The following is a 57671-nucleotide window of genomic DNA, read 5'->3' on the forward strand; positions in this document are numbered from 1 at the left end:
GTCGACCTGAACCGGGCTCGCCGGTCTACCGCCTTCCAGTTCGAAGAATTGCAGGGCAGCGCCGGGGGTGGCTGTGCTGATCACAAGGTGCCGCCCATCCGGTGCCAAGGCGACCCCCGTCGGCCGGGATGCGGTCTCAACCTCTCCAAGGCGCGCCCACGATCCCCCTGATCCGCGCGACAAGATCGTCAACCGGTCGCCCGGCGGCAGCGCCTCTTGAAGGTCATCAACGGTGTCTACATCCGGCGGCGCACCTTTGCGGCCCTCGATCACGAAGGCGAAGCGCCCGTCTGGCGAGACAGCCATTGCATTGGGCCAAGTGGTGACCGTATTCGAGGCTGTCAAACGTGTATCCACGCGAGGTTCTGAGCCACCCCTAAGGACGTAGACTGCGTCGTTCTCTTCAATCCTCGGCTCAAGTATGCCATTGGCATAGGCGAAGGCAGGCATATCGGTATCGGCCAGAACGAGGAGATCCCCGGCGAAACCGGCAAAGGGAACCTCGACGGTATCAGCCTCCGTACCACAGGCGGCGAGCGTCACAAGCGATAGGACTGCAAAGGGTCGTCCGGTCAAAATCACGGCTCCGTTCCACATGTTCAGGCCATAACAGATGGACCATGACCAATGTCATTGGTATTCACTGACGCGCACAACGGTTGTGCGCACCAGGAGCGGGTCTTTTGGCGTCCGATTTCGAAACCGTAGCATGGGACGACCTGCGTCTTTGCCTGGAGGTCCGGCGCGCGGGAGCCGTCTCGACGGCCGCGCGGCATCTGGGCATCAGCCATTCGACGGTGCTCCGCCGCATCGCGGCGATTGAGCGTTCGCTCGGCGTGGTCCTGTTCGTGAAGCGAACGGACGGATATGTCGCGACCGACGCGGGTCGCGATCTGGCGGAGGCGGCGGAAGAGGTCGAGGCAAGGATCGCTTCCGCAATGACGAGCGCAGCCGCGTTCGAGGGCGGCATGTCCGGCATGATCCGTTTCGCTGTGCCGGATCTAGCCGCGACCGTCCTCATGCCCCTTCTCGCAGCGTTCTGCGCGGCCCATCGCGATGTGGAAATTTCGCTTCTGGCCGCTCAGACGCCGGAAAGACTGACGCGGGGCGACGCGCATGTGGCCCTCACCCTGACGAAATCACCGCCGGCGGGACAGATCGGCGTCGACCTCGGTCAGGCAGCTTTCGCGCCCTACGCGGCGAGAAGCGCGCTTGATCGGGATAAAGAGCAAGATCTTCCCTGGATCGGGCTGACGAGCGGTTTGAGGCATACGCCGGTCGGCGGTTTCGACAGGCTGGCGACGGCAGCCCGTCATCGCCTCCACCGCGTCGGCAGCCTGACGATGCAATACTCCGCCATCACGGGCGGACTCGGCGTCGGCCTTTTGCCCTGCGCCGTCGGCGATCTCGACGCGCGCTTGCAGCGATGCGGTGAACCCGTGACCGACCCGTCGCAACGTCTATGGCTGCTGTATCGGCGTGAGATGAAGGGGAACGTACGCATCATGACCTTCTTCCGCCATCTGCGGGTGGCGTTGACACGCGAACGACTGCTAATTGCTGGCGAGAAACCGATGCCGTGAAACCCATAGTTCCGTCCAATGACCGTTTTGCACGAATACCGCCAACGGACCGATATGGCGACTACAACGGTTTATCTAGGTGGTATGGCCACCGCCTGACCAGCCAAACCATCCGCGGAACAGGGCCAGGTCGAGCGGATGAACCGCGCGATCACGCAGTCGACCGTCAAACATGTCCATTACGACAGCTACGAACAGCTCCGAACACACGTCGGCGACTTCATCACGGCTTACACCCTCGCGGGCGGATGAAAGACCTTCGGCGGCCTCAAGCCATACGAGTACATCTGCAAGGTCTGGACGCCAGAGCCGGATCGTTTCATCCTTGATCCGATCCACCAGATGCCTGGACTGTACGGCTGGACACCTTCTCGCTCGAGCAGGATTGGCGGCTATCCTCGGACCGGAACTGCTTGATTTGCACAGCTGACATCCGTGTAGAGGGACGTTGGAAATTATTCTTTTGCAAATAGGTTTCCTAATTTTTATGATCATGAGTGGACCGTTCAACAGAGCGGATGATTGTAGTGATGAACGAGATGGCGGTTCGTATTTCAACTGAAGTGTGGACAGTCGGCGGAATCGGCACCCCGCTTAAGAAAGGCGACAAGCGAGTGCCAAAGCATTGTAATAATTGTTTTTCTGGGCATGACCCGCGACCGGCGAACACCCGATTAATAACTGTTGAACCCTGACGAACCATGCAAGCACCCTTCACTCTGCTTCCCGTCGGCGCGTCTAAGACCGCATTGCTTTCTGCATGCTCAGGTTTGTGTAGGCCTATGTCTCTGGCTCCGAGCAGGCGACAGGAAGAAACAAAGACCGATGCGATGACGGACTGTTGCGTTCGTGGGGTCCTATCGAGTTCTGGAAACGATTTGTTTACCGAGGATTGTTTAAGATGAAAGCGCTAGTGAAGAATATGCTATCCAAGAGCCAGATTGATCGTCTGCGCGATGCCCGCCTATTGTTCAGGGACTCCGGGGCGGTCCGCTTGGCCACTTCGGCACAGACCAGCGGCCTGAGAATTGCCTCATCGGCGAAGCCTTTGGCGACTGCGTACTACTCGCTGCTATCACGGCAATTTCAACGTGAGGAGCGTGCTGTGCTGCTCGGGCTGGCGAAGTACCACGCGGAGCTTCAAGAGGACGACGCGAACGTATTCTTGATGCGCAGAAATATCCACCGGCTTGAAAAGGGCCTTTCGATGCGCCCCCGGCGTCCAGTGTTCGCGAAGGACTACATCCTCGAAACGGTCAATGTGTACCGCAAGGTGGTCGACGCACCCGAACGCTCCGCTGAGAGCTCGGCCGACTCCCTCCACTGGGCCTTCGACGTGCTGAGCGAGTACTTCAGAGTTGTCGCGGAAGATCCAGTACTTGATCATGCACGTAAGGTATTCGACAAGTGTCCGGCTCCGACAGAACGTAGCGCTGCCGGGGACCGGATTCCTTACAAGCGCAACCTCGACGAGCATCCTGTCTCCTTCGAACAGCTGGAGCAATTGGCTATCAAGCGGCGCTCGGTACGCTGGTTCGAGCAAAAGCCCGTGCCCCGCGAGCTGCTGGATAAGGCCTTCGGTCTGGCGGGGCTTTCTCCGAGCGCTTGTAACCGTCAACCCTTCAGGTTCCTCGTCTTCGATGACCCCGAAATGATAGCCACGGTGTCGTCTCTGCCAGGGGGCACTATTGGCTGGAAGCATCAGATCCCAGTAATGATCGCCATCGTGGGATCGTTGGATGCTTTCTACAGTGAGAAGGACCGGCACGTAATCTATATCGACGGCGGGCTTGCTGCGATGTCGTTCTCATACGCACTGGAAACCCTCGGTCTTAGTTCCTGCATTTGCAACTGGCCGGATATCGAGAGCCATGAGAGGCGGGCGGAGAAGGTCTTGGGATTAAAGGGTTACGAACGACCGGTGATGTTTATGGCAGTAGGTTACCCAGATCCCGATGCTATGGTCGCGTACTCCCAGAAACGCCCGCTTGAGGTCATGCGCACGTACAATCCGCCGATCAAGAAACCTTAGCGGTCGCAGTATGACCTGGGTCAAGCGCAGGCGCCTTTTCGGTTCATCCAAACTACGAGTAGCCCTGTAGAAATTGCTTGAAGGCCTATAGATATTATAAGCTGGATCAGTATTTCTGCCCCGAACTTCGAAGTTAGTGGTTAGCGCGCACGATCGGCGGAAGACTATCCAGCAGAGCGCCTGCGCCGATATAGTTGCCGGGTCATGTCTGAACCCTTGCGGAGAACCGCGCACTTCTCCTGGAACCGCCGCGGTTTTGCCGGAGACTGTTTGGTTCTTCCCAAGCGACTTTATCGACAGGGTTCATGCTCTCATAGACTACATCTGACCTGATGCGCTGTGCAAAGATGCGCCATGGCTTCCCGCCTGGCCGCGGGCGTTACCACTTTCGCGACCCGGCTGCATCCTTCAACATGGCGTTGTCCAGCATTTACTCGGCCAACAGCTTCTTCAGCTTCGCGTTCTCGTCCTCCAGCGCCTTCAGCCGTCGGGCATCCGACACTTCAAGCCCGCCGAACTTCGACTTCCATTTGTAGAACGTCGCCGAGCTGATCCCGTGCTCCTGGCACAACTCTGCCGTCGCGACGCCGCTCTCCTGCTGCTTCAGGATCGCGGTGATCTGTTCTTCGCTGAAACGGCTTCTCTTCACCGTCTGTCTCCTTCGTTGGGACGGACTCTACTCCAAATTGGAGGAGGAAGAGGATCTCAGGGCAGATTCAGCACGGTCTATTTGTGTGACTTCAGACTTCAAAATGTCGAAATTGCGTGGCGGTCAATCGTCATTCATTGTCACCGTCACTTCAATGATGTCACCCGGCTGCACCGCTTCATTCATCGCAGCCAGTCGTCCCTCTTCGGCATCTGGTGAACCACGGTAGATGAACACCTCAACTGATGTGTCGACTTGTTGCGAAACTGCGCCGCCGCTTCCGAGGAGCACGGCTTGAAGGCCTTCAATACGTCCTTCAAGCTGCGATAACTCCCGGTTTAGATCTTGGTTTTGCGAGAAAAGGTCGGTGCGATATTCGTTTTCGGTCCGCTCAATCTCTGCAAGGAGCCGTTCCCGCTCCGACTGCGACCCAAAGATATCGCTTTCTATCGTCAGAAGCCGCGTTGACGCGGCCAAGGCTGCCAACCTGACGTTGTTGACTGTCTCTTCAGTGGTGAGTCCCCTATCCATCATCTCCAGGATGCGCGCCAAGCGTTCTTCCCCGGTGACTGACGCACTTGAGTAGTTGTCAAACGCGGCGCGAAGTCTCTCTATGCGTTGGTCTACGAGTTCGATACGCGTGTTGAGTGCCTGAATGGCGAGGGTACGCTCACTGATGGCAAGACCAATTTCCTCGATCGCCGCAGAAGCGCCTTCATCCCCGAGGAACTCCGACAATGCGGCCACGTCTTCTTCAGGAATGTCTTCCACAGATGTTGGTGCTCTCAGAAGGATCTCGTTTTTGAAGAGTGAGGCCCGGAGAAGCCGGCGTAGTTCCAAAGCTGCACGCAGCTGTGCTGGCGCTTCCAATGCCGGAGCAGTTCCCCCCTGGAAGATTTCAACGCCGCCGCCAGCCCCGATTGCTCCGCGCACGCTCATTCCGGGGGCAAACTCGACGGCGCCCGGTTGTGCGACTTGACCAATTATCGTGATCGGTCGAAACCGAGAGATCTCAAGAAAGAGATTTTCGGCGTTCAATACGGCAAATGGTGGATCTCTGCCTGGAAGGTTGGGCACCTCGACCCCGACCGCGGCCTGCTCGATCTCTCGTTCCAGGTCGCCGAGCGAGAGGCCCGCTGCGAAGAATGTGCCGAGGTAGGGGAAACCAATTTCTCCGCTCGGACCTATCGTGGCGATGTGAGGAGCAGGTCCCAAACCGAGATAGCTAAGAGACAGCTCATCGCCCGGTTGAAGCCGGTACGGCATGTTTTCGGCTGATGATTGGGTAACAAAGAGAACGCTAAAAAATGCGCACCATACTATGTGCCGAAGGGCTGCGAACAGTGTGCCAGACCATCGGGCGGCAGAATAGCGAAGACCGTTCAAGGTCGTTTCCTGCTGGACATGAATTTTCACCGATCAAGTTATTGTTTTGTTGAGAATTCCGTGCGTGACAGCCAGTCCGATGTCATTAATCAACGCATTTCGATTGCCGTCAAGAGCGTCAAGCTGTTGGTCTGTTGCTGCCTGGATTGACTTGCTCCTCTTGGAGTCCGCTAATTTGGGTTAGATTTGTTCAGGTTTGGTCCCCAGTTGACGGGTTAGCATATTCTTGTGGCGTCAGGCCGACGAGGCTGGAATGCGGCCAGTTGTGAAGAGAAATCAGCATGTCATCTCTCCGTCCCGAACCACGCGCTGGATTGACCTTGCCATGAGCAATGCAGGCCGGCGACAGTCTATGTGATCATCTAGGATGGAACAGCCAAGGAATTTATGGCTTTTTGTGTGACCGAGGTAGCTTGAACAGTTTCTAGACATTTCTTGATGTTCTGGGACTCTATTTCGTAATTCTTCCCCATATGGTCGATTTGCTCCAAGATTTGGTCGACACCCGGTTGTCTTATGTCGAACACATAAGCTTGTTGTTGGAAATGTGCTGCAAGGTCCTGGTATTTGCTTGCCCATCCTAGAATGATCGCGGGGACGCCGCTTCTGTACGCGAACACAACAGAATGGTAACGTGATGCGACGACGTACTTGAAGCGCCCAATAATATCTATCAGTTCCGGGCTGGAGTATTCCCCGCTGATGATGCTCACTTTGCTTCTGTCGTTCATCTTGTCGAGAACTTCCTCCACGAGGTGCGTATCGGCAGTGGAGGTATTCAGAATGTACACTTTCTCACCATTGTCGGTCAGCCGATCCAGAAGTTTTGTATACAGGTTTAAAACCGCGTCAGCGTCACCGATCCGGAACACGTTTTCGTTGATGATGAACCCAACTGAACCTTGAGCTGGATATTCGACTTCACCACTAACTGAGGGGGAGGCGTAGATGTCGGATGCAGTTGGAAAAAACTTTTCTCTGATTACCATATCAGTCGACAACTCAACATTGTCCAACCCCAAGGACAAAAGGCACTCATATCCCTCTTTCTCACGTGCGTATATTTTAGTGCAGTAGGCCAATTCTTTTTTGACCCGCTTGAGAAAATCCGTGTTGTCACCATCCCAATCAAATGGACCAAAGCTCTGGGGCATCAGGATAATTTTCTTTTTGTGGCGCTTGGCAAGCTCTATCGTTTGCAGAAGCAGCTCTCCCCCGCCTTTGGGCCAGCCTGAGCCAAGAGTGTAGCCGCTCGCATCAAAAATAGCATCCGCTTCTCGCAACGCTCTTTCCATTTCCGGAATTTTACCCTTCCACTTGTCGGTTTTCCTCCAGATACCAACCAAATAGGTCAAAAGCGGAACCAAGAATGGCACCTTACTCAATTTGTTGTTTAGCACAAATCGTGTATAATAATCATATGGTAGCAGCTTGAAACTATATTTCTCCGGTGATTCATATTTATTGGAAAACCCATAAACCTCGCAATCTTTGTAAGTACTTTTCAGGCTGTAGCACAAAGTTAAGAACATGGCCTGGGAGCCCTTATTCTTCATCTGAGTTCCTGTAATTATAAATTTTTTCATGATAATGCGCGGACAACGATACGCTACCGCTTTTCTCCTTTCTCTTACCTCAATCGTCGAAAGTCGTCACCGACCTGGTCCGTTTTTCGTTCATATGATGCCATGGCGTGACCAACGGCTTTGTGCAGTCGAGAGCCTCGTAGCGGCGGAACTGGGTCGATCTCGTGAAAACTCAACCGGCTGCTCAGCATTTTCCATGAGTGTGCCAGAATGATGGCCGTCAAACGCGGGGCTTTGATCCCGCCGATCCCGCCCTCAGCGTGGGTTGTTGCATTGGTTTTTCGCTAGACGCGTAATCGCTTCCCGTTCAAGGCCTTTGTTCGTGTATACGTTAAGGCAGCGTTCACCGTGATGGCAAGAATTGAAAGCGGCGCGGGTGATGCTCCAATGAGGTACCCCTAATCTCCGATGTGTTTGATCCCACGGTTTGATGGTGTGATCCGTTCTCAGGGATGGAAGGAAGCCCTATCGCTCAAGTTCGTCACGGCAGAGCCACGACCACGCACACCGTCATGCTCGCCATTTGATTGCGGCATGGCGCGACGACTGCAATCACAACCGGCCTCGCTCCAGCCTCGCGGGTCTGGCGCCATACGAATATGTTAGCCGGTCAAAACAGGACCAACCCTGAACCGAGCTAACCTATAAACGCGGCCTCAAAGAGAGCAGGTCACGATCCACCAGATGTCGGGACTGAACACACAGGACCACAAGATGCCGCCCGACCTTATCGCGTCTCCGAGTGCGGCCTAAGAAGCGAAACGTGTCGATCGACGCACGGCTTGCCGGGCGATTGCGTTGAGTGTGTCAGCAAGGGCTGCGATCCTGTCATCCGTCTGTGCCGGATCCACGAGAAACGCAAGGCTGGTTTCGCCGAGTTCCTGCGCGACCGGAAGCCGAGCGGATGGACCCAGACCCTCATCCGTGAACACACGCTCGCGGTAGATCTCCGGGCAACTCCCGGTCAGCGCCGGGAATCCGGCGGCCCCGATCTCGTCAAGTATACGGTCACGGCTCCACCCGTGGGCCAGTGCCTCCGGTCTAAGAAATGCATAGAGGCGATAATAGGCATGAGTGATCCCCGGCCTTGGCATAGGCACTCGGAATAGCGGATTTTCAGCGAGCGCTTCGGCCAAAAGAAGCGCGTTCCGCTGCCGAATCTTCTGCCAATCCGGCAACCGGTAGATTTGAATAAGCCCCAACGCGGCCTGCATGCCCGTCATCCGCAGGTTGGTACCCGGCGGGCCATCATGCAGCCACCGGAATCCTGGCACTTCCGCCAGTTCCATGACGCGGGCCAGGCTCTTGCCGTGATCCTTGAAGCTCCAGGCCCGGGCGAAGAGGGTTTCATCATTGGTGACCAGCAGGCCGCCCTCCCCGCCTGTCGTCATGATCTTGTCCTGACAGAAAGAGAAAGACCCAAAGGCGCCGAAGCTACCGACATGACGCCCCATGATCTCGGCCCCATGGGCCTGCGCACAGTCTTCGATGACCCACAAACCATGTGCGTTCGCGAGATCCAGTATCTCCTCCATCTCGCACGGCCAACCCGCATGATGAACGGCCAAGATCCCTCGCGTGCGCGGGCCGATCAGAGGTGCAATCGTGTCTGGCGTTATGTTTTGGCTGTCCCGGTCGACATCGGCAAAGACAGGTAATCCCCCCGCCAGCATAATGCATGAAGCCGACGCAACGAAGCTTCGCGGCGTCACGACAACCTCATCGCCCGGTTCGAGGTCGAGCATGCGTAGCGCTGTGTCGAGCGTAACGGTGCCGTTGGCCATAGCAATCGCGTGTTCGCTACCAACAAGCTTCGCGAAAGCCGTCTCGAACTCGCCAACCTCCGGCCCCGTCCATGCATTCACGCGACCTGATCGCAGCACTCGCGCCACTGCCTCTACCTGTTCATCATCGAAGACCGGCCAGTTTGTCATATCATTAGACCCTAAAGGACCATGCGCACGGGCACAAAGGCCTCGCAGGCATCGCGGTGAACGGTTGCGCCACGCAGTGTCGCGAGCGCACGTAGCGACTCAGGCGAGCGTTCATGTGGCGCTTGATGGACCTGACTTTCATAAAGGGCGAAGGCATCGAGCTTGGCCTCCAGCGTCTCGCTAATGTCGACAAAGATCGACGGCAGGAACGCCGGTGTAAGCTGAGGCGCGTTCCAGTTGGTTTCCGACAAAGTCTCGTAGGCCATGATGACCGGAGGATAAGAAGCCTGGTGAGGTCGGCTTGCGACAAGGCTTGATGTGAAGCAGGCCTGATGGTCGAGATGGATGTCACCGGGATGCGGAAGGAGCACCACTTCAGGTTGCAGGGACTGCACAATGCGCGCGATCCCCGCGTTGAGATCGGCATGTGGCGTCTCTGAGAGGCCGGCCGCCGGAAAGCCGAGCCAATGGCAGTCTGCTACACCGAGCCGTTTGTGCGCGCGCTTGGCCTCGGCCCGGACGCGTTGTGTCTGAGCGGCGTCGAATCGGGGCGCAGTGCCGCTGGTAACTATGCAGACATGTACGTCGCGTCCTTCAGCGGCCAGTCGCGCCATCGTACCGCCGGCGCCCAGGACCTCATCGTCTGGATGCGGGGCAATGACCAGAACACGGCCGGCGCCCATACCGAAATCGAAACTCATTTTCTCTCTTCTCCGAGCAGCGTATGCACGCGGGGAGGCTCGTGGGCGCCCTCCCAGGCAGTAATGTCAATGCTGCGGGAATCCCCACATGACACAGTGAAGTGGTTCCCATTGATGGCCTGAACCTGACCCGGCAGGCCAATGAAATAGTTCTCTCGCGGGTGTGGCTCTGCGAGGGTAAGAGTCAACCGTGTACCACTCTCGGAATAGGTGAAGGCGCCTGGATAGGGCGGTCCGACGGCGCGAATCAGCCTTTCGATCTCAGCCGCTGGCCTTGACCAGTCGATAAGTCCGTTCTCGGGACGTCTGCGGCCACATATACTGGCGAGGCTGTCATCCTGCGGGTCTGCGGGGACGTCACCGTCAGCAATCCGTGCAACCAACGGCGGCAGCATTTCGGCAAGCGCCGTGATTTGCTTTTCATAAAGGCTAGCTGCGGTTTCGCGGTCGGGATCAACAGGGATCGGTCGTTGACTTGCGATTGGACCGGTATCAGCCCCATCCTCGAGCCAGAACAGGGTCGCGGCGGTTTCCTTCAGCCCAAGAAGGATCGTCCAAGGGATCACGGCACGCCCACGAAGGCGCGGCAAGGCCGACGGATGGAAACCCAGACTGCCTATCCGGGGAATATTTCGAAGCGCTGCACTACATAGCTGCGACCACCCCACAACCAGCAAAAGGTCCGGTTGGAGCTCTGCAATCAGGTGTAGCGTGTCTGGTGCCTCAGATTTCGGGGTACGATGGATCGGCAACGCATAAGCAGTACAAATAGGCTCCAGATCCGCAAAGTCAGAGTGCCGATATGACAGCTCAAGCGGCAGGGTGACGACGAGACTCGGGGCGTGACCTGACCTGCACAAAGCTTCAAGCGCTTTTGCGGAACCCTCAACCGCACCAATAAAAACCGTCCTCACGAGGTCTGCCTCCTCGAGGTTGGTTCTGCTGAAACGCCCGACTTCGCTGCAATCAGCCGTTCCGGCCTGCGGCGCTCGCCGAGTAACGCAACCGATGCCGTTTCTGCCAAGATGCGGAAATCAAGCGCGGCTGATCGGTTGGCAACATACCAGAGATCGAGCTGCAGCTTTTCGTCATCGCTGAGACGCGTGTTTCCGCTTACCTGCGACCAGCCGGTGATGCCCGGCCGGACCTTGCCGCGCTGCTCACCTTTGGCACCGAAGGCCTTAATCGTTTGGGGAAGCAGAGGCCGAGGGCCGACAAGTGCCAAGTCACCGCGCAATACGGCGATTAATTGCGGCAATTCATCCATCCTCAGGCGGCGTAGCAAATCAGTCGCTGGTGTCGTGCGTTCAGCATCAGGAAGCGGCGGTCCATCATCGGGTTGGTGGTACATTGTGCGGAGCTTGACGATCCGTATCGGGTGCCCGTCCTTACCGGCCCGGGTCTGAACGAAAAACATCGGCGAACCAAGACTGACTCGCACTATGACACTCGCAATGAGAAAAAAGAGCAGCAGAGCAAGCACAAGAATAGACGCTATCGCGAATTCAGTTTTACGGTTCATGCCATCAACAGTAAATTGGCAAATGTCCTAAAGTAGCCCGCAGAGCGCCGCGGGCCATTAAATCAAGTCTCCCCGGAGAGGAGTATTTTCGAAAATCCACCCTTCTATGCGTCGATTCTGAAGTTTATCGTGTCATGGAACAAAAATTAAGGCAACCATTGGCTCATGAAGGTGGTTCACATCATTACGAGTACCGGTGTCGGCGGCGCACAAATCATGCTGTCGCGATACCTTCGTGCATTGGGTCCTTCGCGGAAGTCCCACTCCGTGATCTCGCTCATGGCGCAGGGTCCGATTTCGGAGGAATTGCAGGACATTGGTATCCCGGTGCACCACCTTGGGCTGTCACAGGGCGCAAAATCTTGGCGCGCAGTTCGTGATCTTCGACAGAAACTCGCGGCTGAGGCACCGGACGTCATTTTCGGCTGGATGTACCACGGATGCCTAGCCGCCCTGATCGGCAGGGTCGGCCTTCGCAACACCGCGTTGGTCTGGGGCATCCACCATTCGCTGGCAGACATTAGGGCCGAGAAGGCCTCGACGCGAATGGTGGTCCGGATACTGGCGACTTTCTCGCATCGGGTCGACGGAATATCTTACTGTTCTTCCACGTCCCGTACCCAACATGAAGCGACCGGTTTTGCGGGAGACCGAGCGTGGGTCATCCCAAATGCCGTCGACGCGGCCGTTTTCCGCCCTGACCCTGACGCGCGGGCCCGTCTGACCGAACTCTGTGGCATCTCGAAGGATTGTCAGATAATTGGCACAGTCGCACGGAACCACCCTATGAAAGACCATGTGGCGATGGTGCGGGCGGTCGCCAAGTTGCTGGCCGACGGGCGTGACGTACACGGCGTGTTGATGGGAACAGGACAAGCCAACGGCCCGGCCAAGGCGGAGGCCGCGGCCCTGGGGATCGCCAATCATATAAGCTGCTTGGAAACCCGGGCCGATGTAGCCGCGCTGGTGCCGGCATTCGACGCTTTTCTTCTATCTTCAGCATGGGGCGAAGCGTTTCCGCTGGCTGTGGCGGAAGCGATGGCGGCTGGCGTGCTCTGCGTCGTGACGGATGTGGGCGACTGCGCCGAACTCGTTGGGCCGTCAGGTGCAGTAGTGCCCCCGCGAGACGTAGACGGAATGGCGCGCGCCCTTCGTGGGATCCTCGATCTCGAACCTGCCGAGCGGACGGCGGCAGGGCTCGCGGCGCGGGCACGAGTCGCCGAGCGGTTTTCGTTCGATCCTTATATTGCCGCGCATGAGACCTTCTACCTCAACGCGATGCAGCATCGCGGTTCCGGGCGCGTGCGCCCGGAGACGGACACGGGGACCGCTACCGACGGGAAGAAGACTGAACCTGCAGAACGGCCGGAGGCGACCAGATGAACGCGCCCGAGAATTTTAGCGTGCAAGATATTTATGACACCCAGATTCCGCAGGAGCGGATGGGACTGGAAGGGCTGCTGTTGATCCTACGGCGCCAAGCCTGGATAGCAATTGTCCTAATCGCCACCATAATGGGTGTTGCGGTCTTTTATCTGCAGTCGGTCGAAGAACGCTATGTGACCCGCGCGACGATCGTGCTCACCCCCTCGGAGACCCGCATAAGCCGAACGGCAGCGCAACTCGAGGCCTTTGATGTCTCGCGCTCCATCGTTGAGACCGAACTCGACGTCCTCCGCTCCCGCCAGTTCGCTGCCGAAGTGGCGGAGCGGCCTCCGTTGGCGACACATCCCATCTTCGCCCCCGCACCTGACGCCCCGGAGATATCCGCGACCGAGTTGAGGGCTCGGATCATAGACCGGCTACTGGCGAGCTATTCCGTATTCCGCTCGGGCGAAAGCCTCGCAATCGAAATAGTGGCAGAGACCCCGGACCCCGAGCTGACCGCCGCCATCGCGAACGGTGTCGCGGAAACCTACATTGCTCGGTCCGAACGCTCCCAGCGTGCGGAAATTCAGCAATCCATCGCCTTTCTGGAAACCCGCACCGCGAGCATGTCAGCCGAGCTGAGCGAAATGGAACTGGAGTTCGCGGACTTCGTGCGGGCCAATGGCCTCGATGACAGCAATCGCCTCGACAGGCTCTTGTCGGAGCAGATGCGTCTGTCGGCAATCGTCGACGCACTTGAAGGGGAAGCGTCGCACCAAGCGGATTTGGTTCGGAATGAAGCCGCTCTTGCGGAGATCGACGAGCGTCTGCGCGAACACACGGCAGCTACTCTTACGCTTGGACGAATAGAGCGTGCATTGGATCTTGAGCAAAGCCGCTACCAAAACGCCGTCGAACGACTGAACGAATTGGAAACACAGCTTGATTTCGTGCCACGCTCGGCACGACATGTAACCGTCGCACAGGTCCCTGTCGAACCGGCATGGCCTAATCATGCGGTGGCGCTCGCACTCTGTTTCGTGGCCGCGACGATCCTTGCTTTCGTGACAGCACTTCTCATCGAGTCGCTTGATCGGAGGGTTTGGGCAGAAGCTGATGTACAGAGGATTATCGGTTTGCGAAACTACGGTACGGTGCCGCGCACCTCGCGCCGTGATATCCAGCTAGGCCAGCCGCCATCTCTTGAATACCTTTCGGCTGATCCGCGGGCACTTTACAAAGAGGGTCTTCGAAGCATTCTGACCCTGTTGTTGAAGAACCACCGCGCCAGTGATGCGAAGGTCTTGATGATCACGTCGAGCTTACCGGATGAGGGCAAGTCCGAGGTTGCACTGTCCATAGCGGCTTCTGCGGCGCGGGACGGTTTGCGGGTTTTGCTTCTGGATCTCGACGCCCAACAGGAGAGCGTTGCGGCGCTTGCCGGCGAAAAATGTGAAACCATATCGCTCAAGAACCTGATCGAGCATTTCGACAATTCGGAAGTGTCCGAAGACGCCACAGACGTGTCTGCCCTGGGGTCTAAGGACGGATCACTCCCGCTCGGCACGCCTGTTGAACTGGCCGACGGCCTTCATCTCATCAGCGTCGGAGCGCGAGAACGCCTTAATTTCCATGTGCTTCAGGACACTCAGACGAAGCTTATGCCGAAGTTGCGTCGGCATTACGATCTCATCTTGCTGGATGCGCCGCCGGTGCTGGTCTTCAATGATGCCTGTCGCTTCGGATCCTTGGCCGACGGGGTTCTGATCGTCGTACGATGGGGCCAGTCGAAGGGTAACGAATTGCGTGAAACGCATGATCGGCTCAAGCGGAGTGACTCAAAAATTCTTGGAACTGTCTTCAACGATGTAGATCCTCGCGAGCAGCGCCGGTATCGGACCGGAGCGTATCTCGGACGTTCTGCATATGCGGAGTAACGACTTGCTAAGGCCTAAACGAAGAATACGGCCGAGCGACCTTGCGTTGGTTGTCTCGGGCCTTCTGTGTGCGTGGCCAGCGCTAGGCGACGTGTTGGCGTTTCCCGGTGCAGACGGATACGGCGCGATTGCAACCGGTTGGAGGGGAGGCGACGTCGTCCGCGTCACCAGTCTTGCCGGTGACGGACCTGGCACCCTGCGTGCCTGCGCCGAGAACAATGACACACCTAGGATATGCGTGTTCGCCGTTTCTGGAACGATCGTAGTGGATCACCCCATCAGGCCCGGCTCCAACCTCTATGTCGCGGGTCAAACAGCCCCGGGTGACGGGATCCAGATCCGGGTAGAAGGTCCCCGCCAGGGCCCATTGATCCTTGAAGACAGTCATGACGTCGTTTTGCGGTTTATGAGTCTCCGGCCAGGTCCCAGTTCCGAACCGTCACCGACTGTAGATGCCTTGACAATCGAAGATTCTGAACGCCTGTACCTCGGCAATCTTTCGATGGCCTTTGCGACGGACGAAACCTTCAATATCCACGTCTCTGGCGGGCGTTCGGCTGATATCACTCTTGCTGACAGTCTGTTGGCCCTCAGTCTCGACAGAACCAACCATCCCGATGGACGGCATTCAAAAGGGGCACTCATATGCTCGACGGAGGGTACCGGCTTTGAATGCGGTCGCATAAGCCTACTGCGAAATCTCTTTGCGCACCATCGCGACAGAAACCCCGATGTTAAGGCAACATCCATTGGTCCGGTCGAGGTGATCAACAACGTTTTTTATAATCCGATCAGCCAGTTTGGTGAGGTGTATGACCTCGCAGGCGACGTGTCGCTTATTTACGCAGGAAACATCGTGATGCCGGGCCCAAGCACTGTCCGAAATGTTCCAGAGGCCTTGCAGGTGTTCGATTTTACAGAGGCCGCGATTGAAATTGCAGCCTGGGGCAACATCGCACCCTCTCGGGACAGATGTGCCGGTGGGCGAAGTGCGCTGCTGCTGGATCCAGCCGCCGAAGCCGCGGTGGTTGCAACATCCGCCGACACCATGGCGACCGTACTCACGGCCGAAGAGGCGTACTCTCACGTCATGACCCGTGCAGGAGACGCTATCCCCGGCCGTAGGGTGCATGACCCACTCGACCAGCTTGTTATCGACAGCGTTTTTGCCTGTACGGGCGAGGTCATCGACGAGGTCGACCAGGTTGGAGGTTGGCCTCTCATTGCCGAGTCTGCAATGATTGCGGATAGTGATGGCGACGGGCTGCCCGACGATTGGGAAGATATGCGCCCAGGTCTCGCCCCGGATAGAGCCGACGACGCATGGGCCTTGGACCCCATCACCGGTCTTTCCCATGTCGAAACATGGCTCGCGGTCCTGGCGGGAGACATCCCCGAAAACGCGGTGGCAGTCCAATGATCCGTCGTCTGTCCAGTTCTCCGGAAGACCAAAAAGTCGTGGTCCGCATCCTGCGAAACGTCAGCTGGGTCTTCTCCTCGCAGGTCGTGACGAGTCTTTCCGGTCTGGTTTCAATGGCTGCAGCTGCACGGGCCCTTGGGGCGGAGAGTGTAGCCATCGTTGCCTTGGTTGAAGCCTATATGCGTTTGGCCTCTCTTTTCATTCACCTCGAGCCCTGGCAAGCCGTCATGCGGTTCGGCAGCGAAGCATTGGAGCGGGGAGACACGCGACGCTTCCGTACGCTGATAGGTTTCTCGACGATTGTCGATGTGGTCCTGGGGCTGATGGCTGCACTTCTTGCGTTTGCCTTGGCCGGATTGGTGGCCCCATGGCTTAATCTGGAAGAGCATATTGAACTGCTTCAAATCGCATCACTGGCACTCGCGGTGTCACTCCGACCGACCGGAATCGCAGTGTTGCGGCTCTTTGACCGTTTCGACAAGCTTGCACGGCTTGATGCAGCCACGGCCATAGTTCGGGCAATTGTGTCGGTCATCGTTGCAGCCCTTGGCGGCGGACCAGCCGCGTTTGTGGGGGTTATTGTCGTCTTCTCGGTCGCGGATGGAGCGCTTGCCTATATCTTGGGGCGTCGTGTGATGGCCGATCAGTTACTCCCAGAGCGTGCCGACAGCCCATTGCAAGCCATTCGCGAAAATCCGGGCTTGCTACGGATGTTCTTCAACAGCAACGCCGCTGTGATACTGCGGCAAGCGACCCAACGGCTCGACGTCATCCTTCTAGCCACCATCGTCTCACCCACGGCTGTCGGTTACTACCATATTGCAAAACGTAGCGCCTTGGCAGGCTTGCGCCTTGGCAGACCGCTCGCGCAGGCGATTTATCCCGAACTCGCACGTTTCGCGGCAGCACGCGATGAAGGGCGCCTGTCCCGCTTCATCTTTGGCATGTCTGGTATATTTTTCTTATTGCTTGTCATCGTAGTGACCCCTGTCTTGATCTGGATCGAGCCGATTATCGTACTCATCTTCACCGAGGATTTCCGCGAGGCCGCGCTGGTAGTGGGGATACAGGTTTCTGCGTCCGCAGTCCTGTTGGCCGGGGTGGCGATTGTCCCTGCCCTGCTAAGCACCGACCAAGACGTTTCGCTTGTTCTGCTGCGCCTCTCAGTGACGGTCCTGTTCTTTGCAGTCTTTTGGCCGATGACGGTTCAGTTCGGCGCTGAGGGCGCGGCGGCAACACATCTTTTGTGCAACTTGATCTGGCTTGTCTCGGCTGGGTTCATTCTACGCTCGGCGTTGGCGCGCCGGGTCATGGGGACGACGTGACCATCCTGTCCCTACCCTTTCTATCGCCAGCGCTACGGGCTGCGCGGTTCCGCAAAGGCGCGGCTCCCGCGCTCGACCAACTCGACTCGAAACTCGCGGCGTTGACGGTCTTCCTTTCGCCGATGAACTTCTTCCGGCTCGATGTGGTCTACTTGACACTCGCTGATGCGGCAGCTTGCGCAACCCTCTTGGTCATGCTTCTGAAAGGTAACGTGCCGCGCGCGCCTTTGGGGATGGCGACGCCAATTTGGCTTGCAGGAACCTTGGCGCTCGCCGCGGGCCTCACCATCGGTTCGGTCGCGAATGGCGAAATGCTTCCTTTGGTCGTAGTTCTATTGCAGTACTCTTTTTCTCTGATCGTCCTCGTCTATGTGCTGGCGGGTCGAGGGTACCGACAGACTGTGGCGCTTATGAAGGTTTTGGTTTTCTCGATCGCCGTTGTGATGGCCTTTGGCGCCTATGTTGTACACTACGTACCCGATCCGGATTTGCGGCTCGTGTCGGGCAGCGGCAGAATGCGTTCTCTTGTCGAACGCGAGAATGCCGCAGCGGCGCTCGGTTCCATTGCGATCGTTCTTTTGCTCAACCTCACGCTTCATGGAGAGTTCCGCAGAATTACGGCAGCGTTGGTCATGCCGCTCCTGCTTTACGGGGTCATCCTGACTGGGTCCAACACAGGACTTATCATCACGGTCTTTGGCATCACGGTCACCGCACTGTTCAGCGGTTCGACCCGTGTGGCATTCGGCTTCTTCTTGGCAGCGGCTATGGCAGTGGTCCTGGTCATGTTTGCTGGCGACATCATACTGCCCGAGGTTTTCCGAGAACGTGTTTTGACCGCGCTCACCACCGGCGACTTAAACCAGGCCGGCACTTTTGAGGACCGATACTTCCTGATCCGAGAGGCCTTGGAAACGGCCCGGCATACGCTGGTTGTGGGGCTCGGAGCGGATCAATACAGCACGATCAGTGCGCATGGTGCGCCCGTGCACAACGCCTACCTCCTCTTGCTGACCGAGGGAGGTTTGATTTCGCTTTTTGGACTTGTGTTGCTGCTGATGACTGGCGTCACCCTCGCCTGGGCAGCCATCGCTGTGGCCGGCGCACGGACCGAGGGATTGATCGCGTTAACGATCATACTGATTTATGCGGCAATGTTGAATTTCTTCGCGCATTTCTATGCACGCTTTTGGGGAGTTCCACTGGTCCTGGCCCTTGCCTTGGCCGCTGCCTGCCTCAACACGAAACCGAGAAACGGCTAATGGCCACAAGAAGACGTATCCGGGTGCTGTTCCCTTACGCCGACGGGGATGTAATTGGTGGTAGTCACACATCGTCCCTCACGCTAGCCGCTCAACTTGACCGTAGCGTGTTCTCACCGCTCGTTCTGCTTCATGGCACGCAAGGCGCGTTAGGCCGCCACGTGGAGGAGCTCGGGCTGCGGACCCTCCGACTAGAATTCCCTCCCGTACTAGCTGGTCGTCTCAAGCGCGCTGAACACCATGCATCCATTCCGAAATATCTTTTGCGCGCTGTGCCGTCGCTGGTGCGTCTGCTCCGGCGGGAACGAATAGGCATCGTCCACACAAATGATGGCGGCATGCATGCAAGCTGGGCCCTTCCGACAAAGATGGCCGGCGCTCGCTTCATATGGCATCACCGACAGGCACCGGATGCCAGAGGCGTGAATTTCATCGCACCGTTTTTCGCAGACCGGATTCTTTCGGTGTCGGAGTTTTCGCGTCCATCGCGTCCCGTTTTACCCGTTGCAAACCGGTTTGAGGTCGTCAGAAGCCCGTTTAACTTGTCACCCGATCCGCCCGACCGCGATGCGGCGCGAAGCACTCTTCTGACCGAGATCGGCGCGCCCCCGAACGCCGCATTGATTGGGTATTTTGGAGCTTTAACCCCTCGCAAAAGGCCGGACCATTTCGTTCGGGTCGTGCATGAGCTACGTGCGGCGATGCCCGACCGCCCCGTCCATGGCGTCGTCTTCGGCAGCGAGCCGGTCGCCGGGCTGGAGGTCGAGGCGCAATGCCGACATCTGATCGACGAGATGGAGTTAAAAGGTCATCTGCACTTGATGGGACACCGGACACCGGTGGAACCCTATATGGCAGCTGTGGACGTACTGGCCGTCACAGCGCTGGACGAACCCTTCGGCCGCACCTTGATCGAAGCGATGCACCTTGGCACGCCAGTGGTGGCAACGCGCCATGGTGGCAACCCTGAAGCGATTATCGACGGGCAAAGTGGGTTTCTGGTCGATCCCTTCGAGCCTGCAGCATTCGTCCCCGCACTCCAGCAAGTTCTGCAAGATGCCAAAACGCTCCGCCGGGTCACCGCGGCGGCGGCGAGTTTTGCACGCGAGCTCACGATCGACGCACATGTTGCGCGGATTTCAGCCATTTACCGGGAGCTGGCCGCCGGTACCAGGATCGCGCATGACAAGCCAGTAGGTGCGCACGGAGGCTCGCCATGATCGAAGTTCGCACGAGCTCTGCCGAGGATGGTGCCGCACGCAACGTTTCAGTTCTCTATGTCGGTGGCTACGGTCGTAGCGGTTCGACGGTAATCGATATGGCACTTGCGCAATTTCCTGGTGTCTTCGGCGCAGGAGAACTCGGGAATCTGCCCCGCCATGTCTGGCCAAATGACGAGTATTGCGCTTGTGGCGCCCGCGTTCGCGCCTGTCCGCTTTGGTCGTCCATCGTCGAGCGATGGCTAGAGCGGGAACCACCCGGAACGATGGAACGCTATGGCCACCTCTGCGTCAGGTTCGAGGCTGTTCGAAATCCGCTACAGACGCTCGGGGTTACGGGTTGGACCCGTGGCTTCCAAGAATATGCCCGTCTAACGAAAAATCTCTTCACGGCCATCCAAGAAACGACGGGCTGCCGCGTCATCGTCGATTCCTCCAAATCGCCGAGCCGAGCCCTTCAACTGTCGCGCATTGCCGGCATAGATTTGTCGTTGCTGCATCTGATGCGAGACGGACGCGGCGTCGCATGGTCGATGATGAAAACCCACGAGGTGGATCTGAGCGCAGGCGTGCAACGACCTGTCGGCGGTGCACCAGCCATACGGACAGCGCATCGCTGGATGGCCTTCAATCTTCTGACGGAATTCGCAGCCTCCCGGGTTGGGGCGCAACGATCGATCCAATTGCGCTACGAGGATTTCACAGCCGATCCCGTCGGCGCGCTGCAGCCGGTTCTGGCGATGGTCGAGGCTGCCCGGGAGACCTCTGATGCCACAGATCTGGCCGAGATTATTCCTGGGCACCAGGTCGCTGGCAGCCGCATCCGCATGGGCGGACCCCTTCGTATTTCGCGAGATGCGGCTTGGGAGGTAAAGATGCCGGAACAGGATCGCCTGAAGGTCCAGCGCCGCGCGGGCTGGATGCTACGACGCTACAGATATCTTTGAGCTACTCCCCGATCCGTGGACAGATTTCCGGCTGGTTTGAGCTACTGCCTGCACCTGCTAATCGGTTTCGGTGCGGTTAAAGTAGACCACTGCGGGCGGTTGTCCGCCAGGGCAGTCTGAGGGCGTTGGTGTTAACGCGATGGCTTCGCGCCCTGCGGCAATCGAACTCCTTTATCGGCGCTTGCGCGACGATCGCAAGTCGAAGCTGATGCACTGTCGCAAGGACGACGTTCGAACATGTTCAACGCATGACCAGCTGCGGTAAAATCCGATAGACGAGAGTCTGCAGGCAGTTCGAATGTCCGGCAGATTCCACTCCGAGACTGCGACCTCTGTGCCTTCGGATCATGCTCGGTGCGATCCGCGTCGGTGGTCCAAGTATCCAGCCTTTGGTCCAGAAATTCGAATGGTAGGCCACGCAGAGCGGGAGCTGCCGCTGGGCACTTCTATCGTTGCGCCTGCATCTGTTTGGCATAGAACTTGATTGTTTCCTTGATGGAATATTAATGTTCACTCAACTGCATGTGCCCCGCTGCTAAACATCACACTCGGTTAGGCTAACCATATGAAACAAAAAAATAATTAGCCCAAAAGGCGGCATGGGCAGATGCGCGCACATTCGACGTGCCGGCATCCTTTATAAGCGGAATTTTGCTGTTGACTCATGCCAAAGGTTAACGAAAGATGAACGCTATGGTGTAGGAGTTACGCCATGGCGTAGGACTTACGCCTTAGGAAGATTACAGGCCAATAGGCCACGATAGACTGCGGCATTTTTTGCAATTTCTTTACTGGGTTCTGGGGGAACGCATCATGAAGCAATACAGCGAATTATAAGCGGCTGAGATGTGATCTCAAAGCTCATTAATCCCGTCGTCAGAACGGGCTAGATGTAAAATGACGGGCATTTGCGCCCTTCATTGAGGTCTTCGAGCATCGGCATGGAAACTGATGCGGGGGCACAATTCCTATGGGTGTTTTTTTGTGGTGGACGGATCCACCGCGTTTTATAAGTGCGTTTGAAGCTCGGCTGTCTGAACGCAACGCGTTATCGAAAGTAGCCGCGCAGCTGAGGGGCAATTGGCGCCTGTATCTTATGGATGTTACTGCGTTCGCAGTTTCGGCCGCCCTTGCCATGTTGCTCCAGAACTCTCCTAGCCTGATCGCTCCAATTGACTATAAAATAGGGCCATTCGTCCTAATAGCCGCGATATGTAGTGCGGTCTTATTGCCATTCTCGAGGATCTACCGCCTTGATGCACGATCGTTTTCGCTGCGCGATCTCACGGCAGTTCTGTGCGCTGCTACGGCCGCGATCGTGGTCGCTGCAACGATGCTTTTTGCATTGGGCATTATGCAACCGGCATCTACTTTCATCGTTCATTTCCTGGTTGCTGTTCCGGCACTTTGTGCAACGCGAATTGCAGCAAGACGGAGAGAGCTTCATCAGAAGCGCCTGACGAAGGAGGACGATCCACGTCTGCCTGTCCTGATGATCGGCAGTGGCGCGACGTGCGACCTGTTCCTGCGATCCCTGATGCAGCCTGATGCGCGCTATCGCGCTATCGGCATTGTCGATGATGCCCGCGGACGGGAACAACTCTACTTCCATGGCGCCCTGATCCTGGGGTCAGTTCGCGAGCCCGGTCTGGTGATCAAATCCCTCAGTGAGTGTGAGCGGCCCCGGAGAATTTTCCTCACTGCTCCTCTCACGCATTTCGACAGCGACGGGATCGAGGCCATTTTGGAATGGGCGGCGCGTCAGAGCATTCCAGTATCGCGGTTGCCTGACCTTGGCGAAACTGACGCCTTCGGCGCAGGCTGGCAGTCCAAGACGGGAGACACGATAAATCCCGATGAAATTCTAAACAGGCCCCAGCAGGTTGTCGAAAGGTCCCTGCTCCGCAACATGATCAAAGGCCGCCGCGTCTTGGTCACCGGCGCTGGTGGGTTGATCGGATCCGAACTTGCTCGCCAAATCGCCTCGTTCCAGCCGGCGGAACTCGCACTGATCGATTCAAGTGAATTCAACGCTTACTCGATCGACATGGATCTGCACCGTGACTTTCCCGACGTCCAGCGCCGGGTATACGTGGCATCTATCCGCGACGCCCACCGTCTCGACGAGATTTTCAAGGCTCATATGCCGGAGCTGGTGTTCAACGCTGCCGCGCTGAAGCATGTTCCGATGGTCGAGCGTGATCCATGCGAGGGTGTGTTGACCAACGTGATCGGCGCGCGGAACGTCGCCGATTGCGCACGCGCCGTCGGAGCGATCGCAACGGTCCAGATCTCCACCGATAAGGCCGTCAACACCACGAACGTCATGGGGGCGACGAAGCGCGTGGCGGAATTCTACTGTCAGGCGCAGGAGCGGATCACGCTGGAGACGCAAGAGCGCACGCGGTTCTTCGTCGTGCGGTTTGGTAATGTGCTGGGGTCTTCCGGATCGTTGATCCCCTTGTTCCAGCGGCAAATTGCGGCTGGTGGGCCCCTTACCGTGACCGACGCACGAATGGAACGCTACTTCATGACGATTGGTGAGGCGGTTCAGTTGACCTTGCTGGCAGCGGCGCAAGGGCTTGAGCGGCGCTCGGCCTTAGGAGAGATTCTGGTTCTGGATATGGGCAAACCGGTGAAGATCATTGACCTCGCCCGTCGTATGATCCGGCTTGCCGGCCTTCGGCCCGGGAAAGATATACGTATAGACATCATCGGCCGTCGACCCGGTGAAAAACTGTTCGAAGAGCTCTTCGACGCAGAAGAGGAAATGCGGGAAAGCATCGTGCCGGGTCTCCATTCTGCCGTGCCCGCAGGCGTACCGATTGCCCGTTTGCGCGCAGCTATACTCCAGTTGGAAAAGGCAGCGATTGCCTGCGACGAGGCCGAGGTGCGGCGCGGCCTTTCGGAATTGGTTCCTGGATACGCGGCGTCGCATTGCTGCGATGAGGTGCCCACATGCGCCACTCCCAAGCCTCGCAAACCGAAAATGACAACTCCGCTTCCGCCCGCTCGGGTGTACAGCACGGCGGGGGTGTAGGCCCGAACATGACCGCGATCACATCCATCATGCGACCGTCGATTGAAGGCAAGCGAGTCGTTCTTATTGGCAGCTTGGGTTACTCTCTGGTCAATTTCCGCCTCGATCTGATGCGCAAGATCGTCGAACTCGGGCATGAGGTGATTGCCGTCGCTCCGGAGTTCGATGCCGAGACCGTCGCTACGCTCTCCAGCCATGGAATCCGAACACGGACGGTTCCAATGGAGCGGACTGGAACCCGTCCGGTTATGGACCTGCGCACCATCATCGCCCTCGTCCGCATATTCCGGGAGGAAGCACCGGATCTTGTCCTGCCCTACACGATGAAACCGATCGTCTACGGCAGCCTTGCCGCACGCATCGCCGGCGTGCCCGAATGCTATCCGCTGTTCACGGGCCTGGGGTATCTCTTCGCAGGCGATCTCGACACGCGCCGGCGTCTTTTGCGCTCGGTTTCGATTGCCCTGCACCGAGTTGGACTGCGCAAGGTGACCGCTGCATTTTGCTATAACGATGCCGAGCTGAAGGACATTCGGCACTTCCGCTTGATCCCATCAACCGTCTCGCTGGTGAAGGTTCCCGGTTCTGGCATCGACACAATGCGCTTTTTGCCGGAGCCAATACCCGAAGCTGCGCCACGGTTCCTCTTTGTCGGACGCCTTCTGAGGAGCAAAGGCCTTGATGTGTTAGCCACCGCTGTACGGCTGCTGCGAACGCAAGGGCATGATGTAACGGTCGACCTGCTCGGACCAGAGGATTCAAACCCCGACGCCGTTGACCGAGCAACATTGGACGCATGGACAAAGGAGGGTCTCTTCCGCCCGCTGGGCGCAGTACGAGATGTTCAACCAGTCTTCGCGCAATCGAGCGTTTTCGTCCTTCCGACCAAGTTGCGGGAGGGTGTTCCGCGCACCATTCTGGAAGCCATGGCTTGCGGACGTCCGGTTATCACCACCGATGCGCCTGGCTGCGGAGAGACAATAACTGACGGGGTTTCAGGCTGGGTTGTACCACAGAATGACCCCGAGGCCTTGGCTACTGCAATGCTTAACTTCATCAAGGCGCCGGAGAGTATCGCAGAAATGGGGTTGGCTGCTCGGGCGGAGGTTTGCAGGAACAACGACGTGCGCAGGGTGAATGCCCTGCTTGTCAAGCATATGGGCTTGGACGCTCGTGCCTTACAGGAACCGAGTCTTCGCGCCGGCGCTGAGGCGGCGGCGTGACTATACCGGGCTTCTCCATAGGCGTGATTGACCCGAGGGTTACGATGGGAGCCACGATGGCGCGGCTGCCAGCCGCGGGCCTTCTTTTCAGGCTTCGGGTGGCTGCCTCATATGCGCTGCAATCTTTGCGTCGGGTATCGGGGCGTGAGCCACGCTTGCCGGGAAAGTCTTTAGTGGCCTTCCTTGTATCTTCGCCGCACCCCTGTAGATCGTTTTCAGACCGCGCCGTTCCGGCAGACTACTTCGGCATGTGGCAGGACTTTCCGCGATCTGCGCCGAAGCAAACGACTATGGGTTCAGTGACGCGAGCGGCCTTCAGATCAGCTACGGCACAGCGATGTTTTGTCTGGCACCGGACGCTTGCGTGCTTCTGTCATCGACAAAACAAGGAGTAACGACACCGTAGCACCGCAACAGGCAAAGGCAGCGCTGAGGGATATTGCGCCCAATGCTTGAATAGTCTTGCAAGAATGTTGAATGTAAAGAGGACTTTGTTTTGAAAACTATAATTCTAGCTGGGGGGCTTGGGTCACAGATTGGCGAAGAATCGGTCCGGATACCCAAACCTTTGGTCGAGCTGGGCGGTCGCCCCATCATCGCCCGCATTATGGATATCTATAGCCATTTCGGCCATCGTGACTTCATCGTAGCGGCGGGTTACAAGTCGCTTCTCATCAAGCAGTTCTTCGCCAATTACAGTCTCATCGCCAATGATATCACCGTGTCGGTTGACAGCGGCAAAATGACTCTGCGCCCCGTATCGCGCGAAGAATGGAACGTTTCGATCGTTGATACAGGGCCGACCAACTCGACGAGTGGTCGCATCCACCGATTGAAGGATTGGCTCGATGGTGAGACGTTCATGGTCACCTATGGTGATGGACTCGGCAATGTGGATATTGATGCGCTGCTGACCTTCCACCGGAGCCATGGCAAGCTCGCCACGGTGACCGCGGTCAGGCCGCATGCACAAGTCGGATGCATCGATATCAAAGGCGACCGCGTCCATACGTTCAGCGAAACTGTCCAAAACAATGAGACGTGGATCAACGGTGGCTTCTTCGTCTTCGAACCCGACGCGCTGAACTACCTCATGGATGACGCTGAGCCTCTGGAAAAGGGCCCTTTGCCGCAGATGGCACGGGACGGCAACCTTATGGCCTACCGCCACTTTGGGTTCTGGCATCCGATGGACACGCTGCGAGATCGAAACAAGCTTGACAGACTTGCAGCCGAAGAGCTGCCTCCATGGCTTGAGTTTGACGATACCGAACCGTCGCCGCCCATCGCAAACGATGAAAACTGGAAATCTCATTTCGTGTCGGGCTGAGGGAACGGACCATGGCGTTTTTCAACGATGTACCTTTTGGCGACACGTTCTTCGGAAAACGGGCCCTCGTCACAGGGCATACCGGCTTCAAGGGAGGCCGGCTCTCACGCTGGCTGGAAAAACTCGGTGCCAATGGCATTGGCCTGGCTTCACTGTCGAGGCGTGCGCGCTCGGTTTGCGATGCTTGTGGGCTGCCGTACCCTCGTGCCGCCCCCGAATGCGAGGCACAAACGCCAGATGCAAGAGACCGATTCTGGTGTGGCCCCCTCGCCCGCCCCGCCCGCGCTCGGCTGTCGTCCCAAGTCTCATTCAAAGAGGCGCTCAGCCCGATAACAGCGTAGTATCTGCACACCGTGAAGGGCAATAGTGTGAAGGCAACGACAGAGGAACAAATCATTCATCACATTCGCCGCATGGAAATGCTCTCGTATGCTCCGGCGTCCTGCTCTGCCGGGTGAACGGCGCAGATCTATGCCCGTTGGGGGACAACTTCGGACAGTCGCCGCAGGCCGGAACCGATACTGGTGATGCAGTCACACTTCGCCGCGCCAAGAAAAGACATCACGGAAGCCTGCTCGGTTCCGGCTACTCGTCGAACGATCCGGCCGATGCTGTCCTCGAACCTCTTGAGGGGTACCTATCGCACCTGTCATCGCGTTCACCACGGCCCTGCCCCAGAAGGCCTAACCGCAAAACGACACCGCCCCCGGGGCCCGACCCGGCGGGAGCAATCAGGAGTAAGATCGTGCGAATTGTTCTTTTTCATGGAGGCTTCGGTGCAGGAGGTACGGAGAAAGTCGTAGCGCTGCTCGCCCGACACCGGGCAGCATTGGGCGACGAGGTTCACGTCGCGGGATTGACCGAACCGCCGAACGGAAGCTTCTTCGATTACCCGCCCGAGGTGAGCCTTCACGTGGCGGACCGAGAAAGTGGTGCTTCAGGCCACGGCGGCCAACTTCTCCGGTTCCAACATACTCGCCAATGCCTGAAGCAATATCGTCCGGATATCGCGATCGCCTTTCTTACCAAAGTCAACACCTTAACGGTGCTGGCCGCGATGGGAACCGGCGTGCCTGTGATAATCTCGGAGCGCAACAACCCCAGTGCGCAGCCGGCAAGCGCGTTCTGGAGGCCGCTCAATAGATTTGCCATGGCTCGGGCCGCAGCCATCGTCATGCAGACAGAACGCATATGCAGCGAACTTCCCATGACCCTGCAGCGACGTTCTATCGTGATCCCGAACCCCTGCTCTCCTATCGGCCAGCCTCGTATGGCACCGCCAGAAGGAGAGGGTGTACACCTTGTAGCGGTGGGCAGGCTGGACCCACAAAAAGGCTTCGACCTTCTCCTTCAGGCCTTCAAAAAGATCCGATGCCGTCACACAGACCTAAAACTCACGATTTTTGGTGAAGGGTCCCAGCGGGAAGCACTTGAGGGGCTTTCCAAACGTCTTGGCATCGACGACGCTGTCCGATTCCCTGGTGTTACAGCGCACCCAGGCGCTTGGATCGAGGAGGGTGACATTATGGTCCTGAGCTCGCGCTACGAAGGATTTCCCAATGTCGTTGCCGAAGCAACTGTCAGCGGCCTGCCCGTTGTCGCCTTCGATTGCCCCTACGGTCCGCGCGAGTTGATAGAAGACGGGCGCAACGGAATGCTGGTCCGAGAAGGCGACGTGGATGCCTTGGCCGAGGCGATGTCCCGCTTGGCTGCCGACCCGGACTTACGCGCCAGCATGAGAGCGGCGGCACCGCTAAACCGCACCCGGCTGTCCGAGCATGCCGTAATGCGGCTTTGGGACCAGACAATCGACGCCACATTGCAAAAGCGGGATCTCCGCTCGGTGGGAGCTGTCAACGGCGTCTCACACAAAACCTGAAAGGAAATTGTCGCGAAGCGTCGCGGATCTTCCATTAGTGCTACGCCTGTCGCCTTTCACTGATGCGGTGGACTCAAGACGAAACACCCTAATCTACCGCCGGAGGCGTCCATCCGAGCATTTGCAATGTTCGCTCGAGTGCGTCGAGGGTCTCGATCTGGGCGTGAGGCGAATGCGCTTCGTCGGGCGGAGGCGCAGTGTGAACGCGGCCGTTCCGACAGATCTGGATCGCATACCACCCGCGGGCCCGGGGCGTGACGAAATCCTTCAAGGCATTGTCGGCAACGTAAACAAGAGGCGCCCCACCCGCCGCGGCCTCCATTTCTAGAAAGGCCCGGGGGTGCGGCTTTGAGAATTCCGTTCCCCATGCGCCGGTGGGCCGAAGCACTGCAAAACTCGACGCGATACCGAGTGCGGCGATCTTTGCCCGCTGCGTCGCTTCCGGCCCGTCTGTGATCAGTCCCAAGGGCAGACGCGCGGCAAGCCGGTCAAGACACCGCCGCGCATCCCCGCAAAGCACGATCTTCGGGACGTGACCGCGGTACCGCGCCACGAGTTCACCAATCCTTTCGGGGTCCGCCGGCAGATCCAGCGCGGTCAGCGCCTCGTTAAATGCCTGCTGATGCCGCCCAGCTTCAAAAGCGCTACGGCAAAGCGCGCCAAACCCGGAACGCCCTGTCGTCTCTTCGATATGGGTGTCAAGCGCAGCGTAACCGGAGAACGCGAAATCACGCTCCAAGTAGAGCGTGTCATCCAGATCGAAAACGATCAAGGAAGCCCTCGGAAAATGGCAGCGTCATAGCGCAGCATTTCGACCCCCTCGACCCAGTCATCATGTGCCGTTGAGCTGCCGCTCGTTACTTCCTCCAGAAGCCAACGCGCGGCAGTCGCACCGGCCGCGTGGGCCAGTGGATAGCCGCCACCAAACCGCGCATTGATCTCGATTACACGGGGGCCCTGTACGACGTCGTCGATCACCTGGAAACAGGCCAAGCCGCGCAAGCCGGGAAGCGCCGTGGCGATCCCCTCAGCGATCGACCGCAGATCCTGCCGCCGTTCCGTGCGGCCCTTTTCCACCTCACCCGCGCGAACCGACAGCCGGACATGCGGTATCACGGCACTTAGTCGCCCATCAGCTTCGACGAACATGTTGATTGTGAATTCCGGACCCCGAAGGCAATCCTGCGCGATCATGGGCTCACCCGCCTGGCTCGGAAGGTCCTCCGGGCGATCGACCACGGCCAACCCGCGACTTGCGCTGCCGCCCGATGGCTTGAGAAATACCGGCCAGGACAAGAGATCAGGTTCGGCGCGAAGGGCATCCAACGTCTGCGTGCGGGGCACCGGCACGCCAGCGGCGTCCAGTACCTCGGAAGTGCGTGCCTTATCGCGAACCACTGCGATGGTTGCAGGGTCGGAGACATGAACCCTTGCGCCAAGTTCGTCGAAGCCCGAGACCGCTTCGGAAAGTGGCATCAATTCTGGGTCGATGGTCGGAATCACGAGATTTGAGCCAGTCTCTGCGACGATCGCGCGCACCGCTTCGGCATAAGTGGGGTCGTCGCAGCGCGGCACCTGGAAGGCCGCATCAGCCCGCGCACAAGCCGCTGAAAGCGTCGGCTCAAGATCGCAAGCGAATATAGGTACGTCGAGACCAAGCTCGCGCGCCGCGGCCCGAAAGCATTCAAGCAACTCAACCCTGCGCCCGGCCGAGGTCAGCAGCACGCCTGCAGAACCATTCAACAGATCAACCTCAAAAACCTCTACATACGCCTAGGCCATAAGGAACGCTAAACGATATTACCGCAAAACTGCAACTGTATCGTGATTACCCAATTCAGTGACTGGATTGCACAACAGCGCTCGCTTGGTGCTGTAATGTGCGGGCAACGTCGTCGGCGATGTGGGCGCGACAGCGCGATTGCTCCCAATGGTGGCATATCATTGCCACAGGCCGAAAACACTGACGACTTCCTGATGCAAAGATTGACCGCGCCATGAGCCCGACACTCCGCACCAACGACGCCCTGGCGCGGGGGATCGGCTTGCTTATACCGTTACCATATTATGTCGAGCCGGGCTCGGGGCCAAAGGTGCAGGGTCGGTGTTGAAGAACGGCTTGAAGTCGCAGCTTTGCCCCATTGTGCGCAAATGTTCAGCGCGCTGTCAGGACCGTGATACGCGGGTCCCTCCGAGCAGTTTTCAGGTCTTCGACCGTCACCCGCGTCCACCACTTCGCCACCGTCTGGGGATTGATGCCCAGCTCCCTGCTCAGCTGCGCGAGCGAAGCTTGCGATCGCTGTATTGCAGCTCCGATGGCGTGCGTGGTCGTGCGCAGCCGTGACGAACTTGTCTCGTAATGCTTCCTTCCATGCCTGAGAAAGGGTCGCGCCATCAAATCGTGGGATCAAACGCCTAAGAGATTGGCGATACTACTACGGATAAATCGAGCCCGCGCCTTGGGATGCTATGGTTGACCAAGCGGCCGAGCCGGTGAAGGATCAGAACAGTGTGTTTCGGAGCAGGCGCCTTATAAGTATTGACCAGAAATGGGATGATGATGTCGCGGCCCTAGTCTTGATTGAAGCCTTTTCGGGAAGTATCGTGCAAAGCCAGAGCGACCAGCACAAATACCGTGACGCGATTGGACGGGGAACCACCTGCGTTTTCAGTGCTCGGAAGACAATACCTGTGACATCCCGCATGATTGTAGATCTGTTTTCTGAAGATCTCTGGTCTTCGGCGGTACCATTCCTTGAGAGTGGCGATGGGGGTTTTCGCCTTGAGGATGGATTGCGAGGGCTGGGTATTGTTGAGATGGATTTAGCGCAGGATTGTCTGCTCCAGTTCCTCTCCTCTCTGGGGTGGATGGCTCTGACGGACGCCCTCGACCCGACCGTTGAACCGCTCCACCATTCTATTGCAGCACGACCGCAGCAATCTCCTGCGCCGGTGTCAACGTCGTCTGAAGCTTGGGTGGTGTGTGGACGTCGTCCCGCCTGCCCCACTTCCAGACCGTCTGCTCGGATATCCTGTAGCGTTCCGCCAACACCCATGCCGGATCTGTGCTCACTTGGATCCCAACCCGGAACTTCGGTGTCGTCGTCGCCTGCGTGTGAAGAGAAATCAGCATGTCACACCCCATCCCGAACTCCGCGCAAGATCAGCCTTGCCATGAAAAGCGCAGATCGGCGAGAGTCAGTAAGATCATCCCGGATGAAACATCCAGGGTGTCCTTTGCGACCAAACTTCCGACGAACTCAGACGCCTTCTTCTATAGACAAGATCGCATTGCCACACCTGATGAAAGCTTCGATGCCCAAAAACCGAAATAGCAGTCTCGCGCTGCAACCGTCGACCATAAGTCTGTTTCTAGCGCACCAACCGCAGACGATCGTAGCAAATGAAATTCAATGATATCAATTTCCTGATTATAGGGGCCGGGAAGTCAGCGACAACCTGGCTTCAAATGCAGCTTCAGTCGGATCCGGCGGTTTACATGCCTGACCCGGAGCTTCACTTCTTCTCCCGAAACTACGATCGCGGCGAAGACTGGTATTTGTCGCAGTTCGATGATGCGGGGCTTGGCAGGACTGTTGGAGAGAAATCAAATTCTTACCTCTACGCGCCCGAAGCAGCGACCCTGATCAAACGCCACCTACCCCACGTCAAACTCATTGCACAGCTGCGCAACCCCGTTGAACGGGCCTACTCGAACTACTGCATGCTTTTCAGACGCGGTGAGGTCGGGGCGGACATAGAATCCTATCTTGAACCCAATTTGGCGGGTGACAGCCGGCTGCTGGTATCCGGGAACTTTGCATCTCATTTGCAGGCGTTCGTTGACCTTTTCGGGCGCGAGAAGCTTCTTATCCTTTTCTTTGAGGGGGTGGCTGGAGACCCAGAAAGGCAAATGTCGCAGGTGCGCACTCACTTAGGACTAGAACCGCACCCTCTTGCCCCTGACGCAGGGAAGAAAGTCAAGGACAAATCGGCCCCGAATGTTTCTGAGGAATGGAGCAAACGCCTTGGCTGGATGAAACCGATGGTACGCCCCCTGCGAGGCACAGCCGCTTTCGAAGCCGCAAGAGGTTGGATTGCGCGCGAGATCCAGTATCCACTACTGACGGACGATTTGCGAAATCGCCTGTACGATTATTACGGTCCGTCTATCGCAGCGCTGGAAAGCTTAAGCGGTCAGTCCCTCTCCCATTGGAATGACCCAATGGATCGGACCGAGTGACAAGCAGCTTAGGTATGTTGCCTTCTGCCGGTTTTGTGGACGGTTGCGGGCTTAGAGAATCCGGCTTTTCAGCGGTGGTCCTTTGTTAGTTGATTGGTGACTTATAGCCGAAAGCCGAGTGGTGGCGAGAGGGGATGTATCAGCCTTCGATGACCTCGAAGCAGCCGCCTGCCGGGCTCCGGTCAGTGGGGTTTGCGCGCATCCTCCTCGGCGATATGGTCCTCGATTGTGCGCACGCGGCGGGTGTCTTCGGAATGCGGGTCGAATCCTTCGTTGACAACGGCCTCCACGCGGCAATCCTCGCACATTTCCAGCACCTTCATACGCTTCTCGCCGTCGGGGCCGGCGAACATCCAGTGCGACGCCAGTTTCTCCTGAATCCGGGAGATCGCGCTTTGCGTGGCGAAAGGTTTGCCACAGGACGTGCAGCAGAAGGGAGCCTCTTCGTTCAGAATGCGTTTCGGCGCCGCCCAGGTCTCGAAATCAATCTGAGGCGCCAACGTGATCGCGTTTTCCGGACAGGTCTGTTCGCACAGGCCGCATTGCACGCAGGCCGATTCCGTAAAGCGCAGCATCGGGGCCTCGGGGTTGTCCAGAAGTGCATTTGCCGGGCATGCGCCGGTGCAGGCCATGCACAGGGTGCAGGCATCGGTATCGACAATGACGGCGCCGAACGGGGCGCCCTTTTGCAGCGGCAGCGATGTGGTCGGCGTCGGCGCGGCACGGTTCATCTCGGCAAAGGCCGTGACCAACAGCCCGCGCTTGTCCTCCGGCGGCAGGAACCCGGAGGGCGCAACGCGGCGCGGGCTGGTCGGCAGAGCGGCCAAGGCGTCTTCCAGCTGATCCGGATCATCGGTTTCGATCAGCGTGCAGGGACCGTGACCGGTGGCGGCGCCAACTTCGGACACCAGCGCCAGGCCGTCCCGCAGCCCCGACAGGTCGTGCAACGGGCGGCTGCGCCCCAGAAGCGCCACGGCACCGGCGCCATAGGCCATCGCCGCGGCCATGATTTCAGGCCCGACCTGCGAAATCTCGTTCACGGCAAACGGGATGACATGGGCCGGAAGGCCTTTGCCAAAACGGGCGGCGGCGTCGATGAGCGGCTCGCCGTGATCGGCGTCATGAAACAGAACATGGGGCGCCAGCTTGCCTCCCGCGTCGTGCCACGCCCGAAGGCCCGCGCGGATCTGACTGGCCACCGTCGCCACATCCGGCAGCGCGTAGGATGCCGCCCCGGTCGGACATGCGGCGGCGCATTGGCCGCAACCGGCGCAGATGTTCGGGTCGATTGCCACGCTGTCACCGGCCGGTTCGATGGCGCCCGTCGGGCAGAGCGACAGGCAGCGGGTGCAGCCGGTGATCTCGTTGCGGGAATGCGCGCAGAGATCGGCGGCGAAATCGATGAAAACCGGCTTGTCGAAGGTCCCCACCATTTGTCCGGCTGCGCTAACCAGACGGGCCAAGGCCAGCGGGTCGCGCGGATCGGCGCGAAGGTATCCGGGGCGCAGGCTGTCGGCGGGGAAAAGCGGCGTGTCGCCGGTCAGGTCGATGATCAGGTCGGCGCGCGACACCGCCCCGTCTCGGGCCGCGCCGAAGGTCAGAACACGCCGCGACGATGGCTCTGGCGCGGCGTAGTCGTCAACGCGCAGCGTAAACGCGCCAAGATGGCCCTCGGCGTTGCGGATCGCGCCCTGAAGCACCGGAAACAGCGTCTGTCGTGGCGGCGCGACCTCGGCCCCCGGCTTCAGCAGGACCGTGATGTCGAGCGTCGCGGCCAGCTCAGTGGCCACCTCAAGCGCAACGTCGTCGCGTCCGAGGATCAGCGCGATGCCGTTGCTTTCCATTGTTGTATAAGAAAAGTCCGCAGGCTGCACCGCTGCAACCGCAACCAATGCCGCCATTTTCGGCCCGCTTTGCGCAGCGTCTGCCGTCCAGCCTGCGGTTTCGCGGATATTGACAAAGCGCAGATCGACATCCGGCGCCTCGGCTTCGGCGACCTCCCGAAACAGCGGCGCCTCCTGCGTGCAGGTCACCGTGACCGGCCGACCGGCGGCAAGTGCTGCCTGAAACCTGTCAAGATTTGCACGGCACAACTGATGCACCGCTGGATCACCGCCGCATCCGGCCTTTTGCAGCGCGGCACCGTCCGGGTTCATCGTCCCTTCGCAGGTGCAGGTCAGAATCGTCCGTGTGCGCGCACCATGTTCCATAAGATCGTTGCTTCCCTGTTTGTGCTGCTGGCGCAAGCAGTTGGCGATGTACAAGGCCAATCCTTGCGCTTGCTGAGTTTCCCTGTAGGACTCTCCTGAAATTCAAACTTATGCAAGGCAGGTTCTGTTTTGGACGTCGTCACTCCTCCAAGATCGCTCGTGTTGCCTCCGCCCTATACGGCCCACTGGCTGCCCTCCGGCGACCCGTTCGAAGACGCACAGCGCCGCGCTGCAGATGAAGGTGCCGGCACACTTGTCTGGCGCGGCTCCGCTGGTCACGACGCCCCGGGGCGACTGGATTTCGCCGTCGTGCTGGAGCCCGACATGCCGCTTTCCGAGGCGCGCAAAGCGGTGCTGGCGGGCATGGTCGCGCTGGCCGATGCGGTGGCCGCCCACGCGCCGCCGGAGCGTGACATCCGGTTCGACTGGCCGACGGGGCTGGTGCTTGACGGGGGCCGTCTGGGCGGGATGCGCTTTGCGGTTGCCCCTGACACGCAGGAAGACGCGCCGCCCGACTGGATGGTTCTGGGCGTCGAGTTGATCGCAGATCGCGACCATCTGGAACAGGCCGGCACGCATCCCGGCTCGGTATCGCTGAAGGAGGAGGAGTTCCTCGACCCGCCGGCCATCATCGAAAGCTTCGCGGCGCATCTCATGCTGAACATCGACCGCTGGACGCATGCGGGCTTCGACACCATCGTGCAGACTTATGTCGGCCGCCTGATGGAAGACGCCGCTCTGGGCGACGCGGGCGAGCGAATTTGTGACGGCAGCGTGGAAAGCCTGGAGACGGGGTTGGCCAAGGCCGATTGGCGCGATGCTAACGGGCCGAGATTGTGATGCGCTTGCTCAGGACGATCCAGCTTGATCAATCCGACAAGGTTGTCTTTGCGCAGGCCGCGGAAGCGGGTGAGTGGGCGGTGCCTGGCACATTTGTCTTTGCGGGACGCCCGCCTGAGAGCCTAAGCCGCAAGGAACAGATTGCGTTCCGCTCGGGCTTTTTGGGGGTAACGAGTTTCGGATGGTCCACCTTGGCCGTCGTCACCGCGACGCGGGGCGACGATCACGATCAGGCGGTCACAGCGCTGGCGCATCAACTGGTCCGGCAGCTGGGCGCCCCGGATCTGGGTGCCGCACTGCCTGCGGCCCAGGAGGAAATTGCACTGGCGGCAGATCTCTGTCGGGGACATGATGAGGGGACATTGATCGCGCTGCATCGGCGCATCGACGAGACCGGTGCGCTACGTGAACAGTTCCGATCCCTGAGACCGCGGGATGAAACGGCCTTTTCCGCGGGCTATCTGCAAGGCCATGACAAAGCGTTCCATTTCGTCGAAACCGAAGACGACCAGGAAGACGACGCGGGGATGCAGATCGATCTGACCGCCTTCGGGCGCGGAGAGGGAGAGCCATGAGAGAGTTCTGGGTGGCGTCGGGCCATCATCTGACGCAGTTGGGCGCCGACAACCGCATGCGGGTGACGGACGAGCTGATCCTGGCCTGGCTTGCGCGCCCCGAAGTGATGCCGCCCGAAGAGGCATGCGCGGCGGAGCTAGCCCTGTTCGGCAAGCTCAGGGCGACGCCGCAGGCACCCGTTGCGCAATCCGAAATCGACGCGATGGAAGACGAGGATGCCCGGGAGAACTGGACGTTTCTGATCACCCTGCGAGACACGCTTGTCGAGGCCGGCAGCATCGAGGCCGGTTATCTGGCGCTTCTGCGCGACGGTGTCCGTTTGCCGGTGCTTTTTTACAATCAGCTTGTGCAGTTGATCCTGCGCAACGCGCTCGATGGCTGCGACGATACCCGTGTCCTGCGCGCGGCGGAGCTTTTCTTCCGGCCGCAGCGCGCCTTTGTCAAGGATGGCGGTCTGATGCTGGCCGATGACGAACTTGTCGAAGAGCTTGAGGCGGAACAGCATAGTTCGCCGCTGACCGCGATGCTGGGCGGCGGGGTCGAAGGGCTGGACGTTCTCAATGATGAAAACGACTGGACCTACTGGAGCCGGTCGGACGCGCATTCGATGGTGTTGCCGTTCGGATCGGATCTCAAGGCTCGGGCCGCGCTTGGTGCGGTGATCGAGCGCTTCGTCCTGCATCTTCTGGGTCAGACCGTCGTCGTCACACCTCTGATCGAAACGCGGGATGTCGATCTGCGCTGGTTTGTCGGGCTCGACCCGGTCGGAACGGGCATCGGCAATGCGCTTTGGAACGGTGCGACGCCAAAGGGCAGCCTTGTGGGGATCTATGCGCTCAACTTCCTGTCGGACGAGGCGCTTTTGCCTGCCGCCGCCGGCCATCCGGTCTATGTTTTGGTCGGGATGGGCGATGACAGCGTGATCCGCTGCAAGCCGCAGAATCTGGTCATGGGCCTGCCCCTGGCCGCGCCGCCGCCTGCCCTCGCGGCCGCCGTAACGGAGGATGTTTGATGCCGAAGGCTATCCTGCGTCTGGGCATCGTGGCGATGTCGCGCCCGCCGGTCACCCAATGGTCGGGCCGCGTCCTGCGCCCGGTCTCCGTGATGATCGACCTTCCGCCGCTGGAGGCGGGCGCGCTGATGGCCGATCGTGACGGCGTGCAGACCGTATATCTGGGCGATCACGAGCTGGCGCTGCATTCCGGCGAGACACGGCATTACATCGACAACCTGATGGCGCGGCAGCCTTCGGTCTGGGTGGCGATGGACAATGATCGTATCGCCGTCGTCACCGTCGATCCGTATGAGGGAGAGGCGCTGGCCAGCGATCCCGAGCGGATGGTCGAAGCGGTGCCGATGCCCACGACACTCGCCGCACGGCTGGATGCATTCGTCAAGGAGCATCACGTCGACGAGGTCTTTCACAAGCGCAAACGCGTGCCGGCGACCTCGGCCGATGCCCCCCGTGCACCGCGGATCCTGCAGCCCCAGGCCAAATGGGTCCAGACCCGGGGCCGGTCCGGGCGCGGCCCGCTCGGGAAAGGGTAAGCGATGTCCGGAGAAGAGAAGAAACACCGCGACGGAGAAGGGTTTCTGGCCGCATGGTCGCGCCGCAAAAGGCGTGTCGCGCGGGCGGAAGCCCAAGCGACGGACGCGGATAAACAGGCGGCCGAGCCCGACACAGTTTCCGAGACCGATACCGGGCCGGAGCCAGAGACGGAGCCGGACATCAGTGCAGAAGAACTTGCCGCGCTGCCCCCGATCGACGAGGTCAGCGGCGCAACCGATCTGCAACCATTCATGAAACCTGGGGTGCCCGAAACCCTGCGCAAGGCGGCCATGAGAAAGGTCTGGCTCAGCAACACGTTGATCTGCGATCACGACGACCCGGCCGTTGACTACGCCTGGGATTGGAACGCGCCCGAAGGCGTGCCGGGCGCCGGCGGCGTTTTGCAGGGGGACAAGGTCTCCAAGATGATGGGCGACCTGATCAATCGCAACCGTCACGAGGACGTGCAAAAAGAGCCTGAGGACGACGCGCCGGACGTGGCGGATTTCGCGCAGGAGGGCGGGAAGGATGCAGTGTCGGATGCGACGCCTGCGGACGCGGAACCCGATTCCGTCTCGCAGGCCGAGCCCGCGTTGCCGACAGACCCGGTGCGCCGTGGCGGCCAGCCCGCCCGCACGGATGCGCGCAGCGATGGCGGGTCCGATGCCGGCGAGTCGCGGATGGAGCGGGACGAAACAACCCCCGCGCCAATGGCGCCGCGCCGACACGGCGGTGCGATCCCCGAGTAGGATAAGGAAGGCATGGTTGGCTGCGCGATAGGTTTTTCCGTATAATCCCGATAGGCCTTTTACAATAAAGCTTTTTTCCGCCCCTTACGCTAGGAAAACACCGTTGCCTGTTGTAGGCAGGACCAGAATAATAATCAGACTGTCGGGGCGTGGAATCATGCTACGCTTGTCGTCAGCGCAACAAAGGGCCGTTTTTCGGGTGTACTAGCCATAACACTCGTCTGGCGGGGGAGATTCGGTTGAGTGGTTTAAGCAAGGGTAAAACCGAGCCAACCAGCGACAGTCAGAATGAACAGAGGGCCCAACACTGGGGCTTGCTGTCCTCGCTGCTCGTTGCGCCGCCTAAAAAGGATCTGCTTGCGGCGATTGCCGGGCTCCACGGAGATGACACGGCCTTGGGGCAGGCCTATCGGCGGCTGGCAAAGGCCGCGCAAACAGCCGATCCCGCCGCGGTCGAACGCGAGTTCTTCGAGCTTTTCATCGGGGTCGGTCGGGGTGAACTGCTCCCCTATGCATCCTTCTACATCACCGGCTTCCTGAACGAGCGACCGCTGGCCGATCTGCGCCGCGACCTCGCGGTGATGGGGGTCGAGCGCGCCCAGGGGCGTCACGAGCCCGAAGACCATATCGCAAGCCTGTCCGAGATCATGGCCGGTCTGGCGTCGGGCCAGTTCAGCGCTGATGCACTGGGTTGCGGTGCCGCCGGTGAGGCAGGATTCTTTGCCCGTCACCTCCAGCCATGGGCGCCGCAGTTCTTTGACGATCTCGCCGTCGCACCAAGCGCGGATTTCTTCCGCCACGTGGCGGAGATCGGCAGCGTGTTCACAGACATCGAAATTCGCGCGTTTGAGTTGGCGCGCAAACAGGAAGGCCCCGCTTCGGCGGCAGCCGCACATTAGTGCATTCATCACAGTTCAGAGCAGGTGCGTCATCGCCGTGCCAAATGACCAGGGAGGACAACATGGTAGAGAAAAAGGCGAAACCTCAGGAAATCACGCGCCGCGGATTCGTGGGCGCAGTGGCCGGTGTATCCGTCGGCGCGGTTGCCGCGGGCTCGGCGCGCCCGGCATTTGCCGAAGAGGTCGGCGATGAGCGCACGAAACAGCGCTATCAGGAAACCGAACACGTCCTCGCCTTCTACCGCACCAATCGGTACTACACGGGAGAATAACAAAAATGCTTGTCAAACGCAGACAACGCGATGCCGCGCGTGGCGGCCTTCAGGGTTTTGCAACCTCCGTCGCGGCACGCCCCGTTGACCGTCGGTCCTTCCTGCGGGGCTCGGGCCTGGCCGTTGGCGGCCTCGCCGCCGTGACCGCCTTTGGCGCAGGCACGGTTCGCAAGGCCGAAGCCGGCCCCACCGATTTCAGCCAGCCGATCGAGGTGAAAACCAACATCTGCACCCACTGTTCGGTTGGGTGCACCGTTAAGGCAGAAGTTCAGAACGGGGTCTGGGTTGGCCAGGAGCCCGCCTGGAAAAGCCCGATCAACCGCGGCACGCATTGCGCCAAGGGCGCGTCCGTGCGCGAACTGGTCCATGGCGACCGTCGCCTGAAATACCCGATGAAGAAAGAGAATGGCGAATGGGTCCGGATCTCCTGGGATCAGGCCATAGACGAAATCGGCGAGAAAATGCTGGAGGTGCGCGAGCGTAGCGGCGCGGATGCCGCCTATCTGCTCGGCTCGGCGAAATTCTCGAACGAAGGGGCCTATCTGTTCCGAAAGTTCGCGGCCTTCTGGGGCACCAACAATGTCGACCACCAGGCGCGGATCTGTCACTCCACCACGGTTGCAGGTGTTGCCAACACCTGGGGCTACGGCGCGATGACGAACTCCTACAACGACATCCGCAACTCCAAGACGATTGTCTTCATGGGCTCGAACGCGGCCGAGGCGCATCCGGTGTCGCTGCAGCACATCCTGACCGGCAAGGAAACCAACCGCGCCAATGTCATCGTGCTGGACCCCCGCTTCACGCGGACGGCGGCGCATGCCACCGATTACATCCGCATGCGTCCCGGCACCGATATCGCGGTGATCTGGGGCATCATGTGGCACATCTTTGAAAACGGGTGGGAAGACACCGAGTTCATCGATCAGCGCGTCTGGGGCATGGATCAGATCCGGGAGGCCGTGCGGGCCTACCATCCCGAAGAGGTCGAGCGCATCACCGGTATCCCGGGCGTGACGCTCGAGCGTGTGGCGCAGACCTTCGCGACCCAGAAACCGTCGACCTTCATCTGGTGCATGGGCGGCACGCAGCATACCGTGGGCACCGCGAATGTGCGGACCTACTGCAACCTTCTGCTGGCCACCGGCAACGTCGGCAATATCGGCAACGGTGCCAACATCTTCCGCGGCCACTGCAATGTTCAGGGCGCCACGGATTTCGGCCTCGATATCGGCTCGCTGCCTTGCTACTACGGCCTGTCCGAGGGCGGCTGGAGGCACTGGTCGCGCGTCTGGGAGGTCGATTACGAGTATCTCCAAAGCCGTTTCGACGCGGTTCCGGCCAAAGGCGGCCGCGATGCGCGGACCCCTCAGGAGAACATGAGCGTTCCCGGCATCCCGTCGACGCGCTGGTTCGATGCTGCAACTCTGGACGCCGAAGAGGTCGATCAACGCGACAACATCAAGGCGATGATCGTCTTTGGGCATGGCGGCAACACAGTACCGCGCATGGGTGCGTCGAAAATCGGGATGGAAGCGTTGGACCTGCTGGTCGTCGCCGATCCGCATCCGACCACATTTGCCGCCTTGCATGATCGCACGGACAACACCTACCTGTTGCCGATCTCGACCCAGTTCGAGTGCCATGGCAGCCGGACGGCCTCAAACCGTTCGGTCCAGTGGGGTGAAAAAGTTGTCGAACCGATCTTCGAAAGCGACAATGACTACGCGGTGATCTACCGCCTGGCACAGCGCCTGGGCTTTGCAGACGAGATGTTCAAGAACTACGAGATGGTTCAGGGCAAGTTCAGCATGGAGCCGACGGCGGAATCGATCCTGGAAGAGATCAACCGTGGCGGCTGGTCGACTGGCTATACCGGTCAGTCGCCAGAGCGTCTCAAGGCCCATATGCAGCATCAGGATCAGTTCGATCTGGTGACGCTGCGCACCTATGACGGTGCCCCGGAGGAAATCGCGGGCGATTACTACGGGCTGCCCTGGCCATGTTGGGGCACGCCGGAGATGCGGCACCCCGGCACGCATATCCTCTACAATCCGAATATCCCGGTCGCGGATGGCGGCGGCGGCTTCCGTCCGCGCTTTGGCCTCGAACGCGACGGTCAGACACTGCTGGCCGAGGGAAGCTATCCGCCCGGATCGGATATCGAGGACGGTTACCCGCAGTTCACATATGGCGTGCTGCAGAGCCTCGGCTGGGACAGCGAGCTGACGCCCGATGAGCTTGCCACGATCCAGCGCATCGGGGGCAACGACCCCGAAGCCATGGCCGCGGTCAGCTGGTCGCTTGACCTGTCAGGCGGCATCCAGCGGGTCGCGATATCCCATGGCTGTGTGCCCTTCGGCAACGGCAAGGCCCGCGCGGTGGCATGGAACCTGCCCGACCCAATCCCCGTTCACCGGGAGCCGATCTACAGCCCGCGTCCCGATCTGGTCGCCGACTATCCGACCCGCGACGATGGTCGCCAGTTCCGCGTGCCGAATATCGGGCACACGGTCCAGGCCTCGGCGGTGGACCGCAATATCGCAAGCGACTTCCCGATCGTGCTCACCTCGGGCCGTCTCGTGGAATACGAAGGGGGCGGCGAGGAAACGCGTTCCAACCCGTGGCTGGCAGAACTGCAGCAGGACATGTTTGTCGAGGTGAACCCGGCGGATGCGGAAAGCCGCGGCATTGTCGATGGATCATGGGTCTGGGTACGCGGTCCGGAAATGGACAGCCGCACCCGCGTCAAGGCGCTTGTGACAGAGCGTGTCGCCCCGGGCGTCGCCTTCATGCCCTTCCACTTCGCCGGCTGGTTCCAGGGTGAAGATCAGCGCGGCAAGTACCCGGAGGGTACCGACCCGGTGGTTCTGGGCGAAAGCGTCAATACCGTAACCACCTATGGCTACGATCCGGTGACCGGCATGCACGAAGGCAAAGTGACCCTTTGCGAAATCGTGTCCGCGTAAGGGAGGAAAAAGAAAAATGGCAAGAATGAAGTTTCTTTGCGATGCGGACCGGTGCATCGAATGCAACGCCTGTGTCACGGCCTGCAAGAACGAGCACGAGGTGCCCTGGGGCATCAACCGGCGTCGCGTGGTGACCATCAATGACGGTCTGCCGGGCGAACGCTCGGTGTCGATGGCCTGCATGCACTGCACCGACGCGCCCTGCGCGGCGGTGTGCCCGGTGGATTGCTTCTACACCACCGAGGACGCTGTGGTGCTCCACTCCAAGGACACCTGCATTGGCTGCGGCTATTGCTTCTACGCGTGCCCGTTCGGCGCGCCGCAATATCCGCGGGTCGGCAATTTCGGGACACGCGGCAAGATGGACAAATGTACCTATTGCGCCGGTGGCCCCGAGGCAGACATGACCGAAGCGGAATATGTCAAATACGGGTCCAACCGTCTGGCCGAAGGCAAACTGCCGCTCTGCGCAGAGATGTGCTCGACCAAATCGCTGCTTGCAGGCGACGGGGATATCATCGCCGACATCTATCGTGAGCGTGTCGTGACGCGGGGTTATGGCTCCGGGGCATGGGGCTGGCGCAGCGCCTATGGCGAAACCGTGTCTGTCTGAGGGGGGCGACAAATGACAATTTTCACCAAGATGAGCCGTGTCATCGCGGTGCTGGCACTGGGGCTGTTTGCGGTGATCGCACAGCCGCAGGCGGCGCAGGCGCAAGACATCATCAACCCGACCGCAGAGTCGGTGACCGAAGACGCGCTGATGGAGGCGCTCAACGGCGATGCACAGGTCCAGGGCCGGGTGTCGATCCCGGACGATCTGTCCTCGGGGCTGATCAAACCCGCAAACCGTGGTTGGGCCGATACCCATGGCGGTCCGGTCCGCACCGTCAATCTGATTGCGGTGGTCGGCATGATCGTGTTGCTGGTGGCGTTCTACGCCATCCGCGGCAAGATCCGGATCGATTCCGGCCCCTCCTCCGAGCGTATTCAACGGTTTAGCGCGACAGAGCGCTTTGCGCACTGGCTGATGGCGGTGTCGTTCATTGTATTGGCTTTGACCGGCCTGAACCTCGTTTTCGGGCGTGCGGTGATCCTGCCTGTGTTTGGCGAAGGCGTGTTCGGGACGCTGTCGGCCTGGGGCAAGGTTGCCCATAACTACATGGGCTTTGCGTTCATGCTCGGCCTGATCCTGTCCTTCGTGTACTGGATCGCGCACAACATCCCCGACAAGGTGGACATGCACTGGCTCAGCAAGGGTGGCGGGCTGTTCGTGAAAGGCGTGCATCCGCCGGCCAAGAAGTTCAACGCCGGTCAGAAGGGCATTTTCTGGTCCGTGACCCTAGGTGGTGCCGCGCTGTCCTTCACCGGTGTCATGCTTCTGTTCCCCGAACTTGCGGGCGGTGAAGCCGGATGGCAGCTCTATCAGGTCATTCACGGCGTCGTGGCCGCCATCCTGACCGCGATCGTCATCGCACATATCTATATCGGCTCGGTCGGTATGGAAGGCGCCTACGATGCCATGGGCTCGGGTGAGGTCGATCTGAACTGGGCCAAGGAGCACCATTCCCTCTGGGTCGAAGAGGTGCAGGGCAAGTCGTCGGACGGCACCGGTGATGGGTCTTCACGCCCCGGCACACAGCCGGCCGAATAGTGATCCGGTCCACGGCCGGGCAGGCCCCTGCCCCGGCCGTGGACCCATCGCAGGCCCGATCGGCCTGCTTTCGCACGATATGCATAAAGACCTTCACCATGGATGATGCCGATCTTCTAGCCACTGCCCGCAAGGCGTTGGTCGGGCTGGCCTTGCCGGACGGCACGCCGCTTCTGGAGGCGGGAACCGTCTCCGGTCCGGTCGTGTCGGGCGGACGTATCTCTCTGGCAATCTCGATCACCGCAGAAGATGCCGCTTCCTATGCCGATATCCGCAGCCGCGCCGAAACGGCGCTGCGCATGGTGCCGGGCGGCGATGGCGCCATCGTGGTCCTGACAGCAGAAAAGCAAGGCGCCGCGGCGGCGCCGCCGGATCTGGGCACCGGCAAAGCTCCGGTTGCAAAACCTCCTGTCCTCTCGGGCGTGCGCCACGTGGTGGCGGTCGCTTCGGGCAAAGGCGGCGTGGGCAAATCCACGACCTCTGTCAACCTCGCCCTGGGGCTGCGCAGCCTCGGCTTGAAGGTCGGCATCCTCGACGCGGATATTCACGGGCCGTCGCTGCCCACATTGCTGGCGCTGCACGGACGGCCGCGCCTCGGCAAGGACCGTCGGCTGCGCCCGATGCAAGCCTTTGGGCTGCAGGCGATGTCCATGGGGCTGATGGTCGACCAGGAAACCGCTATGGTCTGGCGTGGCCCGATGGTGATGTCCGCGATCACGCAGATGCTGTCGGATGTGGATTGGGGCAACTTGGACGTCCTGATCATCGACATGCCGCCCGGGACCGGTGATGCACAGCTTGCCATTGCCCAGGGCACCGATCTGGCGGGCGCGGTGATCGTGTCGACCCCGCAAGACCTCGCGCTGATCGATGCGCGTCGCGGGATCGCCATGTTCCGCAAGGTCGATGTCCCGATCCTGGGCGTGATCGAGAACATGGCGCATTTCATCTGCCCCGATTGCGGCGGACGGCACACGTTGTTCGGCGAAGGCGGCGCGCAAGCCGAAGCCCGCCGCCTCGGCGCGCCCTATCTTGGCGCCGTGCCGCTGACGATGGAGTTGCGCAGAGCCTCCGACAGCGGCCAGCCGATCGTGGCGCTTGATCCCGATGGAGCGCTTGGACAGCTCTATTCCGGGATGGCCAGAACACTCTGGAGCACGCTCGAAGCGGCTCCGCATACAGATCAGAAAACCCTAAAGGGAGTTAACCCATGAAAGCCTTCCTCGCATCCGTTGTCGTTGGCATCGTCATTGCCGTCGCGGCCTCTTTCGTGCTGAACGACAATTTCCAGACGGACTCCCATTCCGCTTTTGCCACCGAAGGCGCGCGCGTCGGCACTCCCGGCGACAACCTGATCAATTACTGATTTGGCAGGCCCCGCAACCTCGCGCAGCACCGCTTTTGCGGCGCTGATGGCTGTTGCGCTCGGCGGGCCTGTACCCGGCTGGGCGCAGGATCTTCGCGGCCACGGAGGCCCCGTGCGGGCCCTGGCGGTGGACGGAGACCGGGTGATCTCGGGCTCTTTCGACACCCGCGCCATCGTCTGGGATGGCGTCATCGCCCGACAGATCACCCGCGCCCATGCCGGTGCGGTGACGGCTGTTCTGCCTCTGGCGGACGGGCGGTTTGCGTCGGGCGGACAGGACGGGCATGTCGCGATCTGGGGCAGCGGTGTCGAGCCGATCCGGTTCGAACCCTTGCATGGTATGCCGGTGGCCGATCTGGCAGCCTGGGCAGGCGGAATCGCATCGGCCTCCTGGAACGGGGAAATCGCCCTCTGGGACGGGGAACAGGCGCCACGCTACCTTGACGGGCATCAGGGGCAGATCACGGGACTTGTAGCCTATCGGGACGGTCTGGCCAGCGTCGGATCGGATCTGCGCCTTCGTTTGTGGACCGCCGATGGCGGGCCTGCCGATGTTATCGCGTTATCGGCACCGCCCAGTGATCTGGCTCAATTCGCGGACGCGATCTTTGTCGCCGGGGCAGATGGCGTCCTGCGCCGCGTGGTGCCGGGGCAACCGGTGCGAATGCTGGAACTGACGACACGGCCGCTTCTGGCCGTGGCGGCGGGCGGCGGGCGGGTTGCGGTCTCCGACACGACCGGAACCGTATGGCTCATTGATCCACAGACGCTGGACATCACCGTCGAGATCACCACCCGCCAGGGTGCGATCTGGGCCGTGGCGCTCAATGATGACGGGGTGTGGACCGGCGGCAGCGATGGCTGGATACGGCGCTGGTCGGTCACCGGAGCGCCGCTTGGCGAAGGCGCCGGCACACCACAGCCGACATTGACCAATCCGCGCGGGGCCGAAGTGTTCCGGGCTTGCGCGGTTTGTCACGCACTGACCCCAGATGACGAGCAGCGCGCGGGTCCGACGCTCCACAATGTGTTTGGCCGTCGGATCGGTACCGCGCCGGGCTTTGATTATTCCGATGCCCTGATGTCCCTCGATATAATCTGGACCCCGCAGACCGTGTCGGAACTGTTCGAATTTGGGCCCGACGCCTATACCCCCGGCAGCCGAATGCCCGAGCAGCGCATACCCAGTGCATCCGATCGCGCCGCCTTGATCGAGTTCCTTGAATCGGCGACACGGTGAGCGGCGCCATAACATCAGAAAACCGGAGACATCTCATGAGCGATGATTACAACATGTCGATGCGGAAATTCCTCAAGCAGGTCGGCGTGACCTCACAACAGGCGATCGACGACGCCATGCGCGCGGCAGGATCCGAAGCGACCGCCGGCAAGAGCTTCACGGCGACCATGGTGCTGAAGGTGGACGGGCTGGACCTGGAACATCGGGTTGAGGGGACGATCCACGGCCGGGGCGACGATTAGGCCGGTTTCGCCGTCACCGGGTGTCGTCAGACGCCCTGGCAAGAAGAACGCCGCCCGGCGTGTCCAGGGCGGCGTTTTGCGTTCGGCTCGAGTGTACGGCGCTCCGCCCCTATTGCGGGACGGCGCTGTGCACGAAAAGGGTCTGACCCTCTACGGTATACGCATTGATCAGCTCTTCGCCGCGGGGGCCCACAAGCCAGTCTTCAAGCTGCATGACGGCGGCGTTGTTGACATGCGGGTGACGGTCCGGGTTCACCGGCAGCAGCGAATAGGGATTGAACATTTCCGGATCCCCGGAAAACAGCAGCGCCAGATCGGCCTGATTTCCGAAGGTGAGCCAGGTCGCGCGATCCGACAGAATATAGGCGTTCAGCCCCGATGCCGTGTTCAAAGCCGCCCCCATACCCGCGCCAACGGCATTATAGGCGCTGCCAAGGTCTTCCGGATCGACACCGGCACTGGCCCAGAGCGCCAGTTCTTTCTGATGTGTGCCGCTGTTGTCGCCGCGTGACACGAACAATGCCTCGGCCTCGGCGATCCGCGCCAGAGCGTCGGCGGCGGTTTGCGCGGAGGAAATGCCTGCCGGGTCATCCGAAGGGCCGATCAACACGAAGTCGTTATACATGATTTCCCGCCAATGCGTAGCGTGACCGGCCTCCACGAAGGCGATCTCCGCGGGTCGTGAATGCACCAGCACCGCATCGACATCGCCCGCTTCCCCCAACCGGAGCGCCTGGCCCGTTCCGACCACCAGAAGCTCGACCTCAATCCCGAGCTCGGCCTGGATTTCCGGTAGAAGTACGTCGGCCAGGCCGGAGTTTTCAAAGGATGTGGTGACGGCCATGCGCACCGTTTCCGCCATCGCAGGCAGTGTGGAAAGGGCGAAGGCGCAGGCAAGAAGGGTTCGGGTTATCATAGGGTTACTCCACGATCTGACCGTTCAGGAAGGCGTGTGCTTCGGGCGTTGCAGGTGTTTCAAAGAATGTGCCTGCCACATTTAATTCTCGCACACAACCATTGAGCATGAAGACTATCTCGTCTGCAAGCCTCGCTGCCTGACCAAGATCATGGGTCGACATGACGATACGCGTGCCGCGGGATTTTGCGTCGGTCAGGATGGTCTCGATCTCGCGCGTGGCCCGCCCATCGAGATTGGCGCAAGGCTCGTCGAGAAACAGCACTTCGGGCTCGCGGATCAGGGCGCGCGCAAGCGCTAGTTTCTGTTTTTCGCCCCCGGAGAGGACCTGGGCAGAGCGGTCCAGAGCGTGCCCCAAGCCGACCTGGCTGGCCATCTCCCGCGCCCGGGCCCGCGCCTCGGCACGTTTAGTCCCGGCCACCCTCAACGCGTAGGCAATGCAATCGGTTACACTGCGGCGCATCATCGTCGGCGTCTGAAACACGAACGACCGACGGCCTCGGGCCTCCTCTTCCGGGATCGACCAATCGAGGCCGCCATGGGCCGGACGTTCCAGCCCATGCAGCAGCCGCAGGAGAGTTGTCTTGCCGGATCCGTTCGGGCCCAGAACGATGGTGATCCCGGTGCCGCCCAGGGTCAGGTCGATCGGCCCGATGAGACGCGTGCCGCGCCGTTTCACTTCGGCGGCATGGATGCGCAGCGGCAGAATTGAGGTCACCATGTCCCCGACCTTTCCGTGCGCGACAACGAATGCATCAACAGATTGACCGCGATCGCCAGCGCGATCAGCACGAAGCCAAGCCCGAGCGCGAGCGCGAAGTTGCCTTTCCCGGTCTCCAGCGCGATGGCCGTGGTCAGCACGCGTGTGGCGTTGTCGATGTTCCCGCCGACAATCATGATCGCCCCGACCTCACCGATGCCGCGGCCAAAGCCCGCGAGACAGGCGGTCAGAAGCGCGCGCCTTGCATCCCAGAGCAGGGTCGCCACGCGTTGGCGCTTGGTTGTGTTCAGTGAAATCAGCAGATCATGGTATTCCGACCACAGGTCACGGATCGCCTGATGCGCGATCGACGCAATAAGCGGAGTGACGATAATCACCTGCGCGATGATCATCGCCGTCGGGGTGAACAGCAACCCGAGCACACCGAACGGCCCGGACCGGCTCAGCAGCACATAGACGATCAGACCGACGACCACCGGCGGCAAACCCATCAACGCGTTCAGGATGGCGATCACTAGGCGCCGCGAGCGGAAGCGCATCACCGCCAGCCACGCGCCAAGCGGCAGGCCAATCGCCGCCGCAATGACGACGGCCGTGATGGTGACCTGCAACGAGCGCAGCGTGATTTCGACGAGTTCCGGGTCGAACGCCGCGATCAGTTTTGCGGCCTCGACCAGCCCTTCCAGAATCTCGTTCATCGGCAGCGGCGTTTCTTTTTGCTTTGCTTCGAAAACACTGGCACGTGATACCATTCTGGCCAATGGGCGAAAGGGCATTCTGAAGCTGGTCATCCCCCGCCGGACGGCATGCGCCCCCCGCGCCAACCAGAGCCGTAGAGCCGTAGAGCCGTTGGAGCATGGGATATCATGGCGCCCAAGTTGAACGGCTACGTCATGGCACTCCCAAAGATGGCCGAGAGCGCATAATCCTACGCTCGTCACATTCCAAGCGCCTTCAATCGGAAGTCACGTAAAAGGTTCGACGGGCTGACGATACATTTTCAGCACACTGCGGTGACCCTGCTGCTGAGGCGATTTCCCCACGTGAGCAACACTCCCTCAGGTAGGCGCAAGCTTAATCATTTAGTTTACAGTGATAATTGGCGCGCCTTGAAGGAGAAAGTTCGAACTCCTTCTTCGCTGATCTGGAAGACTGGGAAGCCCAGCTCAAGCCACATGAAGCCATGTTGCCGGAGATGGAGCCATGAGCCATCTCTCACAAAAATTCTCTGAATCTAAGCCTATAGCTCCCGCTCGACTGGCGACACGAAAACCTCGCAAGAAGACCCCGCCACCATTCTCCCTGCGCCTGACTGAGGACGAGCGCGTGAAGTTGGACACCGCAGCGGCTGGGATGCCCCTCGGTCCTTTCATTAAGGCCAAGCTATTTGACGGTGATCTGTCACCGCGCCGAACACGCGGTCAGGCTCCCGTCAAAGATCATGCCGCTCTGGCACGGGCACTTGGTCTGCTCGGCAATTTGCGTCTGGCGAACAATCTCAACCAGCTTGCCAAGGCCGCGAACAAGGGCGCACTGCCGCTGTCACCCGAAGTTGAAGACGAACTGATGGCAACCTGCGCAGCAGTGCTGGCGATCCGCATGGAGCTGATGAAGGCGCTTGGCTATGAAAGCGGGGATCGCTAATGATCATGGTCGGCAACCAACGCGGCAACGGTCTCAACCTGGCTGCTCACCTCTTGAATGATCGTGATAACGATCATGTCGAAGTGCATGAGCTACGCGGCTTCACCGCTGAGAACCTGCATGGTGCGTTTCAGGAAGCGGATGCGATCTCCAAGGGGACGAAGTGTCAGCAATACCTGTTCTCGCTGAGCATCAGCCCGCCTGAAACGGAGAAGGTCTCGACTTCCAATATCCTTGATGCCATCGAGCGTGCGGAACAGAAGCTCGGCCTTGATGATCAGGCGCGCGCCATCGTTTTTCATGAGAAGAACGGCAGACGGCATGCCCATGTTGTCTGGTCACGGATTGACGTGATGGAGATGAAAGCCATCAACCTTCCGTTCTATAAGGCCCGTCTGAACGACGTCTCGAAAGACCTCTTTCTGGAACATGGTTGGCGTCTGCCTGACGGATACAGAGACAGGAATAACCGCGATCCCCGCAACTTCACGCTTCAAGAATGGCAACAGGCCAAACGGACGAAGAAGGATGCGCGCGAGATCAAGCGCACGCTCCAAGAAGCATGGTCAGTCTCGGACACAAAGGAAGCCTTTACCCACGCCCTTGAAGATAAGGGCTACGTCCTTGCTCGTGGTGATCGGCGGGGGTTTGTTGCAGTCGATGTGCAGGGCGAAGTCTATGCCATCCCAAAGTGGTCGGGACTGAAAACCAAGCAAGTGCGTGAGAAGCTCGGCGATCCGAAAGACCTTCGCTCCGTCGATGAGGCCAAGGCGCATATCGCTGAGACGATGCAGCCCTCCCTGTCACGCTGGCAGGAAGAACTGGAGGCACGGAAACAGAAGCAAAAAGATGCGCGGGAAAGGCAGCGGCGAAAGCTGATTGAGCGACAGCGGGCGGAACGGCAACGCCTCAAAGCTAAACTCGAAGACCGTCAAACCCTTGAAGACCGTCAAAGACAAGCACGCTTCCGCACAGGGCTACAGGGGCTTTGGGATCGTGTGCGTGGTGAGCATTCCAGGATCAGACGCGAGAACGAAGCCAGCGCTTGGAAAGCCCATCTGCGCGACCAGCAACAGACCGACGAGATGATCTTTCATCAGATCGAAGAGCGAAAAGCACTCAAGCGTGAGAAAGTCATAGAAATGTCCTCGATCAAGGATCAGGCACACGACCTTGCCTCAGATCGTGAGAGATTCAGAGAAGCGCGCGGCAGGCCGTCCGGCATGGCGCGCGACGGTCCGAGGTTTGAGCGCTAACATTACAGCGTAGCAGTCTGTGGTATCGCTCCTGCTTTGCCTTTTAGGTGATGGATACGCGATGGTTCAACGTAGGCGGCACGAAAATTGGTGAAATTTCCCGCCTTAGAAGATATATTATAATAGATCAAAAGCCTCCGCTGATCTGCTATAGTAGATCATTTGATTGCATAGACGCTTGAAGTTGTGATATGCTTAAGTATATCAATGACAACGAATGATATATAAAAGCAGATCACAGAATGACGTATGCAAGTGAAGACATAGCAGCAACACTAAAGAATGCCAGAAATAACAAAGGGTTAAGCCAGCGTGAGCTTAGCGCTCGATCAGGCGTACCCCAATCGCACATCTCGAAGATTGAAAGCAACGCTGTTGATCTTCGGCTCTCTAGCCTCGCCTCGCTTGCCCATGCGCTTGATCTAGAACTTGCGCTAATACCTCGCAAGGCCGCGCCTGCTGTAAGGTCCATTGCGCGCAGCACAAGTAGCCATACTTTGCATGGCCACTCAGACGCTCTGCGAGAGCTTACAAAAGCAAACCGTGCATTTGCAGCCTTGCCAAAGGCACTACACGAAAGCTCCGCAGCACACACGCTTCAAAAGCAGCTCGCAGAGATGAGTAACTTCCGCAACATCCTTCAGGAAACCGATGCCGTTCGGCAAATGCGAAAGGCACTAGAGACCATAGAAAATGCGGGTGGCTTGAAGCAGCTTGAGAAGGTCGCCAAAGATGCTCAGCGGCTACGCAACATGCTTGCCCACAATATCTCCGCAACCCATTCCGAACCAGCACAAAGCAGACCAGCCTATAGTTTGGACGAGGAGGATAGTGATGGCTGATGTATCCGTACTCAATGTTCAGCTATACGGCCAGCAGATAGGGACACTAACGCGTGTTGCAGGGGATCGTAGCCTGTTTGCGTTCAACGAAGACTACATAAACGATGTAGACCGTCCGACGCTTGGGCTGTCGTTCAAAGACGAGTTTGGAGAACTACGCACTGACTTCAGGCCCGTCCAAAAGCAGGTTATGCCATTTTTCTCCAATCTATTACCGGAAGGGCATTTGCGAAAGTATCTGGCCGAGAAAGCAGGAGTAAATATTGAGCGTGAGTTCTTCTTGCTCTGGGCGCTAGGTCAAGACCTGCCTGGAGCGATCACTATCATACCAGCCGATGGAGAGCAGTGGCCGCCGGAAGCAGCAGACGATGATGGTCTTCAGGAGGCGCAACCCAAAGATAGCATGATGCGTTTTTCGCTTGCTGGCGTTCAGTTGAAATTCTCCGCAATTGAGAGTGCGAGCGGCGGTTTGACGATCCCCGCCAAGGGAGTTGGTGGTGATTGGATCGTAAAGCTGCCGTCAAGAGAATACATGGGCGTACCCGAGAATGAGTTCTCCATGATGCGGCTGGCCAGCATGCTGGATTTAGATGTTCCAAAAATCGATTTGGTAGATATTGAACGTATTGCAGGATTACCAGACGGGACAGAACGCTTTGGCAGTAAAGCGTTTGTCATTCAACGCTTTGACAGATCACCGGGCGGAGAGCTCATCCACATCGAGGACTTTGCGCAAGTCTTTGGTGTTTATAGCGAGCACAAATACAGGAAAGCCAGCATGCGCAACATTGCAGCAGTCATTGCCTCTGAAAGCTCGGATGGTGATGTGCGCGAGTTTATCCGCCGCTTAGTCTTCAATACTATGATCGGCAATGGAGACATGCACTTGAAGAACTGGTCACTGATCTATCCAGATCAGCGCAGCGCAGCGTTGGCACCTGCCTATGACTTTGTCTCCACAGTACCTTATCTTCCCTCAGACAGTTTCGCGCTCAATTATAGCCGAAACCGGGGGTTTGCTGACCTTGATGCGGACGAGCTCTCACATCTGGCGGCAAAAGCCGCGTTGCCAGAAAAGATGGTAATTGATACTGCGAGGCAAACGGCTAGTGACTTTCTTAAACTCTGGGAACGGGAAAAAGACTCCTTACCAATGATGGATGATGTCAGGGTGGCGATTGATAATTTGCTGCCAACTCTGAAGGTTTTCAACGTGTAGTGAAAATAGATTTCTATACAACTTCAATAGCTTCGCAGCTCGCGGCACACCTTCGGGATTTTTGTTAAGCACCTCAAGATGCGCGATTGCCCCGCCAAAAGCTTTCGGTTTATAGGTCAGCTCGATTTCGACGTCTTCCCATGTGAATCTGTATGTCTCGCTGCTCATCTCAGTGGCTCCAGAATACGTGCACTTGCTCGAAGCCCGTCTGGATGATGAACACGTCACAGATTTCCATGTCCCGCGCCATGCGCTCATAGTCGATGTAGAAGCGTAGGTTTTCAGGAACTTGGCCTGTTTCCTCCGTCAACTCCTCGGCGAAGTCAGCCAGGGAGCGGTACTCACCTGCGTAAGCGTCCTCAATGGCTTTGCGTGCTTCGCTCAGATCGCCAAAATGCCCGACCAGCTTCCCGCCGATCTCGCTATGTTCTCCGATGAAGGCCGCCAGCTCTGCAACCTCGTCAATGCCCATGTACTCGGACACGTCCACACCCTCGAAGCCCTCATGATCATGGATCGCCCACTCTTCCGCGTCTTCGATAGGTGAGGCTGCCAGCATCTTGCGGATATTGGCGTAGATGTCATAGGCGTCTTGTTCCGCATTTATCCAGCATCCATGCAGAATGCCGCTATTGTATGCTGCCAGACAGCCAACATAGATTTGAATATCTCCTTGTGATTTTTTCATTTTTCTTCTCCTTCCGTAAGGTATTGGGTTGCTCCTGCAACCCCTGCCTCGTGGCGAACAGTGGGTGTGCAAGCGGAAGGGAAAATCGGCGAAAGATTCTGTCGTTGTTGGGGGCAACCTTCAGGGGGAGCCGACAACGATCATAATCTGTTCGATCTGTTTTGCCTGAAGCGCGCCGAGGGCAAAGCCCTAAGCCATCTCCATCAAAGCATACAAAGCACAGTTCCGAAAGCAGTGTTAAACGGGTCTTGTGGCACGGCACAGTACACCTAAACCTTTTCTTCAGATGCCCCCCCCGACCCATCAGGTCTTTATAGTCCCGAGAGGATGGACACGGTCACTCAATAGTTGGTAAGCTCGTTGTGGAGCAGAGCTATAATGAATAAACGCCCAGCCATACCCTCAAAACTAAGGCAACAAGTGAATTATGACAGTGCTTTCGCCTGTGCAGTTTGTGCAGCGAAAGGCGATCAAATCCACCATATTGATAAGGATAACTCCAATAATACCACAGACAATCTTGTTCTACTCTGTCTTGCTCATCATGACGAAGCGCACACTACTAGAGAGCTATCGCAGAGCTTGACGCCTAAACGATTGAAAGAATTTCGAAACAAGTGGTACAAGTCTGTTAACGAAAGGCGTCTACTTGCTGCATCTGTTGGCGGACAGAAAAGCCATTTAGATAATTTTATGCAGGTAGGCGTTTCGTGGGGATACATTAATCATGGCAGGCTAGTGCAGACTGCTCCGAAAGAACTTCTAACCCGAGTTGATCAAACTTTGTTTTCACGACTCAAGCAGAGTGGTTACATCGATGAACGCGGAATTATGATTAGGCCGCGTGATGTGAAAGTCTCAAGCACTCTGCTTCGGAATACTGTTTACGATTGGTATCCACATATGGAGAGCTTGGCTTTGCATATGTTTTACAGTGATGTTGTCGATTCATTTGTTAGTCTTGTGCAGCCAATACATTTGAGCGACCATTCCTGGAACAGAACCTTCATTAAGGAGATGATCTCGTCCGGCAGTTTTATTTTTATTAACCGTGCGCAGTATTTCAAGCGAACGCACGAAGAGGAAGAATTTGCTGAGGTCTCGGTAAGAACATTCAAGCGTAAAATAAAAATACAGTATCAATTAGACACCCGGCATATGTTTGGCACTACCTCCATTACTTGTTCCTTCTCGGGGCACAAGTCTTGCGCCTCACTACTCCAGGTTAAATCCATTGAGGATATTGAGCAAGAACGCGTCCTTCACTGTACGCCGATTGCCTTGGGTGTCGGGTTCCATTTGAAGATGCAGTATCTGATAAATGAACATTGAGCTAAGCTGAGAGGCTTCGCCCCACTCTGGGTTCTTGCTTGATATGCACGCCTGCTTGCCAAGAGCGCTTGCAAGCAAGCGTCTGCTACTATATATTGTGTAGAATTTGACCAACTCTACCATCGGAAGTGACGACTATGACCGCCAAACTCCACATCAATCTTACGCAAGGCATCGTTGATGTCGAAGGCGATATCGAGCTTGTGAAGTCTGTTTATGAGGATTTTAAGGACCGATTGTCCGCAGAGCCTGCTCCAGCAAACACACGACCTCCTACACCCTCAAAGGGTAATAATGAGGCTGACAAACCAGCTATGCAGAAACGACGTTCAGCACCGCGCAAGAAAGCTGCTGCGAGCGAAGGTAATGAGATCAGTATGAATGCTGATGCTCCGACACGGGACAAGAGCCTCGATACCTCAAAGCTACAGAAATTTTATGACCAGTATGCGCCGAGCAGTGCCCCTGAAAAAATCTTGATCTTCCTCAAGTTCCTCATTGAAGAGGTTGGGATTGAAAGCCCTAACACGGATCAGGTTTATACTTGCTTCCTGGACGCAAAGGAGAAGCCGCCGCAAGCGTTTGCGCAGGCGTTCCGCGATACCTCGAGCAAGAAGGGATTCATCGACTTCAACTCGGCTGAGGACATTGTAATCACGACGAAGGGCAACAACCACTTTGAGTTTGATCTCAAGAAGAAGGGCGCTGAATGAGCGATGCGGTCAATCGATTCTATAATTCGATTGAGGATGCGAACACAAAATCTCAATCGTCCTTAATCGAGTTTTTCGTCTACTTTCTCACAGTTGAACTCGGACAGGATGTGGCAGCGCCGAAAGATGTGGACCAGTGTTTTAGGGACTGTGACCTGACGCCGCCTAAGGCAACGTCGGTGCGGTTGTCGGAGGGAACTAAGGGCACGAAAACCAAGCCTCAAAAATACATCAAGTCGGGAAGTGGATATAAGTTACAGCGCCACATGCGCGAAGCGCTTTCGAAAAAACTTGGAGCAGAGACAACTACGATTCAGACGAGCGCCACGCTCCGCTCATTGGAGCACAAGCTACCCGATGGCAGCGCGAAGCTGTTCCTTGCTGAGACGCTGGATTGTTTTGAGGCTGGGGCAAACCGAGCAACGATTGTCATGGCGTGGATTTTGGCCGTGAACCATCTCTTCGACTATATCCTCAAACACAAGCATGTAGAGTTCAACGCGGTGTTGGCGAAGAACACCGATAAGCGTGTTAAAGTTACGACCATCAAACAACGCGATGACTTCAGCGATATCCCAGAGGGCAAATTCATTGAGTTCTGCCGTAGCGCGGGTGTTGTCTCAAACGATGTTCGCAAAATCCTGGATCAGAAGCTTGGTACGAGAAACACGAGCGCCCACCCGTCAGGCGTGAAGATTACGCGAAGCAAGGTAATCGATTTTGTCGAAGACCTCGTTGAGAACGTGGTTCTGAAATACAAGCTGTAGTCATTGATCAACCTGACGGCAGGTCGTCCATGGTTCGGTGCAGTAGGAGAGCGGCGTCTCCAAGTCGTGCGAGTGGGTTTCAAGGGGGCGCGATAGCCCCTTTGATCATGGGTGCAGGGAGAGCGACGTTTCCTTGCTCGTGGTTGAGCGGCGATTGCGCTCTCTGGCTGGATGACGGGTTCAATACCCGAGACCAGCCACAAGCCGAGGGGATGCAACGGGGGCGCGCAGCGGGTCCCCTTGCCAAGATGGTGTTGTACTACAACACACATCTTGCGTTCGTCGCTAAGTCCGAAATCGGGAGCTCACTCCCAACGAAGTGATGACTTCAGGCTTGGTGCAGATAGGCTCGATGACCTAAACTGGGACATGCCATCTTCACCGAAGCATACCCTCGGGGGCAAGCCGCTCGATCTTACC

General features: G+C 58.7%; 51 protein-coding genes and 4 pseudogenes (2 of these 55 only partly in view). 38 read left to right on the forward strand and 17 right to left on the reverse strand.

Annotated elements, in window-relative coordinates:
* Positions 1-543, reverse strand: the beginning of a protein-coding gene (locus D9R08_RS14600) for a lactonase family protein (protein ID WP_147450690.1). The gene continues 747 nt to the left of window position 1, outside the view; 543 of the gene's 1290 nt are visible here — the first part of the coding sequence; its start codon is at positions 541-543; its stop codon lies off the left edge, out of view.
* A 140-nt stretch (positions 544-683) separates the two neighbouring features.
* On the opposite strand from D9R08_RS14600, the gene D9R08_RS14605 reads away from it, so the two are divergent.
* The 3 genes and pseudogenes from D9R08_RS14605 (at position 684) to D9R08_RS14615 (ending at position 3615) form a co-directional block, all read left to right on the forward strand.
* Entirely contained in the window at positions 684-1583 is a 900-nt protein-coding gene (locus D9R08_RS14605) for a LysR family transcriptional regulator (protein ID WP_158599008.1), read from the forward strand.
* A gap of 123 nt (positions 1584-1706) precedes the next feature.
* A pseudogene (locus D9R08_RS19445) lies at positions 1707-2000 on the forward strand (hypothetical protein); the annotation flags it as partial.
* 484 nt (positions 2001-2484) lie between these two features.
* Positions 2485-3615, forward strand: a complete 1131-nt coding sequence (locus D9R08_RS14615; protein WP_199709376.1) for a nitroreductase family protein — start codon at positions 2485-2487, stop codon at positions 3613-3615.
* A gap of 344 nt (positions 3616-3959) precedes the next feature.
* Here D9R08_RS14615 and tnpA read toward each other — a convergent pair.
* The 3 genes and pseudogenes from tnpA to D9R08_RS14630 form a co-directional block, all read right to left on the reverse strand.
* Positions 3960-4264: pseudogene (gene tnpA, locus D9R08_RS14620) on the reverse strand (IS66 family insertion sequence element accessory protein TnpA); the annotation flags it as partial.
* A 123-nt stretch (positions 4265-4387) separates the two neighbouring features.
* Positions 4388-5680: a polysaccharide biosynthesis/export family protein gene (locus D9R08_RS14625; protein ID WP_158599009.1), complete on the reverse strand. Its 1293-nt coding sequence runs from the start codon at positions 5678-5680 to the stop codon at positions 4388-4390.
* Between the two features lie 332 nt (positions 5681-6012).
* Complete coding sequence (locus D9R08_RS14630; RefSeq protein ID WP_158599010.1) at positions 6013-7206, reverse strand: polysaccharide pyruvyl transferase family protein; 1194 nt, start codon at positions 7204-7206, stop codon at positions 6013-6015.
* A gap of 538 nt (positions 7207-7744) precedes the next feature.
* Here D9R08_RS14630 and D9R08_RS19450 point away from each other — a divergent pair.
* Positions 7745-7867 (forward strand): annotated as a pseudogene (locus D9R08_RS19450) (IS3 family transposase); the annotation flags it as partial.
* Between the two features lie 118 nt (positions 7868-7985).
* Here the strand turns inward: D9R08_RS19450 and D9R08_RS14635 are convergent.
* From D9R08_RS14635 to D9R08_RS14650, 4 genes are read right to left on the reverse strand one after another with little or no spacing between them, the layout of a single operon-like run.
* On the reverse strand, positions 7986-9170 hold the full coding sequence (locus D9R08_RS14635; protein WP_121898800.1) for a DegT/DnrJ/EryC1/StrS family aminotransferase: 1185 nt from the start codon (positions 9168-9170) through the stop codon (positions 7986-7988).
* Between the two features lie 11 nt (positions 9171-9181).
* Positions 9182-9871, reverse strand: a complete 690-nt coding sequence (locus tag D9R08_RS14640; RefSeq protein WP_199709378.1) for a PIG-L deacetylase family protein — start codon at positions 9869-9871, stop codon at positions 9182-9184.
* Positions 9868-10785, reverse strand: coding sequence for a methionyl-tRNA formyltransferase (locus tag D9R08_RS14645; RefSeq protein ID WP_121898801.1), 918 nt, complete (start codon positions 10783-10785; stop codon positions 9868-9870). The genes D9R08_RS14640 and D9R08_RS14645 overlap by 4 nt, the downstream gene beginning before the upstream one ends.
* Positions 10782-11393 (reverse strand): sugar transferase, encoded by a 612-nt coding sequence (locus D9R08_RS14650; RefSeq protein WP_121898802.1) that lies wholly within the window; start codon positions 11391-11393, stop codon positions 10782-10784. Before D9R08_RS14650 ends, D9R08_RS14645 begins: the two co-directional genes overlap by 4 nt.
* Before the next feature lie 165 nt (positions 11394-11558).
* On the opposite strand from D9R08_RS14650, the gene D9R08_RS14655 reads away from it, so the two are divergent.
* The 11 genes from D9R08_RS14655 (at position 11559) to D9R08_RS14715 (ending at position 28344) form a co-directional block, all read left to right on the forward strand.
* A complete protein-coding gene (locus tag D9R08_RS14655; RefSeq protein WP_121898803.1) occupies positions 11559-12776 on the forward strand; it encodes a glycosyltransferase in 1218 nt (405 codons plus the stop codon).
* Positions 12773-14698 carry an AAA family ATPase gene (locus D9R08_RS14660; protein ID WP_121898804.1) on the forward strand — a complete coding sequence of 642 codons (1926 nt, stop codon included), beginning with the start codon at positions 12773-12775 and terminating at the stop codon, positions 14696-14698. Before D9R08_RS14655 ends, D9R08_RS14660 begins: the two co-directional genes overlap by 4 nt.
* Positions 14699-15155: 457 nt before the next feature.
* Entirely contained in the window at positions 15156-16118 is a 963-nt protein-coding gene (locus D9R08_RS14665) for a hypothetical protein (protein ID WP_147450692.1), read from the forward strand.
* Positions 16115-17443 (forward strand): lipopolysaccharide biosynthesis protein, encoded by a 1329-nt coding sequence (locus D9R08_RS14670; RefSeq protein WP_158599011.1) that lies wholly within the window; start codon positions 16115-16117, stop codon positions 17441-17443. The genes D9R08_RS14665 and D9R08_RS14670 overlap by 4 nt, the downstream gene beginning before the upstream one ends.
* Positions 17440-18705: an O-antigen ligase family protein gene (locus D9R08_RS14675; RefSeq protein ID WP_121898807.1), complete on the forward strand. Its 1266-nt coding sequence runs from the start codon at positions 17440-17442 to the stop codon at positions 18703-18705. The genes D9R08_RS14670 and D9R08_RS14675 overlap by 4 nt, the downstream gene beginning before the upstream one ends.
* Positions 18705-19925, forward strand: a complete 1221-nt coding sequence (locus D9R08_RS14680) for a glycosyltransferase family 4 protein (RefSeq protein ID WP_121898808.1) — start codon at positions 18705-18707, stop codon at positions 19923-19925. The genes D9R08_RS14675 and D9R08_RS14680 overlap by 1 nt, the downstream gene beginning before the upstream one ends.
* The gene (locus D9R08_RS14685) at positions 19922-20872 is read left to right on the forward strand and encodes a sulfotransferase (RefSeq protein WP_121898809.1); all 951 of its coding nucleotides are present in this window, start codon (positions 19922-19924) and stop codon (positions 20870-20872) included. The genes D9R08_RS14680 and D9R08_RS14685 overlap by 4 nt, the downstream gene beginning before the upstream one ends.
* 970 nt (positions 20873-21842) lie before the next feature.
* Positions 21843-23912 (forward strand): polysaccharide biosynthesis protein, encoded by a 2070-nt coding sequence (locus D9R08_RS14690; protein WP_121898810.1) that lies wholly within the window; start codon positions 21843-21845, stop codon positions 23910-23912.
* 8 nt (positions 23913-23920) lie between these two features.
* Positions 23921-25135 (forward strand): glycosyltransferase family 4 protein, encoded by a 1215-nt coding sequence (locus tag D9R08_RS18935; RefSeq protein ID WP_158599013.1) that lies wholly within the window; start codon positions 23921-23923, stop codon positions 25133-25135.
* Positions 25136-25631: 496 nt separating this feature from the next.
* Positions 25632-26465 (forward strand): glucose-1-phosphate cytidylyltransferase, encoded by an 834-nt coding sequence (gene rfbF, locus D9R08_RS14705; RefSeq protein ID WP_121898811.1) that lies wholly within the window; start codon positions 25632-25634, stop codon positions 26463-26465.
* A 745-nt stretch (positions 26466-27210) separates the two neighbouring features.
* Complete coding sequence (locus D9R08_RS14715; protein WP_147450694.1) at positions 27211-28344, forward strand: glycosyltransferase family 4 protein; 1134 nt, start codon at positions 27211-27213, stop codon at positions 28342-28344.
* A gap of 88 nt (positions 28345-28432) precedes the next feature.
* Here D9R08_RS14715 and D9R08_RS14720 read toward each other — a convergent pair whose 3' ends face one another.
* The 4 genes and pseudogenes from D9R08_RS14720 to D9R08_RS19650 form a co-directional block, all read right to left on the reverse strand.
* A complete protein-coding gene (locus D9R08_RS14720) occupies positions 28433-29116 on the reverse strand; it encodes an HAD family hydrolase (protein WP_121898813.1) in 684 nt (227 codons plus the stop codon).
* Positions 29113-30087 carry an ATP-grasp domain-containing protein gene (locus D9R08_RS14725; protein WP_233557487.1) on the reverse strand — a complete coding sequence of 325 codons (975 nt, stop codon included), beginning with the start codon at positions 30085-30087 and terminating at the stop codon, positions 29113-29115. The genes D9R08_RS14720 and D9R08_RS14725 overlap by 4 nt, the downstream gene beginning before the upstream one ends.
* Positions 30088-30508: 421 nt before the next feature.
* Positions 30509-30717: pseudogene (locus D9R08_RS19645) on the reverse strand (helix-turn-helix domain-containing protein); the annotation flags it as partial.
* 544 nt (positions 30718-31261) lie between these two features.
* Complete coding sequence (locus tag D9R08_RS19650) at positions 31262-31477, reverse strand: hypothetical protein (RefSeq protein ID WP_407690612.1); 216 nt, start codon at positions 31475-31477, stop codon at positions 31262-31264.
* 270 nt (positions 31478-31747) lie between these two features.
* Here D9R08_RS19650 and D9R08_RS14740 point away from each other — a divergent pair, with 270 nt between their 5' ends.
* Positions 31748-32587 (forward strand): sulfotransferase family protein, encoded by an 840-nt coding sequence (locus D9R08_RS14740; protein WP_121898815.1) that lies wholly within the window; start codon positions 31748-31750, stop codon positions 32585-32587.
* A 182-nt stretch (positions 32588-32769) separates the two neighbouring features.
* Here D9R08_RS14740 and D9R08_RS14745 read toward each other — a convergent pair whose 3' ends face one another.
* Positions 32770-34797: a 4Fe-4S binding protein gene (locus D9R08_RS14745; protein ID WP_199709379.1), complete on the reverse strand. Its 2028-nt coding sequence runs from the start codon at positions 34795-34797 to the stop codon at positions 32770-32772.
* A 162-nt stretch (positions 34798-34959) separates the two neighbouring features.
* Between D9R08_RS14745 and D9R08_RS14750 the strand changes: the two genes are divergently transcribed.
* The 14 genes from D9R08_RS14750 (at position 34960) to D9R08_RS14810 (ending at position 47153) form a co-directional block, all read left to right on the forward strand.
* Entirely contained in the window at positions 34960-35637 is a 678-nt protein-coding gene (locus D9R08_RS14750; protein WP_158599014.1) for a biotin/lipoate--protein ligase family protein, read from the forward strand.
* Complete coding sequence (locus D9R08_RS14755; RefSeq protein ID WP_121898817.1) at positions 35637-36212, forward strand: DUF6505 family protein; 576 nt, start codon at positions 35637-35639, stop codon at positions 36210-36212. The genes D9R08_RS14750 and D9R08_RS14755 overlap by 1 nt, the downstream gene beginning before the upstream one ends.
* Entirely contained in the window at positions 36209-37225 is a 1017-nt protein-coding gene (locus tag D9R08_RS14760; RefSeq protein ID WP_121898818.1) for a DUF6352 family protein, read from the forward strand. The genes D9R08_RS14755 and D9R08_RS14760 overlap by 4 nt, the downstream gene beginning before the upstream one ends.
* Positions 37225-37761: a DUF3305 domain-containing protein gene (locus D9R08_RS14765; protein WP_121898819.1), complete on the forward strand. Its 537-nt coding sequence runs from the start codon at positions 37225-37227 to the stop codon at positions 37759-37761. The genes D9R08_RS14760 and D9R08_RS14765 overlap by 1 nt, the downstream gene beginning before the upstream one ends.
* A 3-nt stretch (positions 37762-37764) precedes the next feature.
* Entirely contained in the window at positions 37765-38511 is a 747-nt protein-coding gene (locus tag D9R08_RS14770) for a DUF3306 domain-containing protein (protein ID WP_121898820.1), read from the forward strand.
* A 149-nt stretch (positions 38512-38660) separates the two neighbouring features.
* The gene (locus tag D9R08_RS14775) at positions 38661-39410 is read left to right on the forward strand and encodes a TorD/DmsD family molecular chaperone (protein WP_233557489.1); all 750 of its coding nucleotides are present in this window, start codon (positions 38661-38663) and stop codon (positions 39408-39410) included.
* Between the two features lie 62 nt (positions 39411-39472).
* On the forward strand, positions 39473-39682 hold the full coding sequence (locus D9R08_RS14780; RefSeq protein ID WP_121898871.1) for a hypothetical protein: 210 nt from the start codon (positions 39473-39475) through the stop codon (positions 39680-39682).
* Positions 39683-39687: 5 nt separating this feature from the next.
* Complete coding sequence (locus tag D9R08_RS14785) at positions 39688-42651, forward strand: formate dehydrogenase subunit alpha (protein WP_121898821.1); 2964 nt, start codon at positions 39688-39690, stop codon at positions 42649-42651.
* A gap of 16 nt (positions 42652-42667) precedes the next feature.
* Positions 42668-43264, forward strand: a complete 597-nt coding sequence (gene fdh3B, locus D9R08_RS14790; RefSeq protein ID WP_121898822.1) for a formate dehydrogenase FDH3 subunit beta — start codon at positions 42668-42670, stop codon at positions 43262-43264.
* Positions 43265-43276: 12 nt separating this feature from the next.
* The gene (locus D9R08_RS14795; RefSeq protein WP_121898823.1) at positions 43277-44305 is read left to right on the forward strand and encodes a formate dehydrogenase subunit gamma; all 1029 of its coding nucleotides are present in this window, start codon (positions 43277-43279) and stop codon (positions 44303-44305) included.
* A gap of 98 nt (positions 44306-44403) precedes the next feature.
* Positions 44404-45519, forward strand: a complete 1116-nt coding sequence (locus D9R08_RS14800; RefSeq protein ID WP_121898824.1) for an Mrp/NBP35 family ATP-binding protein — start codon at positions 44404-44406, stop codon at positions 45517-45519.
* Entirely contained in the window at positions 45516-45671 is a 156-nt protein-coding gene (locus D9R08_RS19285; protein WP_199709380.1) for a hypothetical protein, read from the forward strand. The genes D9R08_RS14800 and D9R08_RS19285 overlap by 4 nt, the downstream gene beginning before the upstream one ends.
* 46 nt (positions 45672-45717) lie before the next feature.
* Positions 45718-46911 (forward strand): c-type cytochrome, encoded by a 1194-nt coding sequence (locus D9R08_RS14805; protein ID WP_147450695.1) that lies wholly within the window; start codon positions 45718-45720, stop codon positions 46909-46911.
* A 35-nt stretch (positions 46912-46946) separates the two neighbouring features.
* The gene (locus D9R08_RS14810) at positions 46947-47153 is read left to right on the forward strand and encodes a DUF6494 family protein (protein ID WP_121898826.1); all 207 of its coding nucleotides are present in this window, start codon (positions 46947-46949) and stop codon (positions 47151-47153) included.
* Positions 47154-47262: 109 nt separating this feature from the next.
* Here D9R08_RS14810 and D9R08_RS14815 read toward each other — a convergent pair whose 3' ends face one another.
* Genes D9R08_RS14815 through D9R08_RS14825 form a run of 3 tightly spaced genes read right to left on the reverse strand, consistent with a single transcriptional unit; the run spans position 47263 to position 49488 of the window.
* Positions 47263-48069, reverse strand: coding sequence for a substrate-binding domain-containing protein (locus tag D9R08_RS14815; RefSeq protein WP_121898827.1), 807 nt, complete (start codon positions 48067-48069; stop codon positions 47263-47265).
* A 4-nt stretch (positions 48070-48073) separates the two neighbouring features.
* Positions 48074-48790, reverse strand: a complete 717-nt coding sequence (locus D9R08_RS14820; RefSeq protein ID WP_121898828.1) for an ATP-binding cassette domain-containing protein — start codon at positions 48788-48790, stop codon at positions 48074-48076.
* On the reverse strand, positions 48784-49488 hold the full coding sequence (locus tag D9R08_RS14825; protein WP_121898872.1) for an ABC transporter permease: 705 nt from the start codon (positions 49486-49488) through the stop codon (positions 48784-48786). Before D9R08_RS14825 ends, D9R08_RS14820 begins: the two co-directional genes overlap by 7 nt.
* Before the next feature lie 505 nt (positions 49489-49993).
* On the opposite strand from D9R08_RS14825, the gene mobC reads away from it, so the two are divergent.
* The 4 genes from mobC (at position 49994) to D9R08_RS14845 (ending at position 53751) form a co-directional block, all read left to right on the forward strand.
* Positions 49994-50434: a plasmid mobilization relaxosome protein MobC gene (gene mobC, locus D9R08_RS14830; protein ID WP_121898829.1), complete on the forward strand. Its 441-nt coding sequence runs from the start codon at positions 49994-49996 to the stop codon at positions 50432-50434.
* Positions 50434-51690: a relaxase/mobilization nuclease domain-containing protein gene (locus D9R08_RS14835; protein WP_121898830.1), complete on the forward strand. Its 1257-nt coding sequence runs from the start codon at positions 50434-50436 to the stop codon at positions 51688-51690. Before mobC ends, D9R08_RS14835 begins: the two co-directional genes overlap by 1 nt.
* Positions 51691-51932: 242 nt before the next feature.
* Positions 51933-52532: a helix-turn-helix domain-containing protein gene (locus D9R08_RS14840; protein ID WP_121898831.1), complete on the forward strand. Its 600-nt coding sequence runs from the start codon at positions 51933-51935 to the stop codon at positions 52530-52532.
* On the forward strand, positions 52525-53751 hold the full coding sequence (locus D9R08_RS14845; RefSeq protein ID WP_199709381.1) for a type II toxin-antitoxin system HipA family toxin: 1227 nt from the start codon (positions 52525-52527) through the stop codon (positions 53749-53751). Before D9R08_RS14840 ends, D9R08_RS14845 begins: the two co-directional genes overlap by 8 nt.
* 169 nt (positions 53752-53920) lie before the next feature.
* Here the strand turns inward: D9R08_RS14845 and D9R08_RS14855 are convergent, their stop codons facing one another.
* A complete protein-coding gene (locus tag D9R08_RS14855; RefSeq protein WP_121898834.1) occupies positions 53921-54439 on the reverse strand; it encodes an antirestriction protein ArdA in 519 nt (172 codons plus the stop codon).
* Between the two features lie 378 nt (positions 54440-54817).
* On the opposite strand from D9R08_RS14855, the gene D9R08_RS18940 reads away from it, so the two are divergent.
* From D9R08_RS18940 to D9R08_RS18945, 4 genes are all read left to right on the forward strand, one after another.
* Positions 54818-55771 (forward strand): HNH endonuclease signature motif containing protein, encoded by a 954-nt coding sequence (locus D9R08_RS18940; RefSeq protein WP_147450696.1) that lies wholly within the window; start codon positions 54818-54820, stop codon positions 55769-55771.
* Positions 55772-55908: 137 nt separating this feature from the next.
* Positions 55909-56484 (forward strand): hypothetical protein, encoded by a 576-nt coding sequence (locus tag D9R08_RS14865; RefSeq protein ID WP_121898836.1) that lies wholly within the window; start codon positions 55909-55911, stop codon positions 56482-56484.
* Entirely contained in the window at positions 56481-57251 is a 771-nt protein-coding gene (locus tag D9R08_RS19290; protein WP_199709382.1) for a hypothetical protein, read from the forward strand. The genes D9R08_RS14865 and D9R08_RS19290 overlap by 4 nt, the downstream gene beginning before the upstream one ends.
* A 369-nt stretch (positions 57252-57620) precedes the next feature.
* Positions 57621-57671 carry the start of a hypothetical protein gene (locus D9R08_RS18945; protein ID WP_147450697.1) on the forward strand. The gene runs 183 nt beyond the window's last position, so 51 of the gene's 234 nt are visible here — the first part of the coding sequence; the start codon lies at positions 57621-57623; the stop codon falls past the right edge of the window.

This window comes from Rhodophyticola porphyridii (assembly GCF_003688285.1).
Taxonomy (GTDB): Bacteria; Pseudomonadota; Alphaproteobacteria; order Rhodobacterales; family Rhodobacteraceae; genus Rhodophyticola; species Rhodophyticola porphyridii.

Excerpts from the sequence above, each read along its gene's own strand:
- D9R08_RS14615 (WP_199709376.1), top strand. The coding sequence starts at position 2,485 with ATGAAAGCGCTAGTGAAGAATATGCTATCCAAGAGCCAGATTGATCGT.
- D9R08_RS14630 (WP_158599010.1), bottom strand. The coding sequence starts at position 7,206 with ATGAAGAATAAGGGCTCCCAGGCCATGTTCTTAACTTTGTGCTACAGC.
- D9R08_RS14635 (WP_121898800.1), bottom strand. The coding sequence starts at position 9,170 with ATGACAAACTGGCCGGTCTTCGATGATGAACAGGTAGAGGCAGTGGCG.
- D9R08_RS14640 (WP_199709378.1), bottom strand. The coding sequence starts at position 9,871 with ATGAGTTTCGATTTCGGTATGGGCGCCGGCCGTGTTCTGGTCATTGCC.
- D9R08_RS14650 (WP_121898802.1), bottom strand. The coding sequence starts at position 11,393 with ATGAACCGTAAAACTGAATTCGCGATAGCGTCTATTCTTGTGCTTGCT.
- D9R08_RS14655 (WP_121898803.1), top strand. The coding sequence starts at position 11,559 with ATGAAGGTGGTTCACATCATTACGAGTACCGGTGTCGGCGGCGCACAA.
- D9R08_RS14660 (WP_121898804.1), top strand. The coding sequence starts at position 12,773 with ATGAACGCGCCCGAGAATTTTAGCGTGCAAGATATTTATGACACCCAG.
- D9R08_RS14670 (WP_158599011.1), top strand. The coding sequence starts at position 16,115 with ATGATCCGTCGTCTGTCCAGTTCTCCGGAAGACCAAAAAGTCGTGGTC.
- D9R08_RS14680 (WP_121898808.1), top strand. The coding sequence starts at position 18,705 with ATGGCCACAAGAAGACGTATCCGGGTGCTGTTCCCTTACGCCGACGGG.
- D9R08_RS14685 (WP_121898809.1), top strand. The coding sequence starts at position 19,922 with ATGATCGAAGTTCGCACGAGCTCTGCCGAGGATGGTGCCGCACGCAAC.
- D9R08_RS14690 (WP_121898810.1), top strand. The coding sequence starts at position 21,843 with ATGGGTGTTTTTTTGTGGTGGACGGATCCACCGCGTTTTATAAGTGCG.
- D9R08_RS18935 (WP_158599013.1), top strand. The coding sequence starts at position 23,921 with ATGACCGCGATCACATCCATCATGCGACCGTCGATTGAAGGCAAGCGA.
- D9R08_RS19650 (WP_407690612.1), bottom strand. The coding sequence starts at position 31,477 with ATGCTGATTTCTCTTCACACGCAGGCGACGACGACACCGAAGTTCCGG.
- D9R08_RS14740 (WP_121898815.1), top strand. The coding sequence starts at position 31,748 with ATGAAATTCAATGATATCAATTTCCTGATTATAGGGGCCGGGAAGTCA.
- D9R08_RS14745 (WP_199709379.1), bottom strand. The coding sequence starts at position 34,797 with ATGGAACATGGTGCGCGCACACGGACGATTCTGACCTGCACCTGCGAA.
- D9R08_RS14755 (WP_121898817.1), top strand. The coding sequence starts at position 35,637 with ATGCGCTTGCTCAGGACGATCCAGCTTGATCAATCCGACAAGGTTGTC.
- D9R08_RS14760 (WP_121898818.1), top strand. The coding sequence starts at position 36,209 with ATGAGAGAGTTCTGGGTGGCGTCGGGCCATCATCTGACGCAGTTGGGC.
- D9R08_RS14765 (WP_121898819.1), top strand. The coding sequence starts at position 37,225 with ATGCCGAAGGCTATCCTGCGTCTGGGCATCGTGGCGATGTCGCGCCCG.
- D9R08_RS14770 (WP_121898820.1), top strand. The coding sequence starts at position 37,765 with ATGTCCGGAGAAGAGAAGAAACACCGCGACGGAGAAGGGTTTCTGGCC.
- D9R08_RS14780 (WP_121898871.1), top strand. The coding sequence starts at position 39,473 with ATGGTAGAGAAAAAGGCGAAACCTCAGGAAATCACGCGCCGCGGATTC.
- D9R08_RS14785 (WP_121898821.1), top strand. The coding sequence starts at position 39,688 with ATGCTTGTCAAACGCAGACAACGCGATGCCGCGCGTGGCGGCCTTCAG.
- fdh3B (WP_121898822.1), top strand. The coding sequence starts at position 42,668 with ATGGCAAGAATGAAGTTTCTTTGCGATGCGGACCGGTGCATCGAATGC.
- D9R08_RS14795 (WP_121898823.1), top strand. The coding sequence starts at position 43,277 with ATGACAATTTTCACCAAGATGAGCCGTGTCATCGCGGTGCTGGCACTG.
- D9R08_RS14800 (WP_121898824.1), top strand. The coding sequence starts at position 44,404 with ATGGATGATGCCGATCTTCTAGCCACTGCCCGCAAGGCGTTGGTCGGG.
- D9R08_RS19285 (WP_199709380.1), top strand. The coding sequence starts at position 45,516 with ATGAAAGCCTTCCTCGCATCCGTTGTCGTTGGCATCGTCATTGCCGTC.
- D9R08_RS14805 (WP_147450695.1), top strand. The coding sequence starts at position 45,718 with ATGGCTGTTGCGCTCGGCGGGCCTGTACCCGGCTGGGCGCAGGATCTT.
- D9R08_RS14810 (WP_121898826.1), top strand. The coding sequence starts at position 46,947 with ATGAGCGATGATTACAACATGTCGATGCGGAAATTCCTCAAGCAGGTC.
- D9R08_RS14815 (WP_121898827.1), bottom strand. The coding sequence starts at position 48,069 with ATGATAACCCGAACCCTTCTTGCCTGCGCCTTCGCCCTTTCCACACTG.
- D9R08_RS14820 (WP_121898828.1), bottom strand. The coding sequence starts at position 48,790 with ATGGTGACCTCAATTCTGCCGCTGCGCATCCATGCCGCCGAAGTGAAA.
- D9R08_RS14825 (WP_121898872.1), bottom strand. The coding sequence starts at position 49,488 with ATGAACGAGATTCTGGAAGGGCTGGTCGAGGCCGCAAAACTGATCGCG.
- mobC (WP_121898829.1), top strand. The coding sequence starts at position 49,994 with ATGAGCCATCTCTCACAAAAATTCTCTGAATCTAAGCCTATAGCTCCC.
- D9R08_RS14835 (WP_121898830.1), top strand. The coding sequence starts at position 50,434 with ATGATCATGGTCGGCAACCAACGCGGCAACGGTCTCAACCTGGCTGCT.
- D9R08_RS14840 (WP_121898831.1), top strand. The coding sequence starts at position 51,933 with ATGACGTATGCAAGTGAAGACATAGCAGCAACACTAAAGAATGCCAGA.
- D9R08_RS14845 (WP_199709381.1), top strand. The coding sequence starts at position 52,525 with ATGGCTGATGTATCCGTACTCAATGTTCAGCTATACGGCCAGCAGATA.
- D9R08_RS14855 (WP_121898834.1), bottom strand. The coding sequence starts at position 54,439 with ATGAAAAAATCACAAGGAGATATTCAAATCTATGTTGGCTGTCTGGCA.
- D9R08_RS18940 (WP_147450696.1), top strand. The coding sequence starts at position 54,818 with ATGAATAAACGCCCAGCCATACCCTCAAAACTAAGGCAACAAGTGAAT.
- D9R08_RS14865 (WP_121898836.1), top strand. The coding sequence starts at position 55,909 with ATGACCGCCAAACTCCACATCAATCTTACGCAAGGCATCGTTGATGTC.
- D9R08_RS19290 (WP_199709382.1), top strand. The coding sequence starts at position 56,481 with ATGAGCGATGCGGTCAATCGATTCTATAATTCGATTGAGGATGCGAAC.